The following is a 57,671-nucleotide window of genomic DNA, read 5'->3' on the forward strand; positions in this document are numbered from 1 at the left end:
ATCTTGCCAGAATCACTTAAAAAAGAAAACAGAAGAGAATTTGATTGGAAACGTGCCAATCCGATTGGAGCTATTTTAGGTTTAAAAAAACATCCTACTTTAATTGGATTAATTTCTGCCGTTTTTCTATTATATGTTGGAGGCCATGCAGTACAAAGCAATTGGAGTTTCTATACCATTTATCAATTTGGATGGGATGAAAAAATGATCGGAATCTCACTAGGAATAATTGGTTTGCTGATTGGCTTGGTACAAGGCGTTTTGATTCGCTGGATTAATCCAAAATTAGGAAATGAAAAAAGTATTTACACAGGTTTAGCATTGTACACAATCGGAATGTTTTTATTCGCTTTTGTTACAAAGGGCTGGTTCATCTTTATAATTTTAATTCCGTACTGTCTTGGCGGCATTGCAGGTCCTGCACTTCAATCTGTAATTTCGAGTAAAGTTTTGCCAAGTGAACAGGGAGAAATTCAGGGAACTTTAACCAGTTTAATGAGTGCTTCTGCGATTATTGGACCACCGATGATGGCCAACACTTTTTACTTTTTCACTCATGAAGACGCGCCTTTCAAATTTGCTGGAGCGCCATTTGTTCTGGGAGGCATTTTGATGTTATTAAGTACCTTTGTGGCTTATTTTTCATTGAAAAAACATACTGCTCCGAAAACAGAAATCTTAAAACAAGAAATAGAATAAACAGAAAAAAGCCTTCATATTGAAGGCTTTTTTATTGGAATTTCGATTTTTAAAATTTTTGGAATTTCCCTTTTATTTAAGGTACAAATAATGATTATAATAATCAATAATTGCTTTTCCCTCCAATAAAATATCTGCGCCAATAATACCATGAACAGGTTTTGCTTTGTAAGATTCTAAAGCTTCATTGACATGAGAAAGATCAAAAATAACAATGCTGAAATTTTTACTTTTCCATTTTCCGAGTTCCAGCTTATTTTGAGAAGAAATCTGGGTCTCCATTCCCGTACCTCCAGCGCCAGAAGCTTTAGTTTTAGAGTTTTTTGCCGATAATTCAAAGCGTTCGATACTCTCAAAACCCACACACGTATTTGATGCTCCGGTATCTAAGATAAAAGTTCCTTTAATGCCATTGATTTTGGCTTTTATCTCTAGGTGCTGTGTTTTGGTAATTTTAAATTTTATTTTTTTGTACTTCTCAATTTTGAGAATTTCGTGAAGATTTTCCATTTAGATATCGCTTGAAAACCAAAAATAAGCCAATTATTACCAAAAAGCTAATGATATATAGGATATAATTGGGTGATTTTTCAGGAGTTTCAATACTTCCGTAATACACAAAAGCACTCCAATAATAAGGGGATTTTTTTGCATTTGAAACGTTTTCATCTTTTAAAAAATCTCTTTTGGCATCGGATACCGCTTTTGAATAAGAAGAATTATGTTTGACATTTTTATAAAAATAATCCATAAAAACAGAGGTCGTATAATCGTTTACATTCCACAATGAGAATAAAAGATTCCGCGCGCCCGCAAACTGAAAACCTCTTGCCACGCTCATCGCACCTTCTGCTTTAAACAATTTTCCAATTCCCGTTTCGCAGGCACTTAAAACTACCAAATCGGGATTAAGCTGTAAGTTGTACAATTCAGAATACACGATTTCCTGATCGTAAAATTTGATGCTGGCCGGAGTTTCTAAATCGCCTGCCGACGCGTGCGTACTCAAATGAATAATCGATTTTCCAGCGGCATTATTTTTAAAATTTAAAAAAGTTGCACTTTCATTTTCAAAAAATTGTCCGTCAAAATTGTTTTTTATGGATTGCAATTCGTTCTTAGAAAAGCGAAGGGCATAATTGGTCTTTTCAAAAACAGGAAAGATCCCGACAACCGATTTTTTGTCATTCGAAAACGGGACAGCATTCAAATAAAAGTCGGCTGAATTAGTATACGCCAAATCAAAATCATTCAATACATAATGCATTTTAGCAAAGTTGGCTGTTTCAGATTCTTGGGTAATCAACGCCTCAAAAGGAAGAAAACCCAAAATACCATCGGGAATTATAATGAGGTTTTTATGATGATGAGGTTTCGGAATTTCAAGTTCTTTGTAAATTTTATTTCCTAAACGATTGTAATTTTTAGGATTATCAGCAATTGTTTTCGCGTCGTTAAAATAATTTATAAAACCGACTAAATCAGTCAGACCTCTATGCTCTAAAGAAATGGAATAGAGTTTTATTTTTTTATTTTGAATAGTGAAATTATAGATCACATTCGATCCAAAAAAATACTCCACCAAAACAGCATTATCTTTTTCTAATTTGTCAAACAATTTTGTCAGTTCAAACGCATTTTGAGATTTTGTGTTGGTTTTGGTGTCTTTAGATTTTAAAAGCAGCATCAATTCATTTTGCTTTTTGATCGCTTCATTGATTTTAGAAATATCCGCCAGCTCCAGTTTTTGCTGTTCTTTTAGAATTGTCGTATTCCAGTTTTGTAATTGCTGTAAAATCAGTTTTTGTTCTCTCGAAAGCGATGCCGCGTTCGAAAGATGACTTTTCAAAACGACCGATTTTGTCTGTTCCGAAAGCAAAAAAGCGCTTTCTAGATAACCCGGTTTTTTCTCTTTTTGATAAAGCAAATTATAGATTTCGATGCATTTTTCAGTACGGTTTCGGTTTCTTATCTGCGTAATGATTTTAGAATTTTCATAAATTAAAATCGTTTGCAGCAACTCTTCGATATAAAACGAAAGCATAAAACTCTTCAATGCATTTTGAGGTTTATTTTCGGCTGAATAAAGCGCAGCCTGTAAATCTAAAGCATCTAATAATACCGTTTCTGCATAAAGCGAATTTTGATTTGGAAGACTGTTTTTCGCATTATAATTCGGAATCAAAGTTTTAAAAACAGCTGAAATGTTTTGATTCGCCTCATTAATATTACCTTGTTTAAAATTCAGAAAAGCAGTTTCGTAATACAGCTGTGCTATTTTTCTCGGTTCTTTGCTGGTAATTTTTTGAAATTCGATATTCGCTTTCACCAAATATTCCGAAGCCATTTTCAGATCGTTTTGTTCGATTTTTAGTTTGGCTAAATTTCGATAGGCATTCGCTAAAGTTTCGGATTGTGATTTGTCTTTTTTTAATAATGAAATGGTTTTCAAAAAAGAACTTTCGGCATTTTTCAGAGCATTATTTTTTACAACAAAACCAACATTGGTCAATACATAATTAGCGCCGAGATTATTGTATAAAACACCTTTTTGCGTCGTCGAAAGTTTCTCAGTTTTAAGCGTTTTTTCGATTAAATCAATTGCTTTTTCAACATTTCCTGTGTTTTGGTACACATTGGATAAATTGACAATGGCCGCCACTTTCTGCGTTTCATTTTTTTCTTCGCTGGAAATAAAATAGTATTGTTTAATGATATTTTCGGCGTTCTCATAATCGCCCAAAATTGTGTATAAATTGCCTAAAGGTTTTAGACAATATTCAATTATATCATAGTTTTTGAGTTTTTTTTTCTGATAGAGCATCCAAGCCTTTTCATAGCTTTTTACCGCTTCTAAAGTCTGCCCAAACTGATTTTCAAAATAACCTTTGTTGCAGTTCAAAATAACAATAGCTAGTAATTCTTCGCTGCTTTTGGGTTTGGGATTTTTCCAAAAATCATTTTCAGTCTGCGCTAAATTCGATAACGCTTCCGCGGAAGGCTGAGCAGTGAAAACATCAATTGCATTATAAATTTTTTCTTCCTGATTCTGACTAAAAACATTCAGACTCAGTAAAAAAAAGAGTAAACCATATAAGCGATATAAGTTCATATTATGAGTAATTTATAGCTTAAGATTTCCGCCGCGAATTCACGAATTTTCAATAATAATTCGTGAATTCGCGGCGGAAATCCACAATAAAAATCAAAACTTCCAAATTCCATAAACCTGAAAGTAATTAAAATTCTGTTCAAAATTCATCACATAACGCGCACCCACACTCGGCCCGATTCTGGCAAAACCAGCCGTAAGGTCAAACAAAAGACCTGCCTTATAATCGGTAAAAGTATTTTTTGTTTTGTTTGAATTGGTTGTAGAACTAATCAAAAAGTTTTCCTTGTCACCTTCATAAGTATCGACTTGTATCGTTTGATGCTGCTCGGATGAAACATTGACATTCGCCTGAATTCCCGCACCGATTCCGATATAATTATTAATGTTGTATCGAATCAAAATCGGAATTTCCCAATTGATATTTTTGTTTTCTGTAAAAGTTGTAGTCCGTACCAGCTGCCGTGTTCCGTTGGCGTTTGTGTTAAAAGCATCAACTACATTTATAGCGCTGTTGTATTGGTTAAAGGCATTTTCCCATTCTACCTGCCAGTAAAAACGATAGGATTTAAAAGGCGAAAGCGTCGCACCCACAAAATAGCTTGTAGATTTTTCTAAATCAGGATAAATATTATAACCTGCTTTGGCCCCAATCGAAATTCCAGGAAGGAATCGGGTAGTGGCATAATTGGTAATTATAGGTTCGTTTTTATCAAAAATAATCGCCGTTCGGCTTTTGGTTTTTACTTTATGAAAATCTTCACCAAACTTCATCGAATATTTGACAAAACCTTTGGTAGAATCTTTTTCGTGTACATTTTTCTGCTCCGTTCCGGGAAGATAAATATTTTTGAAAGTAAAAATAATCTGTTTTTGTTTGATAATTGTATCGAGACAGCTCACGGTTGGTTCTTCTCCTTTTGGGCAGATCGGACATTCTGGATACATGCTTTCGATCTGAAAAGTCTTCTTGTCAAACATATCCGGAATATCGGTTTCTAAACGAATTTTTCTCGCGGGACCTTCACCGTTGTTCTGAAAACGGGTTTTAAAATTTACCCTTTTAAAACGCACCAATCTGTAATTCATAAAACTTCCGTTAGATCCCATTTTGTTAGGATCATGAGAGGTCACAATTTCCATTTCGAGTTTTTTGATTTTATGGTTTTTATAACTTCGATTTGGGACAAAAATACCACGCATAGTAACCGTTGCACTGGTATCTTTAATCATTTCTGGAGTAGTTTTAAAAGTGTAAAAAACATTTCGGGTTTCTCCAGGATTGGCATCATCAAATTCTAAAACAGAAACATTGTGATACGTTTTATGTGCGTCTAATAAAGAAGCAGCAAGATCTTCTTCGGTTGTTGTGTTTTTATATTTTGTTTTGAAATTCCCTTCTGCAGCAGCTAAATAATTATTTGAATCGTTGAGATCATCAACTGCAGCAACTAGTTTTTCTTGAACTTCTCGTTCGCCTGCGTAGGTTCTAAAATCGGATAATTCGAAGTTATTGTGTTTAAATTCTTTCTCATTGTAAAACAGATAAAGCTTGCCGCTCGAGACATAATTCTCTAGATTTTGATAACTCACTACGACTACCATTTCTTGATCTGGAATAGGATCGCAGTTCTTGATAATCGCAAATCCGTTTTGGTCTGCAATAGAAGCAATGTCTTTAAAATTATTGTCGGTAATGTCGTTTACAGCCACTTTTTTAGGGCGTGTTGCAGGCGGTTTTCCATTGTCATAATTATTGGTTACGGCAAGTCGTGTGGTATAAGTGCCTTTGTTTTTATAGACATGTTTGGGGGCTGCTTCTTTGCTGTAATGTCCGTCTCCGAGTTCCCACAGATACGAATAACTAGGTTTTGGCGCGCCCGCAATCGGAATCAAAGGCGGTGTTTCTGGTTTAAAATTGACCAGATTTCCATTTTGAGTAAAACCGATATTGGCTCTTCGGGTTATGGTGTCTTTAACTTTTGTCTGTCCATTTAAGAAAATAGAGAAAAGAATAAAGAAAATAGACGTTAGTGGTTTCATAACTACAAAAGGTGTTTTTAGCCCTGATGGGAGCGGCATCCTTTTGCTGCCTTCTTTAGGCAGGAAAAGATACAGCGGACAGCAGGATCAGCTTCTAAAAATCATTAAAAATGTTTTGAAAACTAGATTAAATGTAAAAAAAAGCGGTGAGCAAATCACCACTTTTTCTTAAAAAGTATTTTGTAAGTTACTGAATAGCATTGATTGCTGCTACCAGCTGTGCTTCTGTACCGACTGTTGTTTCGGACAGAGAAAAGGTGTAAACCGCATTGGCAGTTGTAGTCACGCCTTTTATTGCATAACGCCAGTTTCCGTTATCTTCTGTGGCAAAAATAATGTGGCATGCTAATCCAACCGGAATTTGACCGTAATGTTCGCTGAATAATCCTTGAGCGGTGTAAGTGTCTAATTTTGCAAGAGCATTGTTTCCTTCGCCGTCATAAGAAAGGTAAACGGCGCTGTTGGTATTGTCGTAACCGTCTGGTACATCAACCAAAATAGTGGTTTTTGGTCTTGGGTCGCTGTAGAAACGGTCCACATTTGTCCATCCAAAATTACCGAATGTTACATAATAATTGTTGCCTTCGCCTTGTACACCGCCTTTTCCGTCGGCACCTCTGGCATCTTTCCATGCCAATTCACCATCTTCATCAATAACTCCAGTCCATAAAGTCATTAAGTTGTCAAATCCGTCTGTTAAAGCCGTGGGAACAATCATGCTTAACGAGCAAGAAGTTTGTAATTCTACACCGCCCTGCGTTGCTTTAATAAAGAATTCACCGCCTGATATCAATAAATTTTTCTTTCCGTCCGCCGTAATTCCCATTGTTGGTTTGTTGGTTACGAGCATATTTCCTTTGTCAAACAGTTCGATGTATTCGATATTTACTTGTCCCGTAACTGGATTTCCGTTTTTGGTCAGACAATCTCCGTTAATGTACAATTTAACACCTTTTGCAGAGGTCAAAGTCACAACGCCGTTTCCAGCAGTCATAGTAAAGTTTTGCGTATTTCTTTTTACCCCTTTTTCGCTGATGCTTTTAAAAGCGGCCGCTGTTGGGGGCGAAAGTTTGATGTCGTCTCCGTCGCTGTTATCACAGCTTGCAAAAGAAACCAGTAAAAGAAGTGAAAGTCCGATTGTTTTAAAATTTGTTTTCATAATTTCTAGTTTTATAAATCTGGCTTGAGTAATCAAGTGGTTTTTCAGATTTTGGTTATTACTTTATTTGTAAATCAATTAGGGTTTAATTTTGTTACCCTGTTTTCAAAAATATTTTTCAAAAGGCTTTTATACAGTTAAATCAATTAGGCTTTTAAATTGTTACCCCATTTTTTCGATTTTTTTTTGAAATATTTTTAAATACACAGAAACATAGATTTTAAAGGCTTGTAAAAAAGGTGTTTCACTTTATGTTTCTGTGTGTTTAAAAAAATTAAACAGAAAGGCATTTATCTTCAAACAGATTTCCGTCTTCGTCAACGGCGAGTAAAATTTCTTTTTTAATGGAGAACTTTAGAAGAAGATAGACCCAGACAAGGAGCCATAAACCAAAAGTGATACAGCTTAAAAATAAATGCAGTGCATGGTTGATCGTCTTTTTTTCTTTAGATAAAACCACATACGGCAGTTTCTCATTGTGTTCTGTTACTACAAAACCATTCCGTTTTTTAGCGGCGATCATTTCATAAAATCGATCCAGATTCTTTTCGTTTGTAAAGGAGTGATTTTTCATTTCTTTTAATTTTTTAATGATTTTTAAAAGACTTTTATATTGTTAAATACAAATAATTGAATTTTTGTTACCCCTTGTTGTAAAATTTTCTGAGATTCTTTTTTTAAATTAGCAGTTAAAACCTTTTTTATGGATCAAAGTAAAATTCATCCTGACCAAAAATATATCGACGGACTTGCCGCAAATGATTCGGGAGTTATCGAAATGATATACAAAAAGTTTGCGCCCAAAGTATGTATGTTTATAACCAATAATTCGGGAGATAAAGATCAGGCTCAGGACGTGATTCAGGAAGTCCTGATTTTGCTTTTTAATCAGGCAAAAGCCAATAAACTTCAGTTAACTTGTCCATTTGATGCCTACTTTTTTCTTTTGTGTAAAAGACGCTGGCTCAACGAACTCAAAAAATCTGATAATAAAGGGGTAACAATTTTTGAGAATGTTTTATCTACTAGTGAATCTGCACGAGAATTGATCGAACAATCAGAAGAATTTGATGAAAGACAAAAACTTTTTGATACCATGTTTGAGAAACTGGGCGAAAAATGCCAAGAGGTTTTAAAACTCAGTTTTACGTTAAAATCAATGGAAGAAGTAGCTGCAAAACTTGATGTGACTTATGGCTATGTTCGAAAAAAGAAATCGTTGTGTGTGGGACAATTAACGCAGTGGATTCAGGAAGCGAAAAATTTTAACTCTTTAAAAAAACATTAATCATGAACGAAGAACGCTATATATTATTTGACCAATACCTCCAAGGCGAGCTGACCGTTGATGAAAAAGATACTTTTGAAAAGCAATTGGCAGAAAATCCGGAATTGGCTGAAGAGTTGGAAACTTTCAAAGAAATGCATTTGCAGCTTGAAAATAAATTTGGAAAAGAATCAGAACGACAAGCTTTTGAGCAAAATCTGACCCGAATTTCAGACAAATATTTCAAGAAAAAGAAAACAAAAGTCGTTTCTATACAGCCTTGGTACTATGCAACAGCGGCAGCTTCGATAATTATCATTTTTGGATTGTTTTTCTTTAGATACGATCAAAATCCTTCGTTTAAAGATTACAACAATCCCGAAAGCGCCTATTTTACAGAGAGAGGAGTTGCAGAAGAAACCTTGAAAAAAGCAGAAGATGATTTTAATGGCAAAAGATATGCAAAAGCAATTCCGCTTTTTGAAACTATTTTAAAAGAAAATCATTCGCCGGAAATTCAATATTTCTATGGAATTTCATTGGTAGAAGAAAGCCACTATAAAAAAGCCGAAGCCGTTTTGAACGAACTGATCTCAGGAAATTCTATTTTTAAAGAAAAAGCAAAATGGTATTTGGCATTATCCAAATTAAAACAAAGAGATTATAAAGCCTGTAAAGAGGTTTTATTGACCATTTCGGAGGATTTTGAAAACTACGAAGACGTAGAACAATTACTAGAAGAACTGAATTGAGTTTTTTTTAAGGTAAGATTTGAAATATAAGATAAGAAAGAAACCTTTGTCAAAGTTTAAACCTTTGACAAAGGTTTTTTTAATTTCAGCCAAAATAAATCCCCCTTTTAGCTGCATAATTTTCTCCGATTGTGGGAAATCGTAAAGATTATTAAGAATTATTTTATACTTTGGACGCAGTTTACAATTGTAAATTTCCCAAAACTGTTTTAACCTAACCACGAAGTATTGCATGAAAAAAATTACCCTATTTTTTCTAATTGTCTTTTCGCAAACCCTTTTAAGCCAAACTAAAATAACAGAAACAGAAAAACTTGCAGCAACCTGTAAAGTCTGGGGATTTCTTAAATATTATCACCCAAAAGTAGCCAATGGCGATTTTAACTGGGATCAGCAATTGTTAGATGTTTTACCTAAAATTGAAAAAGCCGAAACACAAAAAGACTTTTCTTTACTACTCGAAAATTGGATTGATAGTTTGGGAGAGGTAAAAAAAATTGCTCCAATTACAGCGTCAAAAGAGGTGGAGTATTTTGATAAAAACTTTGATTTATCTTGGATTAACAATAAATTATTTTCTAGAACACTTTCGAAGAAACTTAAATTTATTGAAGAAAACAGGTTTCAAGGCGAACAGTTTTATGTTTATGGTTTGGAGAGAGTTGGAAATGTTGCCTTGAAGAATGAAAGTGCTGCCAATCCTGATTTTACAGATAAGAATTCAAAACTTAGAATGGTTTTTATGCTGTGGAATCTGGTAGAATATTTTTTCCCGTATAAATATCAAACAGATGAAAATTGGAATATCACTTTAGAAAAAATAATTCCGCTTACCATTCAATCAAAAAATCAAGAGGAATTCTTTTTGGTCATAAGAAAATTATCTTCCAGAATAAATGACAGCCATACAGATGTTTATGTATATCGAAATTCAGACGCTCCCTCTGCAGCCAGATATTTTCCTGCTGACGGAAAAATAATTGATAATAAAGTGGTTGTAACAGAAATTTTGGCCGACAGTCTTGCGCAGGCAGATGATATTAAAGTGGGAGACGTAATTACAAAAGTCGATAATAAAACCATAAAAGAAATTATTGCTGAAAATAGGGATTTAATTTCGGCGTCTAACGAAGCTAAATTTTTAGATAAGCTGGTTAAGTCGGTATTGGTAAGCAAATCGGAGACTGTGCAAGTAGAGTTTTTGAAAAATGGTAAATATAGTACCAAAACAATGACATGGTATGATTATCATGATTCTCACAGAAATGAATTTAAAAAAGGAGCCAAGAAAAAGAAGCAAAAATTTAAAGTTCTAGAGAATAATATCGGATATGTTGATATGGGAATTTTAAAAGAGAAAGATGTTCCCAATATGATTGAAGCATTAAAAGGAACTAAAGCGATCGTTTTTGATGTTCGAAATTATCCAAAAGGAACTATTCATGAAATATCAAATTTTATAAATGCTCATGAAGAGAAATTTGCCATTTATACCATTCCGGATTTAAGTTACCCGGGAAGATTTAAATGGAGCAGCGGTACTTCCAGCGGTTCAGAAAATAAGAATAACTATAAAGGAAAAGTAATTGTTTTGGTTGACGAGAACACGCAGAGTCATGCAGAATGGACTGCGATGTCTTTTCGAGCTTCTGGAAACGCTACGATTATCGGAAGCCAGACCTCTGGTGCAGATGGCAATATTTCGGTATTTGGTTTCAACGGATTTCGCACCTTATTCTCTGGAATCGGCGTTTATTATCCAGACAAAAAAGAAACTCAAAGAGTCGGAATTGTTCCCGATATTGAAGTAAAGCCAACTATAAAGGGAATTCAGGAAGGACGCGATGAAGTTATGGAGCAGGCTTTACTTTTTATCGAAAAAGGAAATGTAAAAACAGACGAAAAAATTAAATCCAAAGTAGACCTCAAAAATCTGCAAAGCTTACGCAATTAAGCTTCTAAGTAATCCAAAACTACAGAAAACAACCAACATTATTCATGAAAAAAAACATTCTATTTATTTTACTTGTTTTTTCGCAGCTGCTTTTTAGTCAAAGTAAAGTAAGCGAAACCGAAAAACTGACTGCAGCCTGCAAAGTGTGGGGATTTCTTAAATATTATCACCCAAAAGTGGCAGCAGGAGAATTGAATTGGGATCAGCAGTTACTGGATATTTTACCAAAAGTTGAAAAGGCGCAGACCAGAAAAGAATTTTCGTTGATAATGTCAAACTGGATAGATTCTTTGGGAGAAGTCCCCTTAACTGCACCCATTGTTGAGCCCAAAGATGTAAAGTATTTTGATAAAAATTTTGATTTATCGTGGATAAGTACAAGCGATTTATTTTCTAGAAATCTTTCTGCGAAATTGAAATTTATAGAGAATAACAGATATCAGAGTACAGCAGAATTTGGACCAGATTTTGACGCTTTTAAAACGCTGAAAAATTACTACGATCTTGATTACAATGCCAAAAATAACAGAATCTTAATGCTGTTTGCCTATTGGAATGTCATTGAATATTATTTTCCATACAAATATGTAATGGATCAGAAATGGGATAAAACATTAATAGAAATACTGCCTGATGTGGTTGGGGCAAAAAACTCAGATGAGTTCAATAAAGCATTAAGAAAGATGTCTACAAGATTAAATGACGGGCATGTTATGTTTCATATCTATCCCACATCCTTAAAACACAATGTGTTTTTTCCTGCGGCTGGTAAAATAATTGACGAGAAAATTGTCATTACCGAGATTTTGGCAGACAGTCTTGCAGAGGCCGATAATATTAAAATAGGAACTGTAATTACTAAAATAAATGGTAAAAGTATAAAAGACCTTATCGAAGAGAAAAGGAATAAGTTTTCTGCATCAAACGAAGCTGCTTATCTTAATAAAGTTGTTACTGATATGCTGATAAGTGACTCTGAAAATGTTAAAGTAGAGTTTTTAGCAGACGGAAAGTATGAAACAAAAGCAATGACATGGTACAATTACCATGATTCTCATCGAAATGAGTTTAAAAAAGGGGCTCAAAAAAAGAAAGATAAGTTTAAACTTCTTGACAATAATATTGGCTATGTCAATATGGGAGTGATCAAACAGAGGAATATTCCTGATATGATTGAAGCTCTTAAGTCGACAAAAGCAATTGTTTTTGACATGAGAAATTACCCGAAGAATACTTGGAAGGAGATTTCAGATTTTTTAAATCCACAGGAAAAGAATTTTTGCGATTATACAATGCCTTACTTAAACTATCCTGGACGATTTGTTTGGACTGAAGGAAGAAAAGCTGGATTTGAAAATAAGGATCATTACAAAGGAAAAGTAATTGTACTGCTTAACGAAGATTCGCTGAGCCAGTCAGAATGGACAGCGATGTGTTTTCAAACAGCAGGAAATACAACCATTATAGGCAGCCAGACCGCTGGAACAGATGGAAATAATTTTGAATTTGATTTTAGAGGATTTCATACGGCTTTTACTGGCATTGGAGTGTATTATCCAGACGGGCGAGAAACCCAAAGAATCGGCATTGTACCAGACATAGAAGTAAAACCAACAATAAAAGGTATTCAGGAAGGCAGAGACGAAGTTTTGGAACGCGCTTTGGCTTTTATTGAAACAGGAAAATTAAATGAAGAGAATTTTAAAAATCCAAAAACAACTATCAAAAACCAGCAAAATCTTAAAAATTAATTATTTGTCTGTATTTTTTTCTCAGAATGAGGAAAACCGTAAGGTTACTACTAAATTAATTTTTAAATTCGGCTTGATTTAAAATTTTTGAGAAATCAAAAAAAATTGGTACAGTTCCTGATATTGAAAAATACAATAGATAAGAAATTCAAAAAGAACAAGATGAATTTCTGGGACACGCATTAAAAATCATAGAAATGGGGGTCTAGATTTTAATAGCAGTTTCAGATTTCTTTTTTTGATTAGACCTTTGTCAAAGTTTAAACTTGATAAAGGTCTTTTCGTTTTTTAATAAAAAAATAATTCTCTTCTTTATCCATCCTTTTCACGAAAACGAACCTGCTGATCAAAATTCTTATCTTTAGAAAATCTGCGGGAGCAAAAATCTTCAATTAAAATAAAAACCTTTAGAGGCGCTTTCGCGAAAGCAAATCGGTTAAATCCACGTCCCTAATAGCAAAGTTGGGAAAGTCTTTATTATTGTCGTAATTTTGGCCGCTATAAAAATTAAGACAATTGAAACCTGCTATAACAATTACCGATACCCACACGCATTTATATTCTGAAGAGTTCGATCAAGATCGTGACGAAATGATCCAACGCGCTATTGACGCCGGTGTGACACGTTTTTTTATTCCTGCAATCGACGCTGCAGCAACGCAGTCCATGTACGATTTAGAGAAAAATTATCCAGACAATATTTTCCTGATGATGGGTTTGCATCCCACTTACGTGAAAGACAATTACGAAGAAGAATTAAAACATGTTGAAACCGAATTAGCCAAGCGAAAATTCTATGCAGTTGGCGAAATAGGAATTGATTTGTATTGGGATAAAACACATTTAAAAGAACAGCAAATCGCTTTTAGAAGACAAATTCAATTGGCAAAACAATACAAACTGCCAATCGTAATTCACTGTCGTGAAGCATTCGATGAAATCTTCGAAATTTTGGAAGAAGAAAAATCTGAAGATTTATTTGGGATTTTTCATTGTTTTTCCGGAACTTTAATACAAGCACAGCAGGCAATTTCTTATAAAATGAAATTAGGAATCGGCGGCGTAGTAACATTTAAGAACGGAAAAATAGATCAGTTCTTGAATCAAATCGATTTAAAACATATTGTTTTGGAGACCGATTCACCTTATTTAGCGCCTATTCCATACAGAGGAAAACGAAATGAAAGCAGTTATCTAATCAATGTAATAAATAAACTGGCAGCTATTTATGAAGTTTCTGAAGAAGAAATCGCAGCAATAACAACACAAAATTCTAAAGACGTTTTTGGGATTTAACCTGTGCCTTACAAAACTTTAATTTTTTTTTTGTTCTTTTGCCCACTTAAAACTAATATAAATAATGCAGAGATTTGATGCCATTCGACCGTTTTATGATTCCGAAGTAAATGAAGCCCTTCATGATGTTGTAAATCACCCAATGATGAAAACCATGATGAATTTTACTTTTCCGGAAGTACAAGATGAGGTTTGGAAGGAACAACTTAAAAAAACACATTCAATTCGTGATTTTCAATGCAATTTTATTTATAACACAATTAAAAAAGTTCTCGAAAAAAGCTCTGAAGGTCTTACAACTTCGGGTTTTGAGAAATTAGAAAAAAATACTTCTTACTTATTTATCTCCAATCACAGAGATATTCTTTTAGATACTACTTTATTAAATGTGTGTTTGTTTGAACATGGTTTGGTAATGACGGCTTCGGCAATTGGAGACAATTTAGTGCAAAAAGCTTTCTTGGCAATTTTAGCAAAACTAAATCGAAACTTTTTGGTTTTAAGAGGTTTAACGCCCCGAGAAATGCTGCAAAGTTCTAAGTTATTGTCTGAATACATGGGGCAGTTACTGCTTCGCGAAAACCGCTCGGTTTGGATTGCACAGCGTGAAGGAAGGACAAAAGACGGAAATGATGAAACCAATCCAGGAGTTTTAAAAATGATCGGAATGGGATCTGATGAAGAAAATGTAATGGATTATTTTAAGAAATTAAAAATCGTTCCCGTTTCTATTTCGTACGAATACGACCCGACTGACGTGCTGAAAATGCCGCAATTAATGGCAGAAGCAAACAACGAAGTTTATGTAAAAGACAAAAACGAAGATTTCATGACCATTTTAAGCGGTATCATGGGAACTAAAAAAAGAATACATATTTCTGTTGGCGATGTTCTGGATACAGAAATTGATAAAATTGTTGCCGAAAATGATAATGCCAACAAACAAGTGCAGGCTTTGGCACAAAATATTGATGACGTTATTTTAAGAAATTATCAATTATGGCCTACTAACTTTATTGCTTACGATATTCTGAACGAAACAGATCGTTTTGCAGATAAGTACAAAGAGAGCGAAAAATCGCTTTTTGAGCGTCGTTTAGAAATGCGTATCGGAAGCGATAATCCTGTAACCAGACAAGGATTTTTGGCAATGTATGCAAATCCTGTTGTCAATAAATTAAAATACCAAGATGTCATCTAAATCTAAAATATTACTGATTTATACTGGAGGGACCATCGGTATGAGCAAGGATTTTGAAACCGGAGCGCTTAAAGCGTTCAATTTTGGTAAATTAATTCAGAAGATTCCCGAAATCAAACAATTGGATTGTGAAATAGAATCCATTTCTTTCGAACATCCTATTGATTCTTCTAATATGAATCCCGAAATGTGGACCAAAATTGCCACAATTATAGAGCAAAGTTACAGCGCTTTTGACGGATTTGTAGTGCTTCACGGTTCAGATACCATGTCGTATTCGGCTTCGGCATTGAGTTTTATGCTGGAGAATCTTTCTAAGCCAGTAGTATTTACAGGTTCGCAGCTGCCAATTGGTGATCTGCGTACCGATGCAAAAGAAAACCTTATTACAGCGATTCAGATTGCTTCGTTGCAAGAAAACGGAAAACCGGTAATTACAGAAGTATGTTTGTATTTTGAGTATAAATTATACCGAGGAAATCGAACTTCTAAAGTAAATGCAGAACATTTTAGGGCTTTTACCGCACCAAATTACCCAGAATTGGTAGAATCTGGCGTGCATTTAAAATTAAACAAACATTTATTTCTTCCTATCAATAAAGACGCTAAGCTGATCGTTCATAAAAACTTAGACAATCACGTAGCGATTATTAAAATGTTCCCTGGGATGAGTGAGATTGTTTTGGCGTCAATCCTTGCAACTTCTGGTTTGCGAGGTATCGTCTTAGAAACTTACGGATCAGGAAATGCTCCAACAGAAGATTGGTTTTTAAGCTTAATCGAAAAAGCCATCAAATCTGGAATGCACATTGTAAACGTAACCCAATGCTCTGGCGGAAGCGTAAACATGGGACAATACGAAACCAGTACTGCCTTAAAATCACTAGGAGTTATTTCTGGAAAAGACATTACAACAGAAGCCGCAATTACAAAACTAATGTATTTATTAGGGCATAATATTCCTCAAAACGAGTTTAAAGCTGTTTTTGAAACGGCTTTACGCGGTGAAATATCGTAAAGCTAAATTCCAATTTTTTTAAATCCCAAATTCCAAATTTCCTCGAAATGGCAAACTGTTCGAAAACAACCAGCTTAATTAAATGAACTTATATAACTTATATGGTTCAGACAAGTTGGAATTTGGAATTTATTTTTTGGAATTTCCGTAAGGAACTGGGCAAGTCTCCAATTCTTCTGTTTTGTGTTTTTTATAATACACATAAACCAAAACCGAAAGAATACAAATAATTCCCTGAATAGCAACCGTTGCACGTACGCCCAACGAATGTGAAACGTAACCGATAATCAAACTTCCCACAGGAATCATTCCCTGATACGCCATCATATAATAGCTGATACTTCGCGAACGCATATTAACGGTACTCTGCGTTTGAATGTAAATGTTTATAGACGAAGTTTGTCCCATCATTCCGATACCGCTCAAAGTCATGCAGATTAGGGCAATTGTGATGCTTTTTGAAAAAGATAAAATAATAATGCTGAAACCCAAAAGCAGACTGGCAGCAATCATGAGTTTGTTCATGTTTTCGGCCGATTTTAAATTAGCCAGATAAACAGCAGATAAAACAGAACCAATTCCGGCAGCACTTTCAAACCAGCTGAAAGTTTCAGCGTTTCCGCTAAAGATGTCTTTGGCAAAAACAGGCATTAAAGTATTAAAAGAAATCACAAACAAACTGCTGCAAGTAAGCATTAAGAGCATTCTCGCCATTTCAGTTTCTTTTTTGACGTAGTCTAAACCTTCAAAAAGATCGTCTAACATGTTGAGTTTGTTTTCGGCTTTAATGTGAGGTGTAATTTTCATCATAAACAACGAAATCAAAACCGGAACGTAACTCACAAAATTCCCTATAAAACAAATGTCTTCGCCATATTGGTGCAGAATAATTCCGGCAAGAGCAGGACCGGCGATTCGGGCAAAATTATTCATTGTAGAATTCAGCGCAACGGCATTTGGCAGATCTTCTTTTTTGTTCACAATATCAATCATCATGGTCTGGCGGCAGGTCATGTCAAAGGCATTGATAATTCCTTGTATTAAACTCAGAGCCAGAATAAAGTTGATGTTGTATATTTTTAGATAAATCAGTAAAGCCAAAGTTCCCGCCTGAAGCATTGCCAAAGACTGCAAAACCAGCATAGCACGGTGTTTGTCGTAGCGTCCGATAATGCTTCCTGCTAAAGGCGCAAGAAACAGAGACGGAATCATACTTAAAAAAGTCGCCAATCCTAATAAAAACACAGAACCTGTTATACTATAAACCATCCAGCTTACGGCCGTTTTCTGCATCCAGGTTCCGATAACAGAAACAGATTGCCCGTAAAAGAACAATTTGAAATTTTTAGATTTTAACGCTTTAAACATAACCTTATTTATTTAATACAAAGTTCGTGATTATGATTTCATTAGAAAAATTAATAATTTTACTGATAATAAGTATTTAAACTTATCAATATGGAAATTTATCAACTGCAATATTTTATTAAAACTGCTGAGGTTTTGCATTTTACCAAAGCAGCAGAATTGTGTTTTGTGACGCAGTCTGGGCTTTCGCAGCAAATAAAAAAACTCGAAGAAGAATTGGGAATGCCCTTATTTAAAAGAATCGGCAAGAAAGTACAATTGACCGAGGCTGGTTCTGTTTTTCTAATTCATGCCAAAAAAGTAATCGAAAATATAGAAAACGGAAAACAAGCAATTGTCGATTTGAACGAGATGATTGGCGGCGAACTCCGAATAGGCGTGACTTACATTTTCGGGCTTTTGATTCTGCCCATTGTCAACACTTTTGCCAAAAGATATCAGAACCTAAAAATTATCGTAGAATACGGAACGACAGAATCGCTGGAACAAAAACTAATCAATAATGATGTTGATGTGGTTTTGGTAATTCCGTCGCATGCAATAGAAAATCCAATTCAGAAAGTGCCTTTGTTTACTTCTAATATGGTAATGGCCGTTTCTAAAAATCATGCTTTGGCAGGTTTAGAAAAAATTGCGTTTAAGAAAATAGAAGAAATTCCGTTGATTCTTCCGGGAAAAGGTTCAAACTCCAGAGAATTTGTCGAAGAATTATTCCAGAAGTTTAATATGAAACCCAAGATTTCGATCGAACTGCATTCCATTCATGCCTTATTACAAATGGTAGAAAACAGCGACTGGTCTACTATTGTCGCCGAAAAAGCCCTCAAAGGCTGGGATCAATTAAAAGCGATACAAATTACAGGTGTTGCCACAAAACGAGAAGCCTTTATGCTCACGATTGGCGGTTATCAGAAAAAAGCAGTAAAACTTTTTATGGAAGAGTTTAAGAAAAGCATTTAAGTAATCTTGAATTTACTTTTGTAAACTCGATTTTTTTTGTGTTCTTTGCAGACCAAAATAGAAAGGTGTCCGAGTGGTTTAAGGAGCTAGCCTGGAAAGCTAGTATATGGGTAACTGTATCGAGGGTTCGAATCCCTTCCTTTCTGCTGAAAATTTAAAAAGGGTGTATATTTTAATTTAATATGCACCCTTTTTTTTATTCTAGTTTTTGATAATTTGATGTGTTTCTTTATTTGCCTTAGTCACTATTTGAATAAAATAGTGGCCTTTTTTAATATCTGACATATCTAATTCAGAGAGATTACCTGATTTTTTTTGAATTTTTAAAATTCCATTCTGATCATATAAATTAATCTCTAAAATATTATCACTAAACTTGTCTAAAGAATAGAGATTATCTGAACTGTTTTGAATTGTTATCGTAGAAGAAACAGGATTAGGGTATAATAAGAAACTTGATCCTCCGCCATCGTTACAATTCGGAATGATTGCAATATAATATTGTAACCAAGGTGAGAATCCGCAGCTATTTGATGCTCTTATTTGAAAAGCAAGATAATTAAAGGGAGCTTCAAACATTAAGGAAATCCAAGCCTCATTTCCCTGTAAAAGTAAATAATGATTATTTGTTATACTCTGTGCTTCCCATACCGTTGTTTGATCGCCGCCCTGTATTGTAGGAGTAAAAACATTATTCCCTACAGTATCTCCAGCTCTACACATTGAGAGATTATCATTAGGTTGATAATCGACGCGAGGAACTCCTACCCAAATATTAGTTGTTAATGTTTGATAAGGTAAAACAGCTTTAATGTAAGCAGCCTCATTTACACTTGTGTCTAATGGTTTAACAGTAATTGAAGTATTATTTGAAGATACAATTGTAAGATTTGGTGAAGTTTGCCATGAAACATAAATTCCACCATTTTCAAGAGTATAAGTAATCCCTCCAGAGTCACTGCACATTAAACTGGCTCCAGTAATTTTAGGAATAGAACAACTTGTACCTTTTAGACTTGATAATGTAGGATTGGTATTTAGTGCTACCCTCATTCTGAAAGCTTGTTCTGGAGTAAAATGATTTCTAAGAAAGTAATATGACATAATGTTTAGCATATCAGGATTATATCCTTGAGATGGCCCTACATCAGCATCAGCAGGCGTATCACATACAGAATCGCCACATGAACTGCAATTAGATCCATTTATAGCCTCAGCACAGCCATTTGTCCCACTTTTAGTACCTTGAAAGGTGTGTTTCAAATTAAAACAATGACCTACTTCATGAGAAGAAGTTTCTGAAAGTACTGCGTCTCGTCTTATAACTAATCTAGTAGAAGGTATATTTATCGAAGTTCCAGCAACGGTGCCTTCAGGTTCATTCCATAAAGTTTCTACGATATAATAATTTAAGGCGTTTGATACTGCATTTGTTTGAGAAAGACTTGAAGCTTCACCCGAGTTATCGATATTTTGATACGCTGTACTATTTATAAAATCGTATCCTGTATTTACAAAATGAATACTATGTGTATTAAATCTTCGATTTAAATTATTTATAATATTATCTAATTGATTTACAGAGATGCCGCCAGTACCTGCGTTAGTACGTAAAATATGAAAGTAAACATTCACGCAAATAGGGAATGGAGATTCGTCTATAACTCGTTGTGAAAAAGTTTCAGATACTTTTTCAACTGTTTTGCTATCTGGAGTACCGCAAGTTTCCTGACTAAAAAGTGGCCAATTACAACAGATAATAAATAATAGTAGTTTTTTTAATTTCATAAGCAAATAGGTTAAGTTAAATATTAAATTAAAATTAACATTTTTTTATTAAATAAAAGGTTACTATTTACCTTTTTTGTAACTTTCTAATTACTTTATTTTTAAAGTGTTGATTTTTGAAATTAATGTCAAGTGAAGGTTTTAGTATTAATCATGAAAGTCAATTGTTAGTTATAATTATATATCTACCTCGTAATGATTTATTACTTAACCTTATTTTTTTAGCAAATTTGTTTTTAATAATGATTTTATTTTTACCTTCAAATACATTAAAAATTTCATCTTTTAAATCTCTGCAAGATTTGTGAATAATATTTTTTGTGCTCAATTAGGGCTAACAGTAAATTATATATTTATTCTTATTCTTATTATAAATTTGATTATAGTAATCAAAAAAATATAAAATGAAAAAATCAATCTCACTTTTATTGTTGCTTTTTATAATTTCGGCTTGTGATAATTCTAAGAAAAATCAAGTCGAAAATGTTTCTAATGAAAATCTGGAAACTCCAAAAAAAGAATTAATTATTGATGTTTTAAGTATTGTAGGGAAAGACAAAACAACAGTTGAAAAAGTTTTGGGCAAACCTGAAAATATAGAAAAAGTAAAACCGTCAAATACACCTTGTGCAGACAAAGGCTGCGATAAATTAATTTATAAATCAGGTAAATACGAAGTTGTATTTATAAATGATAAAGCCGATTGGATTACCATTTATGATGTTTCAAATTTTGAAACGACAGTTGACGCAATTGAATTATTAGGTTTAAAGAGTGCTAATCCAGATTTTAACAGTCCAAATAATGTTATTAGATGGAAAAACATTAATAACATACTAGAGATTAATTTTTTTGATAATGGGTCGGGAAAGATTAATTACATTTATATTAAAGGTCAAACAGATTGATAATACTAATCAATTTTTTTTTAAAGTTTTTTTTCAGATTCACCTGCTAACGCGAGCGTCTCGCTCGTGCCCGTACAGGATTAATATTATAACCTATTTCCCATTCAACAACTTCTCCAAATATTCATTTTTATCCTTTTCAGCCTGTAGTAAACGTTCGTAAAGTTTTTCTTTTTCCTCATAAACTTCAATCAATTTATCTAATGGATTGAAAGTACATTGATTCGATTGAATAGCACCATTACTATGGCTAAAGTCATTATCGTAAATGTTATTGAAATAATTAAACACTGCTTCTTCAGAAAAATTTTTAATTGCTTCTACGGTTACTCCAAGTGCTTTTGCAACAGCTTCTAGTTTTTCTTCGTCGATAGTTTCACTGTTTTCAATAACAGACACTGCTTGTTGATTTGTTCCTAAAGCTTGTGCCAAAGCTTCTTGCTTCATGTCTTTCAGTTCACGAATGCGACTGATTTTGCGTCCTATGTGATATGGTTTTGCTGTAGTGCTCATGATTCAAAGATATTTAAAATTGTTGAGGTATAATGTGCTTTGGTAAAAAAACGAGATCAATTTTGTAAGATACGCTTTTCATTATTTAGAACAAAAATACGGTTTACATCTGATTATTTAAAAAGAATAATAAAGTCAGCTTTAAGTATAAAATTGTATTGATTCCGTAGAAATATTCACAAATACAATTATAAGAAAATATTTACTATTTTTGAAGCTTTATAATTATATCGAAAAAATGGAAACAACAGATCAGGTATTAGAGGCTATTAAAAAAGCAGCTGCGCCCGTAAATGCAGGAAAGGTAGTGGAATTAACAAAATTAGATCGCAAAGAAGTAGACAAAGCGATGAAAAAATTAAAAGAAGAAGGATTAATAGTTTCGCCAAAACGCTGTTTTTGGGAAGCCAGATAATTGAAGCTTTGAAATCCGGTGTTTGCCGGATTTTTTGTTTTTATAAAAGAGAGGTTTGGCAGCGGTTTTTAGGCTTAAAAAACCAAAAGATATTTTGAAATTGCATTGCTGCAACTTAAAAAAACTTAAAAAATACAAATGTGTAGTCCCAGTTCGTGAGTTCAAAAAAGTATATTCAAAATACATTTTCACATTATTTTATTAGAGAAATTATTATATATTTGGCACTGCTGTTATATAACTAATTTGATGGATTTACCCCCTTATTCGCCAGGACTGCATAAACTGGTAACCTTACATGTAGACGAAATATCAAAACTCACCAACAGTGCAGGTTTCGTTGCTGTAACACATTCCATTTTAGAAAAGTACGAATTGGAGAAGGTTGGGGCCGTAGTACACGATTTCGAAAACCAAAGTTTTACGATCTCATTCTGTCTTAAAGAATCCCATATTTGTATACACACCTGGCCAGAATACAATCAGCTTACATTAGACGTTTACTTGTGCAATTATCTTCAGGACAATTCGGACAAAGTACGTGCTGTAATGGCCGATTACGTGGCGTATTTTGAAGCTGTAATTATTAAAGATTTTGAAATTAACCGATAAGATATGAAGATTCCTTGTTACATCTGTAATACAGAAACCGAGTTAGAGGTTGGTTTTGAAGTAGTCAATTTTGCTTGTCCCAATTGTCACAGCGTTTATGAGGCTGATCAAAACGGAAAGTTCCTAAAGAAATCACAGTATAAAACAACAGGACAAAATTATCCGTTGCAAATAGGAGATGTAGGTTTCTTAAAAGGCAGTAACTATAAAGTAACGGGAATTTTAAGAAAAAATGTCCACCCAGATTATACCTGGACAGAGTTTATCCTGCAGAACGAGGCAAAAGAATTTTTGTACCTCTCTCTTTCCAGCGGACATTGGATGATGCTTACCCAGATGGAAGAGATTTTTGAGGTGCAGAAACATCCTTTGATTCTGGAACATAATAATGAAGATTATAATATTTTTGAATTTTCTGATGCCAAGATCATAAGCGCCGAGGGATTTTTTGATTTTGAGCTTTCTGAAAAATTCATTCATTTAGTAGAATACATAAAACCGCCTTATCTGATTTCGGTCGAAAGGGTGAAAGGGATCGAAACGGCTTTTTATGGTGAATATGTTAAGAAAGAGGTCATAAAAAAAGCATTTAAAAAGACCACAATTCCGTATCAGTTTGGGGTGAATATGATTCAGCCTTTTAGGTATAATGTTCGAAATACGGGCTTGATTTTCTGTTTTTTTGCCTTGTTTATCTTTACGGCCGATTGGCTGCTTTACAAAGATCAGACAGAACAAAAAGTTTTCTCGGATATAATTCGATTTACCGAATTTGATAATAAAGCAATCACAAGCGCGTCTTTTGTTTTAAATGGGGCTTCGGCGCCGCTTACAGTTGAAGTTTCGTCTAGCGTAGACAATTCCTGGGCTAATGTAAATATCGCTTTGATCAACGAAGATACGAGTGACGAAATCTACGCCAATAAAGATATCGAATATTATAGCGGCTACACTGACGGCGAATATTGGAATGAAGGCAGTAAACAAGAAAAATTTAATATCTGCGGTGTAAAAGGCGGCAAATACCACTTGGTAATAACGCCGATGAAAGCGCCTGAGGATCTGGCAAACAACGAAATGCAGATAAGTGCAACCTGGAACCAGCCTTCGAGTCGAAATGCCTGGTTTGTAACTATTTTTATGATTGTTGTTTTTGCCGTTATCTATTTCTTTAAATATAGTTTTGAAAAAAGCCGCTGGTCGGACAGTTCTTATTCTCCTTATTCTGAATAAAATACCATGAGTAAAATAACTGATTTTATAATTAATAATAAAGCTCCTCTCCTAATTGGATTTTTTTGTGTTGGAGTTTATTTTTATTTTGCTTTGGCAGGAAACCGAATTTGCGACTGCGAGACAACAGAAAAATACAGCACACCAAGAAGCCATAATTCAAGAATTTACAACTCAAGAAATCATTTTTATCATAAATAATAAAACGTATCACTATGGAACTAATACACGCACAGCCAATAGTTAATTCAATCATTTATTCTATTTTAGGAATAATTATTTTATTGATTGGTTACTTTATCATCGAAAAACTGACACCCGAAAACACTTGGAAAGAAGTGGTAGAAAAAAATAATGTTGCTGTTGCAATCGTTTTGGGAGCGTTTATCATTGGGATCTCCATGATTATTAGTGCCGCAATTCATGGGTAAAAAGTTTCTTAGGTTTGAATTTCTTTTACTGTTTGCGGTATTTATCATTGCTACCTGCGGCCTTATTTACGAATTGGTTGCGGGAACTCTGGCAAGTTATTTACTGGGCGATTCGGTAAAGCAATTTTCATTTATTATCGGCGTCTACCTGTTTTCTATGGGTATTGGCTCTTTTTTCTCCAAGTTTTTTCATAAAAACCTGCTGAACACTTTTGTAGAAATCGAAATTCTGGTGGGGCTCATTGGCGGTCTCAGTTCAGTCATTTTGTTTTTATTGTTTGAAAGTGTAGGTTCTTTTCAATTCATTTTATATTTATTTGTTTTTGTAACCGGTTTTTTGGTCGGACTCGAAATTCCGCTTTTAATGAATATTCTAAAAGACAGGGTTGAGTTCAAAGATTTGGTTTCCAATGTTTTTACGTTTGATTATATCGGCGCTTTATTGGCCTCGATTTTGTTTCCGCTCGTATTGGTTCCGAAATTAGGAATTATGGGAACCTCGCTGTTCTTCGGAATGATCAATGTAAGCATTGCAATTGCGCTTTGTTTTATATTAAAAACAGAATTAAAAAAAGCGTATATATTAAAAACAAAAGCCATTTTTTCTTTTCTATTACTGCTGGTTGTTTTTATTTTTTCGGATGCTATTCTGGCCTATTCAGAAGGAAAATTATACGGAGAAAATATCATCTATACCAATTCGACTCCGTATCAGCGTATCGTTTTAACGCATAATAAAAGCGATTACAGGCTTTATTTAAACAACAACCTCCAGTTTAGTTCTGCAGACGAATACCGCTATCACGAAGCTTTGGTGCATCCTGTTATGTCTATTTCAAAAAGCGTTAAAAATGTTTTGGTTCTGGGCGGCGGAGACGGTCTTGCTGTACGCGAAATATTAAAGTACAAAGACGTTGAGAAAGTAACTTTGGTCGATCTTGATGAAGGAATGACCAAGCTTTTTAAAACCAATAAGGTTTTAACCGATTTTAATAAAAATTCGCTCAACAATTCAAAAGTTATTGTAGTTAATACAGACGCGTATATTTGGGCAAAAAACTGTAAAGAACAATTTGATGCTGTAATAATCGATTTTCCGGATCCGTCCAATTACAGTTTAGGGAAATTGTATTCTCTAAATTTTTATCAAACCATAAAAACCATTTTAAAACCCGATGCGGCTTTGGTAATACAAACCACTTCGCCCTATTTTGCGCCAAAATCTTTTTGGTGTATCAATAAAACCGTAATGCAGGTTTTTCCGCAGGTAGACGCTTATCATGCTTATGTTCCGTCTTTTGGAGAATGGGGGTATACCATTGCCATAAACGGTTTTGGAACTACTTTTAACACCGTAAACAGAAAAGCCGAAAAACTGAGATTTTACAATTATCAGTTTGACAGATTCAATTATTTTACAAACGATATGATTTCAAACCAAATAGAAATCAATCGATTAGACAACCAGATTTTAGTACGCTATTTTGATGAAGAGTGGGGAAAACTGCAATAATTCCAGAAGGAGTTTTATAAAAATAGTCGGTGCAGCTTTGCTTACGGTTCCGTTTCTGCAGTTTTGTTCAGATAAAATTGCCGTGCTTATGATTCGGTTATCAGGAACCAAACATCTGCTCGGACATCGTTTGTGGATCAAAGATTTTCCAGAACCAAGTAAACAAATTGAAATCCCGTATTTAATTGTCGGGGGAGGAATTTCGGGTTTAAGCGCAGCGCGTCAGTTTCATAAAAAAGGAATTACGGATTTTTTGGTCATAGAATTAGAAAATCATTTGGGAGGAAATTCTTCAAACGGAGAAAACAAATATTCCAAATATCCTTTGGGAGCGCATTATCTGCCATTGCCCAATAAAAATGACAAAGAATTACTGCAATTTCTGGAAGAAGAAAAGATCATTTTAGAATACGACTCTCAAGGTTATCCTGTTTTTGATGAACTTCAATTGACTTTTGCACCAGACGAACGTTTGTTTTACCGCAATAACTGGCAGGAAGGCGTAGTGCCGAAAGAAGGAAATTCTACTTTAGACAATTTAGAATTTCAAAAATTCTTTCAGAAAATGGATGTTTTTAGAAAAGCAAAAGGAGCAGATGAAAAATATTTATTTGATATTCCGCTTTATCTTTCTTCGAGTGACGAAGAAACACGAGCCTTGGACAAAATTACCATGAAACAATGGTTTGAAGAGCATCATTTTTCGTCCGTGCCTTTATTTAATTATATCGATTATTGCTGTAAAGACGATTTCGGTTTGGGAATCGATTATGTTTCTGCTTGGGCCGGGATTCATTATTTTGCCGGAAGAAAACAAGATATTGCAGCAGAAAAAAATGACAGCGTTTTGACCTGGCCAGAAGGAAACGCAAAATTAGCACATCATTTACAAAAATATACAACAGATAAAACCTTGAAAAATCATTTGGTTTATGAGGTTAAAATTGAAAATGATAAAGTAATCGCAAAAGCTTTTGACGACGTTTCTAAAACTTCGGTAGAAATAATTGCCGATAAAGTAATTATGAGTTCACCGCAGTTTGTAAACCAATATCTGCTGAAAGACCGAAAAGGATTTACTAAAGAATTTCAATACACACCGTGGCTTTTGGCAACTTTAACGGTAAGTGATTTGGAGGATAATTACAGTTTTCCGCTTGCTTGGGACAATGTAATTTATGATGCCAAAGGTTTAGGTTATGTGTACGATCAGCATCAGACATTGCAGCAGGTTCAGGACAAAAAAGTCATTACCTATTATCATAGTTTCTCGTCTGGAGATCTCAAGAAAATACGAAAAGAAATTTATAAAAGAGACCAAGAGTACTGGAAACAATTTGTGTTGAATGACTTAAAAATCGCGCATCCGGATATCGAGGAAGTTACTGAAGAAATCGAAATATTTCTGTTAGGCCACGGAATGATTTCGCCCGCGCCAGGATTTATTTTTGGCGAAGCAAAACAAAAAGCAAAACAAAATATAGCGCAAAAAATATATTTTGCGCACAGCGATTTATCAGGAATTTCGATTTTTGAAGAAGCTTTTCATCAAGGAATTAATGCAGTAAACCAGATTTTAGATGGAACAACCTTGGATTCATAAAGCCAAAACAGATCTGGCATTTATTATCGGGCCATCTTTTTTGGTGCTGGCTTTGATTTTTCTTTTTCAGGATTACATTACTGAAATCGAAAATGAATACTCTTTTTATACCTGGCTTTTTTTAATTGTTTTTATTGATGTTGCGCACGTTTACGCGACTTTATTTAAAACTTATTTTGTTGCAGATGAATTTAAGAAACAAAAACAAAGATTGATTGTACTGCCTATTATTTGTTTCCTTATCGGAATTGTTCTTTTCTCTTTTGGCAGTCTGGTTTTTTGGTCATTTTTAGCTTATGTGGCTGTTTACCATTTCATCAGGCAGCAATATGGTTTCATGAGATTGTATGCCAGAAAAGAGCAAAAAACAACCCTTTCGGTCTGGATTGATAATCTTGCGATTTATGCCTCAACGGGATATCCAATGTTGTATTGGTTTTTTTCGTCTAAGCGAAAGTTTAACTGGTTTGTAGAAGATGAGTTTTTTAAATTTCAGAATAAATCGATTCTCGAGTTGCTCTTTTGGGTTTACGTCGGGATTATGGTTTTATATTTGATTTATACTGCATTTCAATCTATTAAAAACCGATTTTTTAATATTCCGAAAAACAGTATTATTCTGGGAACGGCGCTTTCGTGGTATTTCGGCATTGTTTATTTTAATGACGATCTGATTTTTACTTTATTGAATGTCGTTTCGCACGGAATTCCGTATATGGCTTTAGTTTACTTTAGAGAGATTGACGGAAAATCAGAAAAAGAATTGGGGAATTTATCGTATTTGAAACAATATCAAGGTATTTTAATTTACATCGGAATTCTGTTATTGATTGCCTTTTCGGAGGAATTTCTTTGGGAGTTTTTTGTTTGGAATGAAAATATCAGCGTAAGCAGTTTTGATTTTTCGGCTTGGCAGATTTTCTTGGTGCCGCTGTTAACTGTTCCTCAATTTACGCATTACCTGCTGGATGGTTTTATATGGAAATCGAAGAAATAAAGTGTACAGCTTAATCTCAAACAAACTAAAAAGAACCTTCTTTGTAGTGTTCCGGTAAGTCTTAAGAAGATGAAACGTTTAATTTATGTTTTTTGATCAGAGTTTAACCAAACGACATTTTGTTCAGAATGGTGATCTTGTCCAATAATATCCTTGTACAATTCTGGTCTTCTAGCTTTTATATAACGGTTTCCTCCTGCCTGAATGCATTTCTCGGGAGTAATTATGGCTGCTGCAAAAGAATCATCAAAAGTTCTGCATTCTGCCAATACATCTCCAAATGGATCAATAATCATAGAACAGCCATTTTTGAGCTGGTCATCATCCATACCAATCGGGTTTGAAAATACGGTATAAACAGCATTGTCATAAGCTCTTGCCGGAAGCCATTTCATGAGCCAGTCTCGGCCTTTCATACCATCAAATTCTAATCGTAACGAAGTGGGATCTGCTTCTCGGTTTTCCCAAAGCTGCGGAGCAACAAAACCAGCACCAGGCCGCGTAGAAGGCGTGCACATTGTTACGTGAGGCATAAAAATAATATCGGCTCCCAGAAGTTTGGTGGCGCGGACATTTTCTATAATATTATTGTCGTAACAAATTAAGATGCCGCATTTCCATCCTTCAATTTCAAAAATACAGTAACGATCTCCAGCGGTTAAATATGGATTTATAAAAGGATGTAATTTGCGGTATTTGGCCACTAAACCATTTTTGTCAACGCATACGTAGGCTTTGAATAAATCATCATTTTCATCTTTCTCAAAAAGTCCAGCCAATATTACGATGTTGTTATTTTGGGCAATTTCCGTCAATTTTAAAATGCTTTCCCCGCTCGGAATTAATTCTGCCAAGTCTAACATTTGTTCTTTTGATAGATTTCTCGCAAATGTATATCCCGTTATTGAGCATTCGTGAAACGAAATTACATCACAGCCTTCTTCAGAGGCCTTTTTCGAAAGCTTCTCAATTACAGACAAATTATAATTTTTATCGCCGCTTTTATTTTCAAATTGAGCTGCAGCTATTTTTAGATTTTTCATATTGTTCACTCTTAATTATGGGCAAAATTAGGGTGAGCAATACGTTATAAATTGTACAAAACCGACATTTTAGAATGTTGATGCAGGAAATCTTTTGATAAGATTATTGGTTAGTTTCCCTGTGGTATAGACATATTCTGTTGGAGTTATTCCAGTATGTTTTCTAAATTCTTTTATTAAATGCGACTGGTCTGAAAATCCTGCATCATAACAAATTGTGGTTAGATTGGTGTCGTCAGGTTTGTTTTTTAGTAATTTCAAGAAATGATGGAGTCGTATAATGTTCCCGAATTTTTTAGGATTTAGTCCAATGCATTCTTTGAATTTTCTTTCTAGATGCCTTTCGGTGTAACCGGTATATTCAACCAATTGTTTTATAGAAAAGAGCCCTTTATGAGCCATAATAAAATTTAAGGAACTGTCTATTAGGAACTGGTTTGAAGAAGGTTTTGCGGCCATTATTGACCTGAAAAAATGATTTAAAAGAGCCACACGAGCCTGATTATTTTGTTCTGATAATTTTTCTTGCAGTACAGCAATTTTTTGGTCAAAGACCTCTTCTACAGGAATAATAGCGTCGTGGAATTCATGGGCAGGAATTCCTAGTAATTGATGGATCCCGTTGGGTTGAAAAACGACAATTAGTAATGTTATTTCATTCTCAGAATAAAGATCTTTAAAACCGTTAAGCTGTCCATACAAAAAGGAAGCAGGTAAATAATCTTTTACTTCTCCGATTTTAGATATGAGCTTACTTTTTACAGAAAAGACAAGACCAGTATTACCATCAGAAAACAAACGAAACTTTTGGACAGCGGTTTCTGCATTATCTAAAAAAAGGTAATGTTTGATATAAGGTGATAATTCTTTTGATGGTGAAACCTGCATGACTATAATTGATTTTGAATGCAATTGAATGTCATTTGCAAATAATTATGAGTTTAGCAAAATTAGGGATATTTTCCTTGAAAAACTTTTAATTTCTAATCTAGCCCCGATAGAAACGATATCCTCTATTGGTCTCGTTTCTTTAACGAGACCAATAGAGATATAGTGTATAGCGGGAATAGAGGTGTTTTGAAAATGAATGCTCTGCTCCTAAAAATCAAAATATTACTCCTGTAAAGCGATTTTTACCTTTGGCATCATGCGATCAACAAACATTTTGTAAGCAAGCTGCGAAGGATGTAGTCCATCTGAAGCTACAAGATTTGGATTGCTTAAACCTTGTCGCGTAATGTCTGTAATGTTTACAAAAACAATATTATTGTTGTTGCAGTATTTCTCGGCAAAAGAATTGTATTGATCTATTTCGGTAGAAATCATAGCGCTTTGATCGCCAGCTACACTTTTTCCATATGGTGTGTAAGCATAATCTGGAATCGAAATAACCACAACATTTTTTGCGTCACCTTTAGCAAGCTTAATAGCCTTGTTTACCAATTCTGGAAATTCTTTTTCGTAAACAGAAAAATTTCGATGTTGATATTGATTGTTCACTCCGATTAAAAGCGTTACCAAATCGTAATTGGAGTCTGGATTTTGGGTGTTAATGGCCGAAAGTAAATTGGTTGTTGTCCAGCCTGTTGTAGCAATTATTTTTAGCGAAATGGTACTTGCATACATACTTACGAGACTTTGTTTAAGCTGCTCTGGAAAACGACAGGTTTCGCAGACACTCTGACCAATTGTATAACTGTCTCCCAAAGCTAAATAATTTATAGTGCTGGGAATGGGAAGATTCGGATTTGTAACCGGCGGATTTACAACTGGCGGTGGAGCAGCAGTAGGGGCGGATTCTTCGGATGAGCTGCAGCTCAGAAGAAATATAGAAAGTATAATGGTAACTATTTGTTTAAAATGTGGTTTCATAATTCGTTTAAATTAGATTGGGACTCTTTAAACAAATAGTTACGTTAAATATGATGTTTTGGATTTTTAAACCATTTCTGTTTTTAGAAGGATTTCTTCTTCGATGGCGTTCCAAAGTGCAATTCTTTTTTCAAGAGCCAAAATAGAAACTTCTTCTACTTCTTTCCATTTTAGAGCATCATTTTCACATAATTCGTCAATCATCTGCATCGCCATTGGTCCGTGTTCGTCGGCGTCGAGTTCTATGTGTCGTTCAAAATAATATAATAATTTGGCCAAGTCGGTTTCTGGCAGGTTTTTCTGGAAGTTTTTAAGGATTTCAGTAAACATGCTCGGAATCAAGTCTTCTCTTCCAAAGGTAAAAGCCGCTGCAATCTCGTGTGGTTTTCCTTCTTCTATTACTCTAAAAGTAAAGTCTAAAAAGGCTTTTACGTTTGGGTGTAATGAACTTTGCTTGATAGCCACAAATATATTTTGCAGTGAAGTTACTTCTGATAAGAATTTTAAAATTCCGGTGGTATCAGCACCGCAATCTTCCATTGCCTCCAAATACATCTCGTAATGGCTTTGTCTTCTTCCGTCAAGGGTCAAATCAGTTTCTTCTGCAAGTACAATTTCGTTGATTAAATATCGGGTTCCCGGATTTTTGGTAGCAAACCAAGGCGTTGTAGTACAGGTAAGTTTGGCTTGTAAGGCTTTTAAAAGTGACATAAAATCCCAAACGGCAAAAACGTGTGTTTCTAAGAAACAGTGTAAATCGTCTATGCTCTGAATTTTATTGTATAATGAATGATTTAAAAGCTGGTCTTTTTGAGTTTGGATACTTTTGTTTATCGTTTCGATATTCATTTTTGGAAATTTTGGTGCAAAGATAAAAAGCTTCTCGGTTAGAAGAAGCTTTTAGTATTGATTTTGTGTATATTTTAATAATTATTTGTTATTTAAATGCTGGAATTCCAGTTACATCCAAACCAGTTATCAATAAATGAATGTCATGAGTGCCTTCATAAGTAATCACACTTTCGAGGTTCATCATATGGCGCATAATAGAGTATTCGCCGGTGATTCCCATTCCGCCAAGCATTTGTCTAGCTTCACGCGCAATGTGTATGGCCATGTCTACATTGTTGCGTTTTGCCATAGAAATTTGTGCTGTAGTAGCTTTTCCTTCGTTTCTTAAAACACCTAAACGCCAAGTTAGCAATTGTGCTTTGGTAATTTCGGTGATCATTTCGGCTAATTTTTTCTGCTGCAATTGTGTTCCTCCAATTGGTTTTCCAAACTGAATTCTTTCTTTGGCATAACGCAAAGCAGTATCGTAGCAATCCATAGCTGCACCGATTGCACCCCAGGCAATTCCGTAGCGAGCAGAATCTAAGCATCCAAGCGGAGCTCCAAGTCCAGATTTGTTTGGCAGCAGGTTTTCTTTAGGCACTTTTACGTTATCAAAAATCAATTCGCCCGTTGCAGAGGCACGCAGCGACCATTTATTATGTGTTTCTGGAGTAGAAAAACCCTCCATACCGCGTTCTACAATTAAACCATGAATTCTGCCTTCTTCATTTTTTGCCCAAACGACAGCAATATCTGCAAAAGGCGCATTAGAAATCCACATTTTTGCACCATTTAAAAGATAATGATCGCCCATATCTTTAAAATTGGTAATCATGCTTCCAGGATCAGAACCGTGATCAGGCTCTGTTAAACCAAAACAACCGATAAATTCTCCTGTTGCCAGTTTTGGCAGGTATTTCATGCGTTGTTCTTCGTTTCCGTATTTCCAAATAGGGTACATTACCAAAGAAGATTGTACAGACGAAGTAGATCTTACACCAGAATCACCGCGTTCGATTTCCTGCATGATCAAACCATATGAGATTTGGTCTAAACCTGCACCGCCGTATTCTACCGGAATATAGGGACCGAAACCGCCAATTTCGCCTAATCCTTTTATTATTTGTTTTGGGAATTCGGCTTTTTGAGCATATTCTTCTATTATTGGAGAAACTTCTCTTTTGACCCACGCACGTGCAGATTCGCGAACCAATTTGTGTTCGTCTGTTAGCAAATCGTCTAAGTTATAGTAATCTGGCGATTGAAATAAGTCTGGTTTCATGTTTATAGTTTTTAAGAAAACAAATTTACTGAATAAAAATATAACAAATCAAAGCTTATTTGTTATATTTTTATATCGTAAAAATAAAATTATTAGGGAATTGGCAAATTATTTGTAGTTTATTGATAATTTATGAACTATTTTTGAATTCCAAAAACACACTAAATGAGGCTGATCATCTCTTTTACATTTTTACTATTGTTTTATACCACCGCTGCTCAACCCAAAAAAGAGTTTACAGAACAGGAGTTTATAGCAATACAAAGTAAAATTCGATTCAGTATTAACGGAGATTTTGACGAGGGACTCAAATATGTCCGTCAATTACAGCAGTCTAAAAATCCAGAACACCAGGCTTTTGCTTATGGTGCCGCCTCTTATTTGTATCAATTAAAAAACAATAAAGCCAAATCTGAAGAGTTGTACCCAATTGCATTGCAATATTGGGAAAAAATGCCAGAATCGGATCAAAAAATTAAACTAAGGTCTTATCTGTATAATTATCGGGGACTGGCAGAATGGAAAAGAAGAAATTTTAGTAAAGCCTTAACCAATTATCAGGAAGGAATTCGGTTGTCGACTAAGATTAACGATATCATTCAAATTGTAAAGTTTAAAAGCAACATTGCATTAGTCAATGAACAAGTTGGAAATTACGAGCTTTCGATCAAATACCTCAGACAGAACAATGATTTTCTGGATAAAAACGAAAATTTATACGACAGAGATCAGTTTCAAAACAGTAAGAGCAACATAAATAATAACTTAGGAAACTCTTACGAAGCTTATTATATGAAAAATCGAAAGCGGAGCGATTTGTTAGATTCTGCTGAATATTTTTACAAAAAATCAATTACCTATTCTCAAAATTTTATTGATAATAAAATGAATGCCAAGCTTAGTCTGGGCAATATTTATTTGGTTAAAAAAGATTTTGCAAATGCCGAAAAGATCTATTACGATATTGCAATTTATGCCAAGCAGACTAATAATGAAATTTATTTTCAGATAGCCAGTTATAATTTAGGAGACCTTTATTATGATCAAAAAAAATACGATAAAGCCCTTATTTTCTTAAAAAAGGTAGACTCTGTACTGGCTAAGAACAAAACAATTGATAACAGCTATTTTAGATCTAATTTTATTCAGGCTAAAATTTACAGCATTAAAAACGAACCTGAATTAGCCTATAAACATTCCAAGTTATACCTGGATTCTTATGAGAATTACGAAGGTGATCTTAGAGACGAAGCGCTTGAAGTTAATTATCAATTAGGAACTGCAAATCTTAGTGAAGAGATGATTAGCGTTCGGGAAAAATACAAATACGAAGTATTTTGGAATAAGGCGTTAAAGATATTTTATGTGATTCTTGTTATCGGAATTGTGTTTTTCTTGATCAAAAATATCAGGGACAAAAACAAAGCCCACAAGAAAATGAATGCTTTGATCGAAGAGTTTAAAGCCAACTTAGAGAAAAAAGAAATCGAAAAAGAACAAGTACAAATACCAGAAGAAATTATAGTTCCTGAACTCGAAGAAGTACAGCTTAAAAAGGAAAATGCTAATTTAAGTATTGACGAAGCTAAAGAAGATAAGATTGTAGAAAAATTACTGGCACTTGAAGAAAAATTAGAATACTTAAATGCCGATTTTACTTTACCGTACGCGGCAAAAAAAATCAAAACCAATACCACTTATTTATCTTATGTAGTTAACAAACGTTTTGGTAAATCTTTTGGTGAATATACCAATGAGTTGAAAATTAATTATGTAATTAATCAAATGATAACCAATCATTTGTATCGAAAATATTCTACTCAGGCTATTGCAGAAAGTGTTGGGTTTAAAAATGCGGTTTCATTTGCGAAATCATTTCGCAAAAGGACTGGAGTATCTCCAGCCCAGTTTGCGAGTAATATTTAAGTTTCAAGTTTTTGTATTAACCATTTCCACTGCCTCCGCCGCCGTTTTTAGGATCAACAGGAGGGGTTTCTCCATCACCGCCTCTTACAGCTTTTTGCTGTTCTTTCGTCATTTGCTGAGATTCGAAATCACTGAATTTAATATCTGAATTTTTCATTTTGTAGGTTTTTATATTTAGTAAATGTTTTTTATGAATTGAAAATTATTTTCCGTTTCCACTGCCTCCGCCGCCATTTTTAGGATCAACCGGAGGGGTTTCACCGTCACCGCCTCTTACTGTTTTTTGTTGTTCTTTTGTAAGCTGCTCTAATTGGAAATCGCTGAATTTTAAATTTGTATTTTTCATTTTGTAGGTTTTTTATATGTATTTAAATTTTATTATTCTTAAGACTTAAAGAGATTAACCATTTCCACTGCCTCCGCCTCCATTTTTAGGATCAACCGGAGGGGTTTCACCATCACCGCCTCTTACTGTTTTTTGCTGTTCTTTTGTAAGCTGCTCTAATTGAAAATCGCTGAATTTTAAATTTCTATTTTTCATTTGGTAGTTTTTAAATTGAGTTATTAGGTTTTATTCTTTTTATAAATTGAAATTATTTTCCATTACCACTTCCGCCGCCGCCGTTTTTAGGATCAACTGGAGGAGTTTCTCCATCACCGCCTCTTACTGCTTTTTGTTGTTCTTTTGTAATTTGCTCTAATTCGAAATCACTGCATCTTAAATTTGTGTTTTTCATTTTGATAGGATTTTATATTTATTGTGTTATTATTTTTTGACTATATAATTAACAGTGTTGCCGCTTCCGCCGCCGCCATTTTTAGGATCTGTATCGCCGTCACCGCCTCTTACTGCTTTTTGTTGTTCTTTTGTAAGCTGCTCTAGTTCGAAATCGTTGAATTTTAATTTTGTGCTTTTCATCTTTTTAATTTTTAATTGAGATTGGATGGTATTTTATAATCTTTCCGTCAAGAGTGATGTAATTTTTGAGCAGATTTTTCTGCTTTAACAAAAAACCTGCAATAAAAATTCTGCTTCTAGACGTGAAGTTTTTTTTGATTTTTGTATCGTTAAAATTTAGTTGTAAGACTAAATAATTAGTAGTCAAATAGACTTTGCAGGTTAGTTTTTCTATTTTTTGGGGTAGATAGAAAAAGGTAAAAGTTATTTTCTACGCGCTGAATATTCCTTTTTAAAAGGCGGGTAATTTTAAAAAACAGATGTTTTTACAGTTTAAAATTGTTCTTTTTTTTAATCTCAATCTGCATTTTTCAGGTGTTTTTTTAGAGTGTTTTTAGACTCTTTTTTTGAGCTTAAAAGTCACTTTTTAGAACTCATTTTTGGACTATTTTTTATATCAAAATCTTGTGTTTTGGAATGCCTCTTTTTCATGTTTTTTGATTTTACGATTATTACTTGTTCAAAACTAGATAAAAAGGAAAACCGTTAATCGAAATTACACTTTTACAGCTTTTTACCAAAAAATAATCAGTGCAATCCTTTGTAAATCAAAAGATTGTGTAGCTTACTATTGTAGGTATAATTTATAAATTGTATGTGGTATAATTAATAAAATGTATGTGTTCATGCATTTTTTATCAATAAAAACTCCAATATTTGCATTGTAATTATGATTTTAAAACGATCGAAAACGATGCTGAAACTTGTCCAAAAATTTCTTCAAATAAATAAGTACTCGGAGATAAAAAATGAGTTCAAGGATCTTTTTCTTTCTCATCCAAATTACCCAAGCTTATTTGCTATTACAGATTCATTCGATTTGCTTTCTGTAGAGAATGCTGCAGTTCGAGTTTCGAAAGAACAGATAGTGGATCTGCCGTCTAATTTTTTGGCTTATTTTAAAGAAGAGCTGATCTTGGTAGAAAAGGCTAAAAATTTTGTCCGCATTAATACTTCTAAAAAAGGAAATGTAAAAATGTCGTACGAAAAGTTTCTTTTGGATTGGAATGGAGTTATTGTCGCGATCGAACCTAATAATGTGGTTGCCCGTGACAATTTAAAAGCAGAATACAGCTGGCTGAAATATTTTCTGCCAATGGTTTTAGTAACCGGTTTGTCATTTTTCTATAATGATTATGATGCATTCGGAATTACATTTTTAGTAACATCAATAATCGGCTTAATAGTAAGCGTGTTTATTGTTCAAGAAAAATGGGGCGTAAAAAATACCGTAATATCTAAGTTTTGTAATTTAAGTTCTAACTCTTCTTGTCATTCTGTAATTAGTTTTAACGATGATGTTGAAAACAGATGGGTAAACTTTTCAGATTTACCGCTGCTTTTTTTTAGTGCCAGTATCATTGCAATTTTGATACAGCCCTTAAATTCTGCGGTATTTGTTGGATTTTTAAGTTTATTGTCGATCCCAATAATTGTATGTTCTATTTGGATTCAGAAATTCGAAATACAAAAATGGTGCGTAATGTGTCTTGTAGTTTCTTTTTTGATCTTAACACAAAGCATTATTTGGTTTTCGTCAGACATGTTTACACTAGACTTTAGTTTAAGAACCATATTTCCTTATGTATTCTCATTATTGCTTTTGATCCCGATTTGGGCAGTAGTAAAAGGAATGATTAAAAACATGCTGGATAACGAAAGTTCATTGAAAGAATTAAAGAAATTTAAAAGAAACTATTCCTTGTTAGACTTTTTATCAAAAAAAATAAGTCATGCAAAAGGATTAGACGACTTGAAAGGTTTGAGTTTTGGTAAAAAAAATGCAGTTGTTAAACTTTCTGTCGTATTAAGTCCAAGCTGTGGTCATTGTTACAAAACGTTTCAAGAAGCTTTTGAGCTGGTGCTGCGTTTTCCGGATAAAATATATTTAAATGTTTTATTTAATATAAACCCAGAGAATAACGATAATCCGTACAAAGCTGTTGTAGAAAGACTTTTAACAATAAATCGATCTACTCCCGGCAAAACGGTAGAAGCAATTTCTGATTGGTATATTAAAAAAATGGGATTAAAAAAATGGTTAAAAAAATGGCATGTTGACTCTGTTAGTATGTTGATAAGCCAGGAGATCCAGAAACAATACGAATGGTGTTCTAAGAATAATTTTAATTACACACCAGTTAAAATTGTTAATGAAAGACTGTTTCCTAATGAATATGAATTAAATGAGCTTAAATATTTCTTGAATGATTATGCTGAGGAAATTCATGTATTAGAGCAGACAGCTTAAAAGGCATAAACAGATGTTTTGACTGTTTGAAAAATAGAAACAAAACCCCAAAAACCTGCGATTATGTTAAAGAGTATTTTGAAATTGAAAGGAGCAGTAGAATTGACTGCAAATGAGAAAAAAACATTAATTGATGGAAGTTCGTCAGTTTGTGAAGAAGGATTTAAAACTAAAAGATGCACAGAATTTGGATCGGTTCCTGCTTATTGGAGCTGTATGCCAAATAACCACTTCGGAAGTTGTTAAATAAAGAAAACTAAGTTTCGAGTGCGGCCCGAGAAGTGTTTTTAATAATAAAAAAAATTATTAGACATGTTAGAAAAAATTCTTAGAGGTAAAGACACAATAAAGCTTACAAAAGCAGAGCAGAAAAATATAGTAGGAGGTGATTATCCAGAGTTTAATTGTGATAAAGCTGTAACTGATAAATATTATGCTTGTTAATTTAGATTATTAAAATAGTAAAAAGCGAAAATACGCCGCTGCTGTTTAAAAATAGGTGTTAAATATGTTGAAGAAAATCTTAAACCTGGAAAATGCTCAGAGCATCAGTAAAATGGAGCAGAAAACGATAAAAGGAGGCATTCCAGAATGTTGGATTTATGCGCTAGAAGCAGGATGCATTTTGATACCGCCAGGCGGAACTTGTCCGATAAATACTAGTCCGGGTATTTGTGATTCAGGTCGTCTTTGTTGTTAATTTTTAACTTTTTTTAAGTAATACGATATAGCCTTATTTAGAATTTAGTCATGTTTTTTTTGAATGTATAGGCGCTCGATCGTGGAACATTGAGCAAATTCTCAACATTGATGATTGGTGTTGGGATTCTTAGGAGTTGGCAGCTGTGTTAATTTTTATTTGGTTAGGATTAACCAGTGCCATGTCCTAAAGAAATTGTATTACTAGCAATATTGTTTTTAAATACTTGACAGAGAAGATTTATATCTTCTCTGTTTTTTTTAATGTTTTAACAAGACTTTTTATTCTTAAATTGCTCTAGAATAAATCAAAAAATCAATTGAAAAAATTCATTCATTATAAACAGGCTGATCATAAGGACTGCGGCCCTACTTGTTTAAAAATTGTTGCCAAGCATTACGGTAAAACGATCAATATACAGGATTTGAGAGACATTAGCGAAACTACTCGCGAAGGGAGTAATTTGCTTTTTCTGAGTAATGCGGCCGAAAAAATTGGTTTTAGAACACTGGGTGTAAAATTAAGTGTAGAAAGACTAAAAGAAGCACCACTACCATGTATATTGCATTGGAACAAAGATCACTATGTAGTTCTTTACCAAATCAAAAAAGATACTTTTTATATCTCTGATCCTGCTTTTGGATTGATTGAATATAATAAGAAGGAATTTATTAAATTTTGGATCGGAAACAATGCGGACGATTCAACTCAAGAAGGTATTGCACTTCTAATAGAAGCATCGCCAAAGTTTTTTCAATCCGATTTTGAGCGGGAAGAAAACAGCGGTATGGGATTCCGTTTTTTATCCCAGTATGTTCTGCGGTACAAATCGTTTCTTATTCAGCTTGGCATTAGTTTGTTTGCGTCGAGTTTGCTGCAGCTTATTTTTCCTTTTTTGACTCAAAGTATTGTCGATATTGGAATTCAGAATCAAAATTTAAATTTTATTTATCTTATACTTTTTGCAATGTTATTTGTCTTTGCAGGAAGAACGGGCTTAGAATTAATTAGAAGTTGGATTTTACTGCATCTTTCTACCCGAATCAATATATCGCTGATTTCAGATTTCTTTATTAAATTGATGAATCTTCCGATTTCGTTTTTTGATGTCCGCATGACGGGAGATATTATGCAGCGCATCAACGATCATCGCCGAATCGAAAAAATCCTTACAACTTCTTCTCTTAATGTCTTATTTTCTGTCATCAATGTTTTTGTGATGGGCGGTGTTCTGGCTTATTTTAACCTGCAGTTATTTTTGGTGTTTTTTGCCGGAAGTGTATTCTATTTTGGCTGGATTACATTATTTTTAAAAAGAAGGGAAGTTCTGGATTATAAGCGTTTTGCAGAGGTTTCGAATGAGCAGAGCAAGGTAATGGAGCTTATCAACGGAATGCAGGAAATAAAACTGCACAATGCAGAGAAACAAAAACGCTGGGGCTGGGAATACATTCAGGCACGATTATTTAGAGTTTCGATAAAAGGTTTAATTTTAGAACAGACGCAGACTATTGGTTCTTCTGTAATTAACGAATTAAAAAATATTTTCATCATTTTTCTGTCTGCCAAGCTTGTAATAGACGGTTCTATTTCGTTGGGTACCATGCTTGCGATTAGTTCGATTGTAGGGAGTTTAAATGGGCCTATTACCCAGCTTATTGAGTTTGTACGCGAATTACAGGATGCTAAAATTTCGTTAGCGCGATTATCAGAAATTCACGATAAAGAAGACGAAACACAGCAGGAATCCAATCAAACAAATGATATACCGCATGATTCAGATATTGAAATTAAAAATCTCTCTTATCGTTATTTAGGATCTGATATTCCGGTCTTAGAAGATTTAAGTCTAGTAATTCCAGCTAATAAAGTGACCGCTATTGTTGGGGTAAGCGGCAGCGGTAAAACGACTCTGATGAAGCTGCTGCTTAAGTTTTACGAGCCAGAAACAGGAGAAATTACAATTGGTAACGCACAGCTCAAAAACATTTCGCAGCGGGCTTGGCGTTCGACAATTGGGGCGGTTATGCAGGAAGGCTTTATTTTTAGCGACACTATTGCTAATAATATTGCTTTTGGAGCCGAAAAGATCGATAAAGAACGATTGGTTTATGCGTCAGATGTTGCCAATATAAAAGAATACATCAGCGGTCTTCCGTTGGGATTTAACACCAAAATCGGTGCAGAAGGTTTAGGGATGAGTACCGGGCAAAAACAGCGTTTATTAATCGCAAGAGCCATTTACAAAAATCCTGAAATTATATTTTTTGATGAAGCAACATCAGCATTAGATGCGAACAATGAAAAAGAAATTATGCAGAAACTGGATATTTTCTTTAAAAACAAAACCGTTGTTGTTATTGCGCATCGCTTAAGTACGGTCATGAACGCCGATCAGATTGTGGTTCTGGATAAAGGTAAAATTATTGAAATCGGGAATCACTCTGCTTTAGTGCAGCAAAAAGGAAATTATTTTGAACTGGTTAGAAATCAATTACAATTAGGAAATTAATAATGGAAGACGAAACATTCGAATTAAGAAGCGAAGAAGTACAAGATATTTTAACCAAAGTACCGCATTGGATGATACGATGGGGCACGGTTCTAATATTTGGTATTATTGTGATGCTGTTTTTTGTTTCTTGGTTTATAAAATACCCAGACGTAGTTAGAACCGAAATTGTAATTACAACGAATATTCCGCCAGAAAAAATTGTAGCGAAGACTTCAGGCCGTATTGAGGCTGTTTTGGTAAAAGACAAGACATTGGTTGGTAAAAACAGCGTATTGGCTGTTATAGAAAATACAGCAGACTTTAGAGATGTTTTTTTACTAAAAAGTATAATCGACAAATACAATATTAATGATACTAAAAAAGATTTTCCGTTTGCGCTGCTTAAAAACAAACAGTTGGGCGAAATAGAAAGTGCTTTTGCTGTTTTTCAAAAAGACTATCAGGCACAGGAATTAAATCAGGACCTGCATCCATATGAAATAGAGAGCAGAGCACAGAGTTTTGAAAAAGTGCAGCTAAAAGAAAGATTAGAAATTCTGCAGCAGCAAAAGATCTTAAATGAAAGCGAGCTTGAACTGCAAAAAAATGAAATTTCTCGTTTTGAAACTTTATTCAATAAAGGTATTATTTCTGCTCAGGAAATGGAAATCAAAAAGCTAGGCTATCTACAGGCTCAAAAGAGCTATAAAAACCTTTTAACATCGATTTCGCAATTAAAGTCCTCTTTAATCGATAATACAAAATCAAGTCAGAGTTCGCAGGTAAACAGTACCAAAGAAGAAGTAAATCTTGGCAGAAGCGTTGCACAATCTTTTTATCAGCTCAAAAAGGTAATAAAAGACTGGGAGCTGGCTTATGCACTTAAATCGTCTGTGAGCGGTGTAGTGACCTTTTTGCAGGTTTGGACAGAAAGCCAGACTATAAATGCAGGAGATAATGTTTTTTCGATCGTGCCAGATGCTAAAAACAGCTTTATTGGAAAAGTGAAGGCGCCAGCCCTGAATTCAGGAAAAATTAAAGTAGGACAGACCGTAAATATCCGATTGGCCAATTTTCCAGATAGAGAGTTTGGTGTATTAAAGGGAAAAATTAAAAATATTTCGCTTGTGCCGGATAAAGACGGAAATCTTCTTCTGGATGTTGCACTTCCGAACGGATTGGAAACGTCCTATCACAAACAAATTGTTTTTCAGCAGGAAATGAAAGGAAGTGCAGAAATCGTGACCGAAGATCTGCGTTTGCTGGAAAGAATTTTATACCAATTTAAAAGTCTTTTTGAGCAGGCTTAAAGAATTCAAATCCTGACAGAGATTTTTTTACATTTTCAAATAAAAATCTTTTGTCAGCTCAATATATTCGGGAGTATAAACATGCCTGTCTATTTCTACAGTTATTTCGTCTATTTCGATTTCACTGCTTTCATTTCGGCTAAAAGCTAGTAAACTACGCTTCACCGGTGTTGTTGGAGTTCCTTTTACACGTGTAATTTTTAACGGATACAATTCGGATTCTTTGGCTAAAGCAATAAATTTTTGTTCTTCTTTAAAAGGAATTATTAGAGCAAAAATTCCGTTTTCAGAAAGCAGTAAATCTGCGGCTTCCACCAATTCTTCAAAAGGCATTGCGTCTTGAAAACGTGCTAAATCTCGTTTTTCATTTTCAGTCTTATAATCTTCAGCATAAAAAGGCGGATTCGAAACAATCAAATCATATTCGTCTTCTGGTTCCTCTATAAATTCATCTAAACCAGCGTGGAAACAAAATAAACGATCTCCCCAAGGCGAATTTTCAAAATTTTCAACCGCTTGCTCGTATGCATCTTCATCAATTTCAAGCGCATCAATTTGTTCGGCTGCAGAACGCTGCGCGATCATTAAAGCAATAATTCCTGTTCCTGCGCCAATATCTAAAACACTATAAGGATTATGAGAAATAGGAGCCCAAGAACCGAGTAAAACGCCGTCGGTACCGACTTTCATAGCGGTTTTATCTTGTTTTACAGAAAATTGCTTGAATGAAAACATAATAAGAAATTTCAATTTTTTAAATTCCAAATTCCAATTCTGAAAAGGAAAAAATCAATAAAGAAATTCCAAATTCCAATTGCTAAAGGAAGTGAGTTTGTGTGATTTGAAATGCAAAAATAAGATTAAAATCTCAATTTATTATTTTGATGTTTTGGTAATTATTGCAGATAGAATTTTTCTTAATTCTTCTACTTCAAATAATAGAGAATCAGAAATTATTCTTTGCTCGGGGTTTAATTCATGTAATAGTGGCAGCCAGAACTTAGATTCTTTAGCTTCTTTTCGAGAGATTTTAAGCCTGAATAACAAATCTTTATCCCCAAGTTTTTCATTTGCTTCAATATAATTTGAAGCTCTAAACTTACAAATACATTTCAACCAGCCCTACCGGCAGATCCATAATGACCTTTTTGTTCTCACGATCAATTTTTACAAGGAAATGATCGATCATCGGAATTAAGATTTCAACTTCACCGTTCAAAACTTCAAAAAGAGGCTGTGCAGTTGAATCATTGATAGAAGTGATTTTTCCGAAAACACCCAAACGTTTGTCTTCAATTTCAAAACCAATAACTTCGTGAAAATAAAATTTGTTACCAGTAAGTTTTGGTAACATTGATAACGGAAGGTAAATTCCATTTCCAAGAATTGCATCTGCATCTTCTTCAGAATTTACATCTTCAAAACGTACTCTTAGAAAGTCGTTTTTGTGCATTGAACTTGATACAATAAAAAAAGGAACCAAGTGTTTGCTGCATTCAACAAACACTGATTCCAGATTTTCGTATAACTCAGGTTCATCTGTATCTAGGTAGATCAAGACTTCACCTTTGAAACTAAATTTTTTAGCGATTTTACCTAAATAAAAACATTCTTCTTTACGCATTCTCGCTAAGTAAAATTATTATGCTTCAGTTGTTTCGTTATTCTCTTCAGCAGCAGGAGCTTCTTCAGTTGCTTCAGCAACTTCCTCAGCAGCCTCTTCTGTTGCAGAAGCAGCAGCGATAGCGTCAGCTTCAGCTTGTGCAGCAGCAGCTAAACGTTTTGCATTAACTTCTTGTTCTGCTTTTAAAGCTTTCGCTTTAGCATCAGCTTGTGCTTTAGATAAACCATCTTTTTTAGCATCAACTTTTCCAGCTTTAGACTCTAACCAAGCTGCTAATTTAGCATCTGCCTGCTCTTGAGTTAAAGCTCCTTTGCGGATACCTCCATCAAGGTGGTGTTTCAATAAAGCACCTTTGTAAGAAAGGATAGCTCTTGCAGTATCAGTTGGCTGTGCACCATTGTGTAACCATTTAACTGCGCTGTCAAGGTTTAACTCAACAGTTGCTGGGTTAGTGTTTGGATTGTAAGTACCGATTTTCTCTAAGTATTTACCATCTCTTTTTGAGCGTGCATCTGCAGCTACTACCCAGTAAAAAGGTTTTCCTTTTTTACCGTGTCTTTGTAATCTAATTTTTACTGACATAATCGTATGATTAAATTTTGAGGTACTCGACCTCGATTAATTAAGGGCGCAAAGATATAATTTTTTTCTGAATTCTACATGCAAATTATTAATAATTGATTTCAGTTGTATTTTAGCTAAAGATAACATTATTAGTAAGTTAGTTTGTTTTTGTTTTTTGAAGGAGAAATACTTTATAGACATACTTCAAGATGGACAACTTAAAGACAAAAAATAGGAGCAGCGATCGGTTTTAATTTACACTTCTTAAGTGTTTAAATTACTAAAGCAAATGCCAATAAAAACATAAATAAACTTGTATATAGTAGATTAGAAAAAAATAAGACTACATTTGTCAAGTATTATAAATAAATATCTATGAATATTTTTGTTGGAAGCCTTCCATTCAGTATTGAGGAAGCAGATTTAAGAGAGTCTTTTGAGGCTTATGGAGCAGTTGACTCTGTTAAAATTATTACTGATAAATTTACTGGAAGAAGTAAAGGCTTTGGTTTTGTTGAAATGCCTAATGATAGTGAAGCTCAAAAAGCTATTGATGAATTGAACGGAGCAGTAGTTTCAGGACGTACAATTGTTGTAAACAAATCTGAGCCTAAACCAGAAGGCGAAAGAAGAAGTTTTAGCAACAACAACCGCGGCGGAAACAACAATCGTGGTGGTTACGGAAACAGCCGTGGCGGAGATCGCGGAAACAGAGGAGATTACTAAAAGTTTTTTTCTAAAATATAAAAGGGATCAATGTAAATTGATCCCTTTTTTTGTTTCAAGTTTCAAGCTTTAAGTTCCAAAAACCTGAAACCCGAAACAAAAATTAACTAATTATACATTCGCAGCCAGCCAGTCACCAACTTCTTTAGTGCCGTATGCTTTGCCTCCATCGGCTAGATCTTCAGTAACTACTCCAGCTTCTAAAGCCTTGTTTACAGCATCTCTCATTGCTTTTCCTTCTTCCATCAATCCGAAGTTTTCGAACATCATGGCAGCAGATAAAACAGTAGCCATTGGGTTAGCAATATTTAATCCAGTAGCTTGTGGGTAAGAACCGTGAATAGGTTCAAACAAAGACACTTCAGCTCCCATAGACGCAGAAGGCATTAATCCCATTGAGCCAGAAATTACAGAAGCTTCATCTGTTAAAATGTCTCCAAATAAGTTTTCAGTAATCAATACATCATAAGAGTTTGGCCATTGAACCAAACGCATAGCAACTGCATCAACAAATTCGTAACTTACTTCAACTTCTGGATAGTCTTTTTCCATTGCCTGAACAGTTTCTCTCCATAAACGTGAAGTTTCTAGAACATTTGCTTTGTCAACACAACATAATTTTTTAGAACGGGTCATCGCTAATTCGAAACCTTTTTTAGCCAAACGCTGTACTTCTGCTCTTGTATAAACGCAGTTGTCAAAAGCAGTATCTCCGTTGTCTTTTCTTCCTTTTTCACCAAAGTAAATTCCGCCCGTTAATTCTCGTAAGAAAACCAAATCAGTTCCTTCAATTCTTTCTCTTTTTAACGGAGATTTATCTAATAAAGAAGGGAATGTAAAAGTCGGTCTTACGTTTGCGAAAAGACCTAATGCTTTACGCATTTTTAACAAACCTTGTTCTGGTCTTACTGGTGCAGAAGGATCATTATCATATTTAGGGTGGCCGATCGCTCCAAAAAGAACGGCATCAGCATTTTTACAAACTTCGTGTGTTGCATCTGGATAAGGTTCGCCTACTGCATCAATTGCAGCAGCGCCAGTTAAAGCTGGTTTCCAAGTAATTTCATGTCCAAATTTTTGTGCAATAGCATCCGATACTTTTACTGCTTGTTCAATTACTTCAGGTCCGATTCCGTCACCGGCTAAAAGGGCTATGTTTAATTTCATTATTTATTTTTTAAAAGGTTCTAAGGTTCTGAGTTGCTAAGGTTCTAAGCTTTTCCTTAGCGTTTATTATTTTAAGGTTCAAAGTTTAAAGGAAGAGTGTAAAACTTTGTCCCTTTGTCTCTCTGAACCTTTGCAACTTATATTAAGTAACTATATTCAACATTTTCTGCGTTGCAATAATCGCTGCAACAGTTTGATCAGAATCTAAACCGCGGGTTTTAAATTCTTTTCCGTTATTTACCCAGGTAATAATCGTTTCGCATAAAGCGTCAGAACTACTTCCTGGCGGGATTCTTACTGCGTAATCAATTAATTTTGGCAGTGTTAATTTCTTTTGTTTGTAAATTTTAGACAAGGCATTCATGAAAGCATCAAATTGACCGTCTCCTTGTGCATTTTCTTCTATTATTTCTCCGTTTAAATTTAAAGACAAAGTGGTAGATGGACGCATTCCTTTAGAATGAACCAGCATATACGAATCTATTGTGATTTTGTCCTGATAGGTATGACTGTCCAAAACATCAGAAATGATATAAGGTAAATCTTCCTTAGTTACAGTTTCTTTTTTGTCTCCCAATTCGATGATTCTTTGGGTAACCAATTTCAAATCCTCATTGTTTAATTTTAAACCTAATTCCTGAAGATTTTTTTCGATATTGGCTTTGCCCGAAGTTTTTCCAAGCGCATATTTTCTTTTTCTTCCAAAACGTTCTGGAAGAAGGTCATTAAAATATAAATTGTTTTTGTTGTCACCGTCAGCGTGGATTCCGGCAGTTTGTGTAAAAACATTATCACCCACAATAGGCTTGTTGGCAGGAATTCGGTAACCCGTAAAAGTCTCAACCAATTTGCTTACAGAATACAAAGAAGTTTCTTTGATGTTGATTGTAAAGTCCGGCATAAAATCATTTATAACCGCAACGGTACTTTCAAGAGGTGCGTTTCCGGCACGTTCTCCCATTCCGTTTACCGTAACGTGAAGCCCGTTTATTCCGCCTTTTATGGCTTCCATAACATTGGCAACACTAAGATCGTAATCGTTGTGTGCGTGGAAATCAAAATGGGTATTAGGGTATTTGGCGGTAATTTTCGAAATAAATTCAAAAGCTTCAGACGGAATCAATACGCCCAATGTGTCTGGAAGTAATATTCGTTTGACAGGCTGCTGGGTCAGGAAATCTAAATATTGAAAAACATAATCAGGAGAATTTCGCATTCCGTTGCTCCAGTCTTCCAGGTAAACATTCGTTTCAATATTATTTTCTTTAGCAGATGCTATTGCCTGAGCAATTTCGGAAAAGTGCTGTTCTGGTGTTTTTTTTAATTGATGCGTCAGATGATTTAGAGAACCTTTGGTCAGTAGATTTTGAACTTTGGCACCCGATTTTTTCATCCATTCTATAGAAAGACCGCCGTCAACAAAAGTCAAAACTTCGATTCTGTTTGTATATCCTTTTTCTTCGGCCCAGGACATAATACCTTTTACGCCTTGAAATTCGCCTTCGCTTACACGGGCGGAAGCAATTTCGATTCTATCAATATTTAATTCCTCCAACAATAATTGCGCAATGGTTAGTTTTTCTGCAGCAGAAAATGATACTCCCGAGGTTTGTTCACCATCACGGAGCGTCGTATCCATTATTTCAATTTTTCTTTTTTCCATATTGATAATCTAATTTCTAATGGGCTGGATCGTATTGCTATCCATATTTTAATTTTGACGCTGATTTTACGGATTCTCTTTGCGAAGAAGCAGATTATTACGGATTTTACTTTAGTTAAAATAAAATCAGTTTTTATCCGCGTTCTGGCGACAGCAAATCTGTTTTATCAGCGTTCTGTGTTTTCTAATTTAATTTAGAAAGACCCGACTGGTTTTTGAAACCTGTCGGGTCTAAATAGATCGAACAAGATTTTTTTAGTAAGGAAGTTTATCGGCGAAAGCCTGAATATCTCCTTTAATATTTTGTAAATAATCAATATCATCAAAACCGTTGATCATATTGTTCTTTTTGTATCCATTAATAGCAAAAGATTCTTGCTGGCCGGTAGCCAATAAAGTAATCGTTTGGTTTGGAAGATTAATTTCTAATTCTGTTTTAGGATCAGCTTCAATAGCTTTGAAGATTGTTTCAGCAAATTCTGGGCTTACCTGAACTGGTAGAACACCAATATTCAAGCAGTTTCCTTTGAAGATGTCAGCAAAGAAACTTGAAACTACAGCGCGGAATCCGTAATCGTAAACTGCCCATGCAGCGTGTTCTCTAGAAGATCCTGATCCGAAGTTTTTTCCTCCAACAAGGATTTTTCCGCTGTAAGTTGGGTTGTTTAAAACAAAATCTGCTTTTGGAGTGTCGTCTCCATTATATCTCCAGTCTCTAAAAAGATTGTCTCCAAAACCTTCACGTTTTGTAGCTTTTAAGAAACGAGCTGGAATAATTTGATCGGTATCTACGTTCTCAATCGGCAATGGTACTGCACTGCTGGTAAGTATATTAAATTTATCGTATGCCATTTTTTGGAATTTTAGATTTTAGATTTTAGATTTTAGATTTTTTTGAAAAACCTTAAACTTTAGAATCTAAAATGTTTTGTTTTAAATAATGTAAAAAGAATTTTAATGGAATAATTTAGATGAAGATTGAGCTCAAAATGAGAAATCTAAAATCTAAAATCTCTCATCTAAAATAACTCTCTCGGATCTGTTAGTTTTCCTGTAACAGCCGCTGCAGCTGCCATAATCGGACTTGCAAGAAGCGTTCTTGAACCAGGACCCTGACGACCTTCAAAGTTTCTGTTTGAAGTACTTACTGCGTATTTTCCAGCAGGAACTTTATCATCGTTCATAGCTAAACAAGCAGAACATCCAGGCTGGCGCAATACAAAACCAGCTTCTGTCAAAATATCCAAAATTCCTTCTTCTTTAATCTGAGCTTCAACAACGTGAGAACCCGGAACTAACCAAGCGGTAACATTATCTGCTTTTTTTCTTCCTTTTACAATTTCAGCGAAAGCTCTAAAATCTTCAATACGTCCGTTTGTACAACTTCCTAAGAATACATAATCAATTGGTTTTCCAATCATCACATCGTCTTCATGAAAGCCCATATAAGCTAAAGATTTTTTATACGTTTCCTCACCGCCTTCTACTTGATCGGCGCTCGGAATATGTTTAGAGATACCAATTCCCATTCCAGGGTTAGTACCATAAGTAATCATTGGTTCGATATCGGCAGCGTTGATGTTCAATTCAGCATCAAAAACTGCATCTGGATCTGTTTTAAGAGTTTTCCAATATTCAACCGCTTTTGTCCAAGCTTCCCCTTTTGGAGCATATAATCTTCCTTCAAGGAAATCAAAAGTAGTCTGGTCAGGAGCGATCATTCCACCGCGCGCGCCCATTTCGATACTTAGGTTGCAAACCGTCATACGGCCTTCCATGGTCATGTTTTCAAAAACATCTCCTGCGTATTCCACAAAATATCCCGTTCCTCCAGAAGTAGTCAATTGTGCAATAATGTAAAGAGCAACGTCTTTTGGACCAACACCTTTACTTAATTGACCGTTTACGTTAATACGCATTTTCTTTGGTTTAGGCTGCATAATACATTGTGTAGAAAGCACCATTTCAACCTCAGATGTTCCGATACCAAAAGCAATTGCTCCAAAAGCACCGTGAGTAGAGGTATGCGAATCTCCGCAGACAATAGTAGCACCTGGCAAAGTAATTCCGTTTTCAGGACCCACTACGTGTACAATTCCATTTTTTTGATGTCCTAATCCCCAGTGCGAAATTCCGTATTCAGTCGCGTTATCTTCAAGCGCTTTAAGCTGATTTGCTGATAGAGCATCCTGAACTGGTAAATGTTGGTTTATAGTTGGTGTATTGTGGTCTGCAGTTGCAAAAGTACGCTCTGGATATAAAACCTTTACGCCTCTTTCTTTTAATCCTAAAAAAGCAACAGGACTCGTAACTTCATGAATGAAATGGCGGTCAATAAAAAACACATCTGGCCCATCTTCAATTTTACGCACAACATGTGAATCCCATACTTTGTCAAATAATGTCTTACTCATTTTTTATTTTTTTTAATTGTAATTTTATAACTACAGCCTTTCCTGTTGATTATAATAGGTAAGCAAAATTAAAAAAAGGTAAAAAACAGTCAATTTCAAAAATTCATTATATACGATACCCAAACTAAAATACAAATTGCGAATTGGCTTTTGCTGCTTCAATTTTGACAGAAAAATGATGGAGAAACTGATTTTGTTTTTCTTTTTCAGATTTAATTCTGCTTGATTGTTCTTTGTTTTAATAGTTTGCAAATTTATCTCAAAATCACTATAAAATAGTGTGTTTGGTTTGAAAAAATGTAACAAAATAGATAAAAATAGTAATAATTGACAGTTTTGAATTTTTGACAAATAGGCTCTTTTTGACTTTTTTTTGACGTAAAAAGCCTTTTTAGAATGATTCTATATCCTCAAAAAAAGACTAAAATACTACGACATCCAAGAAGTGAATTTTTATGAATTTTTATCTCTTTTAAGAGAAAAAACAGAGTTGAGAGGAATATGGTCTAAGAATAGTCCTGAAGTCTAATTCAATGAATTTTTAAACTCTAAAGGAGTCAGTTTAGTTTTCTTTTTGAAGAGTTTGCTAAACGATTGAGGATATTCAAAACCCAATTGATATGCAATTTCTGCTACCGAAAGATTGGTGGTAATCAGGAAATCTTTTGATTTTTCTATTAGTTTTGAATGAATGTGCTGCTGCGCATTTTGTCCCGTTAAATTTCGAAGCATATCGCTTAAATAGTGAGTAGAAACGTTAATTTGTGAAGCAAGAAAATCAACTGTGGGCAGGCCTCGTTTCAAAGTTTCTGCATTATTAAGATAATTGTCCAGCGTTTCTTCTACTCTGAGTAATAAATCATGGCTTATCGTTTTGCGTGTAATAAATTGGCGTTTGTAAAAACGATTACTATAATTAAGCAAAACGTCAATATAAGAAACAATTACATCCTGGCTCATTTCGTCAATTGCAGTATGAAGTTCGTTATCAATGCTGGTCAATAGTCCTATAATAATTGTTTTTTCGCTGTCAGAAAGATGCAGTGCTTCATTGGTATCGTAGGAAAAGAAACCGTATTTTTTGATGTTTTTGCCTAAAGGATAATTTCGAATAAAGTCCGGATGAAAAAGCAAAGTATAACCGCCATATTCGGCTCCTTCTTCATTATCAGTAAAAATCAATTGATTGGGAGAAGCAAACATTAATCCTCCTTCATTAAAATCATAATAACCCTGACCGTAACCCATTTTTCCGTGTGTAGAAAATTTATAGGATATTTTATAAAAATCGAGCAAAAAAGAATTGTTTGTTAAATCTCCATTTATAACAAGCTGTGTATTATCAACCAGACTTATCATAGGATGAAGAGGTTTAGGCAGCTTCAATAAAGAATGAAATTGTGATATAGAGGAAATTTTTGCAGGATTGTTATTTTTCTTTTCCATGATATAAATGTATAAAAATTAAAGGATTAATTAGATTTTTCGAAAGGTATTGAACAGCCTTCCTGATTTTGAAAGACCAGCTTCAGAGAATCTAAATATTTATAGAAATCGTATTTATTATGGAGAGAGAAGCTCCCGCGGAGCGAAATATTTATTGTAATACAAGTATATTTCGCTCCATTGGAGCTCTTTTGTATCTGGATTATTGAATTTCTTTAAATGTTCTGCTCCGCTGAAGCTTAATGCTTTTCGGGCATTATTCTTAATTAAGAGTTATTATGCGCCTAAAAATTGTTTGCCAAATGCAGCACGAAAAACTTCGTCTCCTTGTTCCTGTCTTTGTTTGTAAAGTGCTTTTGCATCTTCTCCTGCTACATATCTCAGTTGGTTTTTTCCGTCTGTAGCGGCTTCGTAAACAACAGCTGCAATTTGTTCCGCCGTTGATGCCATTTCAAACATTACATCTACATTTTCAAACATTTTGTCTGCCATTGCCTGGTATTCCGGTTTAACTCCGGTATCAAGTGAACCATGAAGGAATTCTGTTTTAATACCACCCGGAGAAACGGTTTTAATGTTTATTCCAAACGGATTTAATTCATACGCCATGCTTTCGCTCCAGCCTTCAAGTCCCCATTTTGTTGCGTGATATACAGATCCTAAAGGAAACGAAATCAAACCGCCAATAGAAGTTGTAGAGATAAATAACCCGCTTTTTCTTTCTCTGAAATACGGAATAAAAGCGTTGGTAACACGAATAACTCCAAGTAAATTAGTATTAAGCTGTTTGGTAATCTGATCATCAGAAAGGCTTTCAAGAGGCCCAATTAAACCATACCCGGCATTATTGAAAACAATATCAATATCGCTTAATTGAATGGCTTTTTGAACCGTGTTTTGTATTTGCTCATAATTGGTAACATCTAACGGTAATAGTGTTACATTTTTTAAATCAGAAAGTTCTGTTTCCTTTTCAGGATTTCTCATTGTTGCGATAACATTCCATCCTTTTTGCTGAAATAATTTTGCTGTAGCTTTTCCTAATCCTGAAGAAGCACCTGTAATAAAAATAGTTTTCATAATAATTGTTTTAAATTGATAAGGCAAAGTTCAGGATAGCATGCAGTTAAAAAGTGCTCATTTTGGTGCAATGAGTATCCAAAATGAATAATCGAATTTTTTAGGATTAAAGAATCCAAATTTTATCATTTTTATTGGTTTTTAACAGTTTCTAATAATGATTTTGATTAATGCTTTTTGTTTAATTCTTTATTTCCTGAAGCCAAAAAAAAGCGTAAATTTGAACTTCCTCCATTATTTACTTATAACTTTATTATCTTCCATGTAATCAAATATTTATATGGGATAAGTTTGGGATTTGGAGTTTAATTTTTGTATTTTAACTCTATGTATTTAATATTCGATACCGAAACAACCGGATTACCAAAACGCTGGGATGCCCCAATTACCGATTCTGATAACTGGCCCCGCTGTATACAAATCGCGTGGCAGCTTCACGACGAAATGGGACAGCTTATCGAACATCAGGATTATTTGGTAAAACCAGAAGGATTTAATATTCCGTATGATGCCGAACGTATTCACGGAATTTCCACTGAATTGGCTGAAGCCGACGGAATCACACTGGCTGAGGTTTTGGAGAAATTCAATATCGCTTTAAGCAAAACCAAATTTATCGTTGGTCAGAATTTAGGTTTTGACGTGAACATTATGGGCGCCGAATTCCATAGAATGGGAGTAGAGTCTCAGATGAGTTCAATGCCGGTTTTGGATACCTGTACCGAGGTTACAGCTTCTTTATTACAGCTTCCTGGAGGTCGTGGAGGAAAATTCAAACTTCCGACCTTGACCGAATTACACAGCTATCTTTTTGACAAACCTTTTGCAGAAGCGCACAACGCAACTGCCGACGTGGAGGCAACGACGCGTTGTTTCTTAGAATTGGTTAGAAGAGAGGTTTTTACCAAAGAAGAGCTTGATGTTCCTAAAGAATATTTTAAGGAATTTAAAGAAAGAAACCCGCAGGAATTTCCTTTAATTGGTTTAAAACACATCAACTTAAAAGCAGCTTCTGATAAAATCAGAGAGCAGATCAAAGCGTTGCAAGTTGATGAAACGCCGACTGTAGTTTCAGAATCTGATAAAGCCGATTTTAAAGCCGCAAAATTTGCGCATTTACACAATCATACGCAGTTTTCGGTTCTTCAATCTACAATCGGAATTGGAAATATTGTTGCTGCTACAGCCAAAAATGGAATGCCTGCCGTTGCGATGACTGATACCGGAAACATGATGGGAGCTTTCCATTTTGTGAGTGCCGTTATGAATCATAATAAAGGGGCTTCTGCCAAAAACAAAGCTTTGGTTGAAGCTGGTGAAGAACCAACAGAAACAGAGATTAAACCAATCGTTGGCTGTGAATTTAATATCTGCGAAAATCATTTAGATAAAAGTAAAAAAGACAACGGTTATCAGGTTGTTTTAATGGCCAAAAATAAAGCCGGTTACCACAATCTGGCAAAAATGGCTTCGATTGCTTATACAGACGGATTTTATTATGTACCGAGAATTGACCGCAAAATTGTGGAACAATATAAAGGTGACATCATGGTACTGTCTGGGAATTTATACGGAGAAATTCCGAGTAAAATTCTGAACATCGGTGAAAACCAAGCAGAAGAAGCTTTGATTTGGTGGAAAGAACAATTTGGCGAAGATTTCTATCTGGAAGTAATGCGCCACAATCAGGAAGATGAAAATCGTGTCAACAAAACCCTGATTGAGTTTTCTCAAAAGCATAATGTCAAATTAATTGCAACCAACAATACTTATTATTTAAATAAAGAAGATGCCAATGCGCACGACATTTTACTTTGTGTAAAAGATGGTGAAAAGCAGGCAACACCAATCGGCCGCGGTCGTGGTTATCGTTACGGACTTCCAAATCAGGAATACTATTTCAAGTCGGAAGAAGAGATGAAAAAACTCTTTGCCGATCTGCCAGAAGCGATTATCAATATTCAAGAAATTGTCGATAAGGTTGAAGGATATTCACTTTATCGTGATGTATTGCTTCCGAAATTTGATATTCCAGAAGAATTTGTAGTGGCAGAAGATGAAGCTGACGGCGGTGTAAGAGGAGAGAATAAATACCTGAGACACCTAACTATGGAAGGTGCCAAAAGGAGATATGGCGAAATTACAGAATCGATTCAGGAACGTTTGGATTTCGAATTATTAACGATTTCGAATTCAGGATATCCTGGTTACTTTTTGATTGTACAGGATTTCATTGCCGAAGCCAGAAAGATGGATGTATCTGTTGGGCCGGGACGTGGATCTGCAGCGGGTTCTGCCGTTGCGTACTGTCTGGGAATCACGAATATTGACCCGATTAAATACGATTTGCTTTTTGAGCGTTTCTTAAATCCTGACCGTGTATCGATGCCCGATATTGATATCGACTTTGATGACGAGGGTCGTGGACGTGTAATGGAATATGTAATCAACAAATACGGTCAGAAACAGGTAGCGCAGATTATTACTTATGGTAAAATGGCAACCAAATCGGCGATTCGTGATACGGCTCGTGTACTGGATTTACCATTATTTGAAGCCGATAGAATTGCCAAACTGATTCCGGGAATGATGCCGTCAAAATGGAATCTGGCGCGTTTTATTTCTGAAAGTGAAGAAGAAGTTAAAAAAGCGCTTCGTTCGGATGAATTTGATAATGTAAAAGAATTAATTGCGATTGCCAATGAAGATGATTTGGCAGGAGAGACGATCCAGCAGGCAAAAATTCTGGAAGGATCAATGCGTAATACAGGAATTCACGCCTGCGGGGTAATCATTACGCCGTCGGATATTACGAATTATGTTCCCGTTACAACCGCAAAAGATTCTGATTTATATGTAACGCAGTTTGACAACTCGGTTGCAGAAAGTGCCGGACTGCTAAAAATGGACTTCTTGGGTCTGAAGACCCTTACGCTGATAAAAGACACCGTTAAACTGGTAAAATATAGAACAGGAATAGATTTAGATCCTGATACTTTTCCGATTGATGATGAGGAAACGTATGCGCTTTTCCAAAGAGGTGAAACGGTTGGTATTTTCCAATACGAGTCGCCTGGAATGCAGAAATACATGAAAGACTTAAAACCGACGGTTTTCGGGGATTTAATTGCAATGAATGCACTTTACCGTCCGGGACCTTTGGAGTATATCCCGTCTTTCGTTCGAAGAAAAAATGGTGACGAAGAAATCAAATACGATTTAGATGCCTGTGCCGAATATTTGTCTGAAACCTATGGAATTACGGTTTACCAAGAGCAGGTAATGCTTTTGTCTCAGTCTTTGGCAGGATTTACAAAGGGTGAGGCCGACGTTTTGCGTAAAGCGATGGGTAAGAAACAAAAAGACGTACTGGATAAAATGAAGCCGAAGTTTGTGGAGCAAGCTGCCGCAAAAGGTCACGATGCCAAAGTTCTGGAGAAAATCTGGAAAGACTGGGAAGCCTTCGCGAGTTACGCCTTCAACAAATCGCACTCGACTTGTTATGCGTGGATTGCCTATCAAACAGCTTATTTAAAAGCACATTATCCTGCAGAATATATGGCGGCGGTACTTTCGAATAACATGAACGACATCAAACAGGTTTCGTTTTTTATGGAAGAATGCAAACGTATGGGCTTACAGGTTCTCGGGCCAGATGTTAACGAATCGTACTATAAATTTACTGTAAACGATGATTACGCGGTTCGTTTCGGAATGGGAGCGA

55 protein-coding genes and 1 tRNA gene (2 of these 56 only partly in view) are annotated in these 57,671 nt (G+C 34.7%); 28 read left to right on the forward strand and 28 right to left on the reverse strand.

What is annotated here, in order from left to right; genetic code table 11:
- Window positions 1-699 carry the 3' portion of a TCR/Tet family MFS transporter gene (locus C4F50_RS09005; protein WP_193846110.1) on the forward strand. Its footprint begins 552 nt before the window's first position, so the window shows 699 of its 1,251 coding nt (coding positions 553-1,251); its start codon lies beyond the left edge, outside the window; the stop codon is at window positions 697-699.
- A gap of 72 nt (window positions 700-771) precedes the next feature.
- Here the strand turns inward: C4F50_RS09005 and C4F50_RS09010 are convergent, their stop codons facing one another.
- The 5 genes from C4F50_RS09010 to C4F50_RS09030 all read right to left on the reverse strand — a co-directional run bounded on the left by C4F50_RS09010 (window position 772) and on the right by C4F50_RS09030 (window position 7,587).
- Complete coding sequence (locus C4F50_RS09010; protein ID WP_193846111.1) at window positions 772-1,209, reverse strand: retropepsin-like aspartic protease; 438 nt, start codon at window positions 1,207-1,209, stop codon at window positions 772-774.
- Window positions 1,178-3,811: a CHAT domain-containing protein gene (locus C4F50_RS09015; protein WP_193846112.1), complete on the reverse strand. Its 2,634-nt coding sequence runs from the start codon at window positions 3,809-3,811 to the stop codon at window positions 1,178-1,180. The genes C4F50_RS09010 and C4F50_RS09015 overlap by 32 nt, the downstream gene beginning before the upstream one ends.
- A 93-nt stretch (window positions 3,812-3,904) precedes the next feature.
- The gene (locus tag C4F50_RS09020; RefSeq protein WP_193846113.1) at window positions 3,905-5,854 is read right to left on the reverse strand and encodes a PKD domain-containing protein; all 1,950 of its coding nucleotides are present in this window, start codon (window positions 5,852-5,854) and stop codon (window positions 3,905-3,907) included.
- A 187-nt stretch (window positions 5,855-6,041) separates the two neighbouring features.
- A complete protein-coding gene (locus C4F50_RS09025) occupies window positions 6,042-7,013 on the reverse strand; it encodes a hypothetical protein (RefSeq protein ID WP_193846114.1) in 972 nt (323 codons plus the stop codon).
- A 274-nt stretch (window positions 7,014-7,287) separates the two neighbouring features.
- The gene (locus C4F50_RS09030; protein ID WP_193846115.1) at window positions 7,288-7,587 is read right to left on the reverse strand and encodes a hypothetical protein; all 300 of its coding nucleotides are present in this window, start codon (window positions 7,585-7,587) and stop codon (window positions 7,288-7,290) included.
- Window positions 7,588-7,716: 129 nt separating this feature from the next.
- Here C4F50_RS09030 and C4F50_RS09035 point away from each other — a divergent pair, with 129 nt between their 5' ends.
- The 7 genes from C4F50_RS09035 to C4F50_RS09065 all read left to right on the forward strand — a co-directional run bounded on the left by C4F50_RS09035 (window position 7,717) and on the right by C4F50_RS09065 (window position 16,252).
- Window positions 7,717-8,301: an RNA polymerase sigma factor gene (locus tag C4F50_RS09035; RefSeq protein WP_193846116.1), complete on the forward strand. Its 585-nt coding sequence runs from the start codon at window positions 7,717-7,719 to the stop codon at window positions 8,299-8,301.
- A 2-nt stretch (window positions 8,302-8,303) separates the two neighbouring features.
- A complete protein-coding gene (locus C4F50_RS09040; RefSeq protein ID WP_193846117.1) occupies window positions 8,304-9,032 on the forward strand; it encodes a tetratricopeptide repeat protein in 729 nt (242 codons plus the stop codon).
- A 232-nt stretch (window positions 9,033-9,264) separates the two neighbouring features.
- Window positions 9,265-10,986 carry a S41 family peptidase gene (locus C4F50_RS09045; RefSeq protein WP_193846120.1) on the forward strand — a complete coding sequence of 574 codons (1,722 nt, stop codon included), beginning with the start codon at window positions 9,265-9,267 and terminating at the stop codon, window positions 10,984-10,986.
- A gap of 44 nt (window positions 10,987-11,030) precedes the next feature.
- Complete coding sequence (locus C4F50_RS09050; protein ID WP_193846122.1) at window positions 11,031-12,737, forward strand: S41 family peptidase; 1,707 nt, start codon at window positions 11,031-11,033, stop codon at window positions 12,735-12,737.
- Window positions 12,738-13,265: 528 nt separating this feature from the next.
- Window positions 13,266-14,033, forward strand: a complete 768-nt coding sequence (locus tag C4F50_RS09055) for a TatD family hydrolase (protein WP_194139136.1) — start codon at window positions 13,266-13,268, stop codon at window positions 14,031-14,033.
- Between the two features lie 64 nt (window positions 14,034-14,097).
- Window positions 14,098-15,234, forward strand: a complete 1,137-nt coding sequence (locus C4F50_RS09060; protein ID WP_193846124.1) for a 1-acyl-sn-glycerol-3-phosphate acyltransferase — start codon at window positions 14,098-14,100, stop codon at window positions 15,232-15,234.
- Window positions 15,224-16,252 (forward strand): asparaginase, encoded by a 1,029-nt coding sequence (locus C4F50_RS09065; protein ID WP_193846126.1) that lies wholly within the window; start codon window positions 15,224-15,226, stop codon window positions 16,250-16,252. The genes C4F50_RS09060 and C4F50_RS09065 overlap by 11 nt, the downstream gene beginning before the upstream one ends.
- A 129-nt stretch (window positions 16,253-16,381) precedes the next feature.
- Here the strand turns inward: C4F50_RS09065 and C4F50_RS09070 are convergent, their stop codons facing one another.
- On the reverse strand, window positions 16,382-17,620 hold the full coding sequence (locus C4F50_RS09070; protein ID WP_193846128.1) for an MFS transporter: 1,239 nt from the start codon (window positions 17,618-17,620) through the stop codon (window positions 16,382-16,384).
- Window positions 17,621-17,710: 90 nt separating this feature from the next.
- Between C4F50_RS09070 and C4F50_RS09075 the strand changes: the two genes are divergently transcribed.
- Window positions 17,711-18,580, forward strand: coding sequence for a LysR substrate-binding domain-containing protein (locus C4F50_RS09075; RefSeq protein ID WP_193846129.1), 870 nt, complete (start codon window positions 17,711-17,713; stop codon window positions 18,578-18,580).
- A 59-nt stretch (window positions 18,581-18,639) separates the two neighbouring features.
- Window positions 18,640-18,726: transfer RNA gene (locus tag C4F50_RS09080), tRNA-Ser, on the forward strand.
- A 55-nt stretch (window positions 18,727-18,781) separates the two neighbouring features.
- On the opposite strand, the gene C4F50_RS09085 is transcribed toward C4F50_RS09080, so the two are convergent.
- Complete coding sequence (locus tag C4F50_RS09085) at window positions 18,782-20,368, reverse strand: zinc-dependent metalloprotease (RefSeq protein WP_193846131.1); 1,587 nt, start codon at window positions 20,366-20,368, stop codon at window positions 18,782-18,784.
- Window positions 20,369-20,772: 404 nt separating this feature from the next.
- On the opposite strand from C4F50_RS09085, the gene C4F50_RS09090 reads away from it, so the two are divergent.
- Window positions 20,773-21,276 (forward strand): hypothetical protein, encoded by a 504-nt coding sequence (locus C4F50_RS09090; protein ID WP_193846133.1) that lies wholly within the window; start codon window positions 20,773-20,775, stop codon window positions 21,274-21,276.
- Window positions 21,277-21,369: 93 nt separating this feature from the next.
- Here C4F50_RS09090 and C4F50_RS09095 read toward each other — a convergent pair whose 3' ends face one another.
- Entirely contained in the window at window positions 21,370-21,789 is a 420-nt protein-coding gene (locus C4F50_RS09095) for a helix-turn-helix domain-containing protein (protein ID WP_193846135.1), read from the reverse strand.
- A gap of 238 nt (window positions 21,790-22,027) precedes the next feature.
- Between C4F50_RS09095 and C4F50_RS09100 the strand changes: the two genes are divergently transcribed.
- From C4F50_RS09100 to C4F50_RS09135, 8 genes are all read left to right on the forward strand, one after another.
- Window positions 22,028-22,204, forward strand: coding sequence for a MarR family transcriptional regulator (locus tag C4F50_RS09100; protein ID WP_193846137.1), 177 nt, complete (start codon window positions 22,028-22,030; stop codon window positions 22,202-22,204).
- 249 nt (window positions 22,205-22,453) lie between these two features.
- Window positions 22,454-22,816: an S-adenosylmethionine decarboxylase family protein gene (locus tag C4F50_RS09105; RefSeq protein ID WP_193846138.1), complete on the forward strand. Its 363-nt coding sequence runs from the start codon at window positions 22,454-22,456 to the stop codon at window positions 22,814-22,816.
- Window positions 22,817-22,819: 3 nt separating this feature from the next.
- Window positions 22,820-24,049, forward strand: coding sequence for a DUF4178 domain-containing protein (locus C4F50_RS09110; RefSeq protein WP_193846140.1), 1,230 nt, complete (start codon window positions 22,820-22,822; stop codon window positions 24,047-24,049).
- A 6-nt stretch (window positions 24,050-24,055) separates the two neighbouring features.
- Window positions 24,056-24,250 (forward strand): hypothetical protein, encoded by a 195-nt coding sequence (locus C4F50_RS09115; protein WP_193846142.1) that lies wholly within the window; start codon window positions 24,056-24,058, stop codon window positions 24,248-24,250.
- A 14-nt stretch (window positions 24,251-24,264) separates the two neighbouring features.
- The gene (locus C4F50_RS09120; protein WP_193846144.1) at window positions 24,265-24,480 is read left to right on the forward strand and encodes a DUF350 domain-containing protein; all 216 of its coding nucleotides are present in this window, start codon (window positions 24,265-24,267) and stop codon (window positions 24,478-24,480) included.
- Complete coding sequence (locus C4F50_RS09125) at window positions 24,473-25,993, forward strand: polyamine aminopropyltransferase (RefSeq protein WP_193846146.1); 1,521 nt, start codon at window positions 24,473-24,475, stop codon at window positions 25,991-25,993. Before C4F50_RS09120 ends, C4F50_RS09125 begins: the two co-directional genes overlap by 8 nt.
- A gap of 88 nt (window positions 25,994-26,081) precedes the next feature.
- Window positions 26,082-27,596 (forward strand): NAD(P)/FAD-dependent oxidoreductase, encoded by a 1,515-nt coding sequence (locus C4F50_RS09130; protein WP_228011995.1) that lies wholly within the window; start codon window positions 26,082-26,084, stop codon window positions 27,594-27,596.
- Window positions 27,574-28,593, forward strand: coding sequence for a hypothetical protein (locus C4F50_RS09135; protein WP_193846150.1), 1,020 nt, complete (start codon window positions 27,574-27,576; stop codon window positions 28,591-28,593). The genes C4F50_RS09130 and C4F50_RS09135 overlap by 23 nt, the downstream gene beginning before the upstream one ends.
- A gap of 83 nt (window positions 28,594-28,676) precedes the next feature.
- On the opposite strand, the gene C4F50_RS09140 is transcribed toward C4F50_RS09135, so the two are convergent.
- From C4F50_RS09140 to C4F50_RS09160, 5 genes are all read right to left on the reverse strand, one after another.
- Entirely contained in the window at window positions 28,677-29,636 is a 960-nt protein-coding gene (locus C4F50_RS09140) for a nitrilase family protein (protein WP_193846152.1), read from the reverse strand.
- Between the two features lie 69 nt (window positions 29,637-29,705).
- Window positions 29,706-30,524, reverse strand: coding sequence for an AraC family transcriptional regulator (locus C4F50_RS09145; RefSeq protein WP_193846154.1), 819 nt, complete (start codon window positions 30,522-30,524; stop codon window positions 29,706-29,708).
- A gap of 225 nt (window positions 30,525-30,749) precedes the next feature.
- Window positions 30,750-31,508, reverse strand: a complete 759-nt coding sequence (locus C4F50_RS09150; protein ID WP_193846156.1) for an SGNH/GDSL hydrolase family protein — start codon at window positions 31,506-31,508, stop codon at window positions 30,750-30,752.
- 66 nt (window positions 31,509-31,574) lie between these two features.
- The gene (locus C4F50_RS09155; protein ID WP_193846158.1) at window positions 31,575-32,357 is read right to left on the reverse strand and encodes a DUF3050 domain-containing protein; all 783 of its coding nucleotides are present in this window, start codon (window positions 32,355-32,357) and stop codon (window positions 31,575-31,577) included.
- Between the two features lie 88 nt (window positions 32,358-32,445).
- The gene (locus C4F50_RS09160) at window positions 32,446-33,624 is read right to left on the reverse strand and encodes an acyl-CoA dehydrogenase family protein (protein WP_193846160.1); all 1,179 of its coding nucleotides are present in this window, start codon (window positions 33,622-33,624) and stop codon (window positions 32,446-32,448) included.
- A 1,680-nt stretch (window positions 33,625-35,304) separates the two neighbouring features.
- Here C4F50_RS09160 and C4F50_RS25885 point away from each other — a divergent pair.
- Complete coding sequence (locus tag C4F50_RS25885; RefSeq protein ID WP_431357475.1) at window positions 35,305-35,550, forward strand: helix-turn-helix domain-containing protein; 246 nt, start codon at window positions 35,305-35,307, stop codon at window positions 35,548-35,550.
- A 16-nt stretch (window positions 35,551-35,566) separates the two neighbouring features.
- Here C4F50_RS25885 and C4F50_RS09170 read toward each other — a convergent pair whose 3' ends face one another.
- The 5 genes from C4F50_RS09170 to C4F50_RS09190 are packed head-to-tail and all read right to left on the reverse strand — an operon-like array spanning window position 35,567 to window position 36,469.
- Window positions 35,567-35,707, reverse strand: coding sequence for an rSAM-modified peptide (locus C4F50_RS09170; RefSeq protein WP_193846164.1), 141 nt, complete (start codon window positions 35,705-35,707; stop codon window positions 35,567-35,569).
- Between the two features lie 45 nt (window positions 35,708-35,752).
- Entirely contained in the window at window positions 35,753-35,896 is a 144-nt protein-coding gene (locus C4F50_RS09175; protein WP_193846166.1) for an rSAM-modified peptide, read from the reverse strand.
- 54 nt (window positions 35,897-35,950) lie between these two features.
- The gene (locus tag C4F50_RS09180) at window positions 35,951-36,091 is read right to left on the reverse strand and encodes an rSAM-modified peptide (protein ID WP_193846168.1); all 141 of its coding nucleotides are present in this window, start codon (window positions 36,089-36,091) and stop codon (window positions 35,951-35,953) included.
- A gap of 52 nt (window positions 36,092-36,143) precedes the next feature.
- On the reverse strand, window positions 36,144-36,287 hold the full coding sequence (locus C4F50_RS09185; protein ID WP_193846170.1) for a hypothetical protein: 144 nt from the start codon (window positions 36,285-36,287) through the stop codon (window positions 36,144-36,146).
- A 29-nt stretch (window positions 36,288-36,316) separates the two neighbouring features.
- Window positions 36,317-36,469 carry an rSAM-modified peptide gene (locus tag C4F50_RS09190; protein WP_193846172.1) on the reverse strand — a complete coding sequence of 51 codons (153 nt, stop codon included), beginning with the start codon at window positions 36,467-36,469 and terminating at the stop codon, window positions 36,317-36,319.
- Between the two features lie 733 nt (window positions 36,470-37,202).
- Here C4F50_RS09190 and C4F50_RS09195 point away from each other — a divergent pair.
- From C4F50_RS09195 to C4F50_RS09215, 6 genes are all read left to right on the forward strand, one after another.
- Window positions 37,203-38,759, forward strand: a complete 1,557-nt coding sequence (locus C4F50_RS09195; protein WP_193846174.1) for a vitamin K epoxide reductase family protein — start codon at window positions 37,203-37,205, stop codon at window positions 38,757-38,759.
- 63 nt (window positions 38,760-38,822) lie between these two features.
- On the forward strand, window positions 38,823-39,005 hold the full coding sequence (locus C4F50_RS09200) for a hypothetical protein (protein WP_193846176.1): 183 nt from the start codon (window positions 38,823-38,825) through the stop codon (window positions 39,003-39,005).
- Between the two features lie 66 nt (window positions 39,006-39,071).
- A complete protein-coding gene (locus C4F50_RS25770; RefSeq protein WP_255521122.1) occupies window positions 39,072-39,203 on the forward strand; it encodes a hypothetical protein in 132 nt (43 codons plus the stop codon).
- 64 nt (window positions 39,204-39,267) lie between these two features.
- Window positions 39,268-39,459 (forward strand): hypothetical protein, encoded by a 192-nt coding sequence (locus tag C4F50_RS09205; RefSeq protein WP_193846178.1) that lies wholly within the window; start codon window positions 39,268-39,270, stop codon window positions 39,457-39,459.
- 319 nt (window positions 39,460-39,778) lie between these two features.
- Window positions 39,779-41,971: a peptidase domain-containing ABC transporter gene (locus C4F50_RS09210; protein ID WP_193846180.1), complete on the forward strand. Its 2,193-nt coding sequence runs from the start codon at window positions 39,779-39,781 to the stop codon at window positions 41,969-41,971.
- 2 nt (window positions 41,972-41,973) lie between these two features.
- Window positions 41,974-43,263 carry an HlyD family secretion protein gene (locus tag C4F50_RS09215; RefSeq protein WP_193846182.1) on the forward strand — a complete coding sequence of 430 codons (1,290 nt, stop codon included), beginning with the start codon at window positions 41,974-41,976 and terminating at the stop codon, window positions 43,261-43,263.
- A gap of 27 nt (window positions 43,264-43,290) precedes the next feature.
- Here C4F50_RS09215 and C4F50_RS09220 read toward each other — a convergent pair whose 3' ends face one another.
- From C4F50_RS09220 to C4F50_RS09235, 4 genes are all read right to left on the reverse strand, one after another.
- Entirely contained in the window at window positions 43,291-43,998 is a 708-nt protein-coding gene (locus C4F50_RS09220; protein ID WP_193846184.1) for a tRNA1(Val) (adenine(37)-N6)-methyltransferase, read from the reverse strand.
- A 141-nt stretch (window positions 43,999-44,139) separates the two neighbouring features.
- Window positions 44,140-44,379: a four helix bundle protein gene (locus tag C4F50_RS09225; RefSeq protein ID WP_193846186.1), complete on the reverse strand. Its 240-nt coding sequence runs from the start codon at window positions 44,377-44,379 to the stop codon at window positions 44,140-44,142.
- The gene (gene rimM, locus C4F50_RS09230) at window positions 44,363-44,887 is read right to left on the reverse strand and encodes a ribosome maturation factor RimM (RefSeq protein ID WP_193846188.1); all 525 of its coding nucleotides are present in this window, start codon (window positions 44,885-44,887) and stop codon (window positions 44,363-44,365) included. Before rimM ends, C4F50_RS09225 begins: the two co-directional genes overlap by 17 nt.
- A gap of 18 nt (window positions 44,888-44,905) precedes the next feature.
- Window positions 44,906-45,469, reverse strand: a complete 564-nt coding sequence (locus C4F50_RS09235) for a 30S ribosomal protein S16 (RefSeq protein ID WP_193846190.1) — start codon at window positions 45,467-45,469, stop codon at window positions 44,906-44,908.
- A gap of 357 nt (window positions 45,470-45,826) precedes the next feature.
- On the opposite strand from C4F50_RS09235, the gene rbp reads away from it, so the two are divergent.
- Window positions 45,827-46,177 carry an RNA-binding regulator gene (gene rbp / locus C4F50_RS09240; RefSeq protein ID WP_193846192.1) on the forward strand — a complete coding sequence of 117 codons (351 nt, stop codon included), beginning with the start codon at window positions 45,827-45,829 and terminating at the stop codon, window positions 46,175-46,177.
- A gap of 111 nt (window positions 46,178-46,288) precedes the next feature.
- Here the strand turns inward: rbp and leuB are convergent, their stop codons facing one another.
- The 6 genes from leuB to C4F50_RS09270 form a co-directional block, all read right to left on the reverse strand.
- Entirely contained in the window at window positions 46,289-47,344 is a 1,056-nt protein-coding gene (gene leuB, locus C4F50_RS09245) for a 3-isopropylmalate dehydrogenase (protein ID WP_193846194.1), read from the reverse strand.
- Window positions 47,345-47,486: 142 nt separating this feature from the next.
- Window positions 47,487-49,007: an alpha-isopropylmalate synthase regulatory domain-containing protein gene (locus tag C4F50_RS09250; RefSeq protein WP_193846196.1), complete on the reverse strand. Its 1,521-nt coding sequence runs from the start codon at window positions 49,005-49,007 to the stop codon at window positions 47,487-47,489.
- Window positions 49,008-49,262: 255 nt separating this feature from the next.
- Window positions 49,263-49,859: a 3-isopropylmalate dehydratase small subunit gene (gene leuD, locus C4F50_RS09255; RefSeq protein WP_193846198.1), complete on the reverse strand. Its 597-nt coding sequence runs from the start codon at window positions 49,857-49,859 to the stop codon at window positions 49,263-49,265.
- 167 nt (window positions 49,860-50,026) lie between these two features.
- Window positions 50,027-51,421, reverse strand: a complete 1,395-nt coding sequence (leuC, locus tag C4F50_RS09260) for a 3-isopropylmalate dehydratase large subunit (protein ID WP_193846200.1) — start codon at window positions 51,419-51,421, stop codon at window positions 50,027-50,029.
- Window positions 51,422-51,946: 525 nt separating this feature from the next.
- The gene (locus C4F50_RS09265) at window positions 51,947-52,867 is read right to left on the reverse strand and encodes a helix-turn-helix domain-containing protein (protein ID WP_193846202.1); all 921 of its coding nucleotides are present in this window, start codon (window positions 52,865-52,867) and stop codon (window positions 51,947-51,949) included.
- Window positions 52,868-53,143: 276 nt separating this feature from the next.
- Entirely contained in the window at window positions 53,144-53,947 is an 804-nt protein-coding gene (locus C4F50_RS09270; protein ID WP_193846204.1) for an SDR family oxidoreductase, read from the reverse strand.
- A 327-nt stretch (window positions 53,948-54,274) separates the two neighbouring features.
- Between C4F50_RS09270 and dnaE the strand changes: the two genes are divergently transcribed.
- Window positions 54,275-57,671: the 5' portion of a DNA polymerase III subunit alpha gene (dnaE, locus tag C4F50_RS09275; RefSeq protein WP_193846206.1), read on the forward strand. 1,139 nt of this gene lie beyond the right edge of the window; the window shows 3,397 of its 4,536 coding nt (coding positions 1-3,397); its start codon is at window positions 54,275-54,277; its stop codon lies beyond the right edge, outside the window.

This window comes from Flavobacterium hungaricum, from assembly GCF_015182285.1.
Taxonomy (GTDB): Bacteria; Bacteroidota; Bacteroidia; order Flavobacteriales; family Flavobacteriaceae; genus Flavobacterium; species Flavobacterium hungaricum.

What these genes read in the sequence shown, in the direction of transcription:
- C4F50_RS09010 (WP_193846111.1), bottom strand. Translation starts at nt 1,209, where the DNA reads ATGGAAAATCTTCACGAAATTCTCAAAATTGAGAAGTACAAAAAAATA.
- C4F50_RS09015 (WP_193846112.1), bottom strand. Translation starts at nt 3,811, where the DNA reads ATGAACTTATATCGCTTATATGGTTTACTCTTTTTTTTACTGAGTCTG.
- C4F50_RS09020 (WP_193846113.1), bottom strand. Translation starts at nt 5,854, where the DNA reads ATGAAACCACTAACGTCTATTTTCTTTATTCTTTTCTCTATTTTCTTA.
- C4F50_RS09025 (WP_193846114.1), bottom strand. Translation starts at nt 7,013, where the DNA reads ATGAAAACAAATTTTAAAACAATCGGACTTTCACTTCTTTTACTGGTT.
- C4F50_RS09030 (WP_193846115.1), bottom strand. Translation starts at nt 7,587, where the DNA reads ATGAAAAATCACTCCTTTACAAACGAAAAGAATCTGGATCGATTTTAT.
- C4F50_RS09035 (WP_193846116.1), top strand. Translation starts at nt 7,717, where the DNA reads ATGGATCAAAGTAAAATTCATCCTGACCAAAAATATATCGACGGACTT.
- C4F50_RS09040 (WP_193846117.1), top strand. Translation starts at nt 8,304, where the DNA reads ATGAACGAAGAACGCTATATATTATTTGACCAATACCTCCAAGGCGAG.
- C4F50_RS09045 (WP_193846120.1), top strand. Translation starts at nt 9,265, where the DNA reads ATGAAAAAAATTACCCTATTTTTTCTAATTGTCTTTTCGCAAACCCTT.
- C4F50_RS09050 (WP_193846122.1), top strand. Translation starts at nt 11,031, where the DNA reads ATGAAAAAAAACATTCTATTTATTTTACTTGTTTTTTCGCAGCTGCTT.
- C4F50_RS09060 (WP_193846124.1), top strand. Translation starts at nt 14,098, where the DNA reads ATGCAGAGATTTGATGCCATTCGACCGTTTTATGATTCCGAAGTAAAT.
- C4F50_RS09065 (WP_193846126.1), top strand. Translation starts at nt 15,224, where the DNA reads ATGTCATCTAAATCTAAAATATTACTGATTTATACTGGAGGGACCATC.
- C4F50_RS09070 (WP_193846128.1), bottom strand. Translation starts at nt 17,620, where the DNA reads ATGTTTAAAGCGTTAAAATCTAAAAATTTCAAATTGTTCTTTTACGGG.
- C4F50_RS09075 (WP_193846129.1), top strand. Translation starts at nt 17,711, where the DNA reads ATGGAAATTTATCAACTGCAATATTTTATTAAAACTGCTGAGGTTTTG.
- C4F50_RS09085 (WP_193846131.1), bottom strand. Translation starts at nt 20,368, where the DNA reads ATGAAATTAAAAAAACTACTATTATTTATTATCTGTTGTAATTGGCCA.
- C4F50_RS09090 (WP_193846133.1), top strand. Translation starts at nt 20,773, where the DNA reads ATGAAAAAATCAATCTCACTTTTATTGTTGCTTTTTATAATTTCGGCT.
- C4F50_RS09095 (WP_193846135.1), bottom strand. Translation starts at nt 21,789, where the DNA reads ATGAGCACTACAGCAAAACCATATCACATAGGACGCAAAATCAGTCGC.
- C4F50_RS09100 (WP_193846137.1), top strand. Translation starts at nt 22,028, where the DNA reads ATGGAAACAACAGATCAGGTATTAGAGGCTATTAAAAAAGCAGCTGCG.
- C4F50_RS09105 (WP_193846138.1), top strand. Translation starts at nt 22,454, where the DNA reads ATGGATTTACCCCCTTATTCGCCAGGACTGCATAAACTGGTAACCTTA.
- C4F50_RS09110 (WP_193846140.1), top strand. Translation starts at nt 22,820, where the DNA reads ATGAAGATTCCTTGTTACATCTGTAATACAGAAACCGAGTTAGAGGTT.
- C4F50_RS09115 (WP_193846142.1), top strand. Translation starts at nt 24,056, where the DNA reads ATGAGTAAAATAACTGATTTTATAATTAATAATAAAGCTCCTCTCCTA.
- C4F50_RS09120 (WP_193846144.1), top strand. Translation starts at nt 24,265, where the DNA reads ATGGAACTAATACACGCACAGCCAATAGTTAATTCAATCATTTATTCT.
- C4F50_RS09125 (WP_193846146.1), top strand. Translation starts at nt 24,473, where the DNA reads ATGGGTAAAAAGTTTCTTAGGTTTGAATTTCTTTTACTGTTTGCGGTA.
- C4F50_RS09130 (WP_228011995.1), top strand. Translation starts at nt 26,082, where the DNA reads ATGATTCGGTTATCAGGAACCAAACATCTGCTCGGACATCGTTTGTGG.
- C4F50_RS09135 (WP_193846150.1), top strand. Translation starts at nt 27,574, where the DNA reads ATGGAACAACCTTGGATTCATAAAGCCAAAACAGATCTGGCATTTATT.
- C4F50_RS09140 (WP_193846152.1), bottom strand. Translation starts at nt 29,636, where the DNA reads ATGAAAAATCTAAAAATAGCTGCAGCTCAATTTGAAAATAAAAGCGGC.
- C4F50_RS09145 (WP_193846154.1), bottom strand. Translation starts at nt 30,524, where the DNA reads ATGCAGGTTTCACCATCAAAAGAATTATCACCTTATATCAAACATTAC.
- C4F50_RS09150 (WP_193846156.1), bottom strand. Translation starts at nt 31,508, where the DNA reads ATGAAACCACATTTTAAACAAATAGTTACCATTATACTTTCTATATTT.
- C4F50_RS09155 (WP_193846158.1), bottom strand. Translation starts at nt 32,357, where the DNA reads ATGAATATCGAAACGATAAACAAAAGTATCCAAACTCAAAAAGACCAG.
- C4F50_RS09160 (WP_193846160.1), bottom strand. Translation starts at nt 33,624, where the DNA reads ATGAAACCAGACTTATTTCAATCGCCAGATTACTATAACTTAGACGAT.
- C4F50_RS09170 (WP_193846164.1), bottom strand. Translation starts at nt 35,707, where the DNA reads ATGAAAAATTCAGATATTAAATTCAGTGATTTCGAATCTCAGCAAATG.
- C4F50_RS09175 (WP_193846166.1), bottom strand. Translation starts at nt 35,896, where the DNA reads ATGAAAAATACAAATTTAAAATTCAGCGATTTCCAATTAGAGCAGCTT.
- C4F50_RS09180 (WP_193846168.1), bottom strand. Translation starts at nt 36,091, where the DNA reads ATGAAAAATAGAAATTTAAAATTCAGCGATTTTCAATTAGAGCAGCTT.
- C4F50_RS09185 (WP_193846170.1), bottom strand. Translation starts at nt 36,287, where the DNA reads ATGAAAAACACAAATTTAAGATGCAGTGATTTCGAATTAGAGCAAATT.
- C4F50_RS09190 (WP_193846172.1), bottom strand. Translation starts at nt 36,469, where the DNA reads ATGAAAAGCACAAAATTAAAATTCAACGATTTCGAACTAGAGCAGCTT.
- C4F50_RS09195 (WP_193846174.1), top strand. Translation starts at nt 37,203, where the DNA reads ATGCTGAAACTTGTCCAAAAATTTCTTCAAATAAATAAGTACTCGGAG.
- C4F50_RS09200 (WP_193846176.1), top strand. Translation starts at nt 38,823, where the DNA reads ATGTTAAAGAGTATTTTGAAATTGAAAGGAGCAGTAGAATTGACTGCA.
- C4F50_RS25770 (WP_255521122.1), top strand. Translation starts at nt 39,072, where the DNA reads ATGTTAGAAAAAATTCTTAGAGGTAAAGACACAATAAAGCTTACAAAA.
- C4F50_RS09205 (WP_193846178.1), top strand. Translation starts at nt 39,268, where the DNA reads ATGTTGAAGAAAATCTTAAACCTGGAAAATGCTCAGAGCATCAGTAAA.
- C4F50_RS09215 (WP_193846182.1), top strand. Translation starts at nt 41,974, where the DNA reads ATGGAAGACGAAACATTCGAATTAAGAAGCGAAGAAGTACAAGATATT.
- C4F50_RS09220 (WP_193846184.1), bottom strand. Translation starts at nt 43,998, where the DNA reads ATGTTTTCATTCAAGCAATTTTCTGTAAAACAAGATAAAACCGCTATG.
- rimM (WP_193846188.1), bottom strand. Translation starts at nt 44,887, where the DNA reads ATGCGTAAAGAAGAATGTTTTTATTTAGGTAAAATCGCTAAAAAATTT.
- C4F50_RS09235 (WP_193846190.1), bottom strand. Translation starts at nt 45,469, where the DNA reads ATGTCAGTAAAAATTAGATTACAAAGACACGGTAAAAAAGGAAAACCT.
- rbp (WP_193846192.1), top strand. Translation starts at nt 45,827, where the DNA reads ATGAATATTTTTGTTGGAAGCCTTCCATTCAGTATTGAGGAAGCAGAT.
- leuB (WP_193846194.1), bottom strand. Translation starts at nt 47,344, where the DNA reads ATGAAATTAAACATAGCCCTTTTAGCCGGTGACGGAATCGGACCTGAA.
- C4F50_RS09250 (WP_193846196.1), bottom strand. Translation starts at nt 49,007, where the DNA reads ATGGAAAAAAGAAAAATTGAAATAATGGATACGACGCTCCGTGATGGT.
- leuD (WP_193846198.1), bottom strand. Translation starts at nt 49,859, where the DNA reads ATGGCATACGATAAATTTAATATACTTACCAGCAGTGCAGTACCATTG.
- leuC (WP_193846200.1), bottom strand. Translation starts at nt 51,421, where the DNA reads ATGAGTAAGACATTATTTGACAAAGTATGGGATTCACATGTTGTGCGT.
- C4F50_RS09265 (WP_193846202.1), bottom strand. Translation starts at nt 52,867, where the DNA reads ATGGAAAAGAAAAATAACAATCCTGCAAAAATTTCCTCTATATCACAA.
- C4F50_RS09270 (WP_193846204.1), bottom strand. Translation starts at nt 53,947, where the DNA reads ATGAAAACTATTTTTATTACAGGTGCTTCTTCAGGATTAGGAAAAGCT.